Source organism: Mesorhizobium sp. P2_B5 (assembly GCF_056404775.1).
Window position 1 is genome coordinate 112,687 of sequence record NZ_JBFUDJ010000004.1, and the last position, 54,305, is coordinate 166,991.

A 54,305-nucleotide genomic window follows, 5' to 3' on the forward strand; every position below is an offset into this window, starting at 1 on the left:
TCGGCCAGGATCATCTCGCGCATGGCGACGATGCGCTCGCCGTCGAAGAACATGTGCTCGGTGCGGCACAGACCAATGCCTTCGGCGCCGAAGGAGCGCGCCATGCGCGCATCGAGCGGCGTCTCGGCGTTGGTGCGCACCTTCATGCGGCGCGTCGCATCGGCCCATTCCATGATGGCGGCGAAATCGCCGGAGAGTTCCGGCTGCAGCATCGACACCGCGCCCTTCAGCACCTGGCCGTTGCTGCCGTCGATGGTGATGATGTCGCCCTTGCGGAAGGTCTGGCCCATCGACATCAGCGTGCCGGCCTTGTAGTCGACGCGCAACGAGCCGGCGCCCGACACGCAAGGCTTGCCCATGCCGCGCGCCACCACGGCGGCGTGGCTGGTCATACCGCCGCGCGTGGTCAGGATGCCTTCCGAAGCATGCATGCCGTGAATGTCTTCGGGGCTGGTTTCGATGCGCACCAGGATCGCCTTGCGCCCTTGCGTGTTCAGTTCTTCTGCATCGGCGGACGAGAAAACGATCTCGCCGGTCGCCGCGCCCGGAGAAGCCGGCAGGCCGACGCCGATGACATCGCGCGGCGCCTTCGGATCGATGGTCGGATGCAACAGCTGGTCGAGCGAGGCCGGATCGATGCGAGCGACCGCCTCTTCGGTGGTGATCAGCCTGTCGCGCGCCATTTCGACAGCGATCTTGAGCGCCGCCTTGGCGGTGCGCTTGCCGGAGCGCGTCTGCAGCATCCACAATTTGCCACGCTCGATGGTGAATTCGAGATCCTGCATGTCGCGGTAGTGCTGCTCCAGCCGGTCGGAGATGTCGACGAAAGAGCGGAACGCGTCCGGCATCAGCTTCTGCAGCGACGGCTTGTCGGAGCCGGCGGCAATGCGCGCCGCCTCGGTGATGTTCTGCGGCGTGCGGATGCCGGCCACGACATCCTCGCCCTGCGCGTTCACCAGGAACTCGCCATAGAGCATCTTTTCGCCGGTCGAGGGATTGCGGGTGAAGGCGACGCCGGTGGCCGAGGTCTCGCCCATGTTGCCGAACACCATGGCCTGGACGTTGACCGCCGTGCCCCAGCTTTCCGGAATGTCATGCAGGCGCCGGTAGGTGATGGCGCGGTTGTTCATCCAGCTTGAAAACACCGCGCCGATCGCGCCCCAAAGCTGCTCGTGCGGGTCCTGCGGAAACGGCTTATCGAGTTCCTCCTCGACCTTGGCCTTGTAGAGCGCAATGACGCCCTGCCATTCCTCAGCGGTCAGTTCGGTGTCGAGTTCGTGGCCAAGGCTCGCCTTCTGGTCCTCGAGGATTTCCTCGAACACTTCGTGGTCGAGACCCATGACGACATCGGAATACATCTGGATGAAGCGGCGATAGCTGTCATAGGCAAAACGGGCATCGCCGGAATCGGTGGCCAGCGCCTCGACCGTCTCGTCGTTGAGGCCGAGATTGAGCACGGTATCCATCATGCCCGGCATCGAGGCGCGAGCGCCGGAGCGGACCGAGACCAGCAGCAATTTCGACGGATCGCCGAAACGGCGCCCGGTCAGCGTGCCGATATGGTCCAGCGCTTTGACGACATCGGCCTTCAACGCGGCCGGATAGCTGTTGCCATTGGCGTAATAGGCGTTGCAGACTTCTGTGGTGAGGGTGAAGCCCGGCGGCACCGGCAGGCCAAGGCTGCACATCTCAGCCAGATTGGCGCCCTTGCCGCCGAGAAGATTGCGGTCGCCCGCACGTCCCTCCGCGGCGCCATCGCCGAAGGTATAGACCCATTTGGTCATGCTCGCCCTCCAAGTCCTTGGAAGATAGACAACACCGGGGCCAAGGCCCGGTTCCCCCCGCATTCCGACCCGAGCGTTATTATGCTGCAGTGCGAAAGGCAAGGCGTGGTCAGCCAAGCCCGGCCACTACAATCGATTAAGCAAAAGCTGCGTCAAAAAGACTTGCCGGTCAGCCGCCCGCGATATAGAACATATCATGAACAAGTTGGGAGTAGCGTGATGAAACTCAACGGAAAACTCGACTATCTGGAATTGCCTGCGACCGGCGGAACGCTGGACAGCGTCAAGGCGTTCTACAGCGCGGCCTTCTCGTGGTCGTTCACCGATTACGGGCCGACCTATTCGGCCTTTGGCGAAGGGCTCGACGGCGGTTTTCAGGCCGATGGCGCGGAGGCGCCGGCCAAACCGTTGCCGGTGCTTTATTCGCAGGATCTGGAGGCAACCCTCGACGCGGTCGAGAATGCCGGTGGCACGATCGTCAAGCCGATCTTCTCGTTTCCGGGCGGCAGGCGGTTCCATTTCACTGATCCGGCCGGCAATGAGTTGGCGGTCTGGGGCGAATAGCGAGCGCCCGTGCCAAGCGGTGGATCAGTTTTGCACAGGGCCAACTCGGCATTGAGCTTTCGTGCCGCTCGTCCTATAAGGCCGCGCGCAGCGGGCAAAGCCCGCCTGCTGGGGCGTCGCCAAGTGGTAAGGCATCGGTTTTTGGTACCGACATTCCCAGGTTCGAATCCTGGCGCCCCAGCCAAACTGTATGTCCTTTGGATGTGACAATCCCTTCGGACTGCTCAATGTCGGGCCTGGCAGAGGTTCGACGTGCTGTGGCGGGCGCTTAGGCCTGGCAAGTGGCTGCTGCATTGCCACATCCCGCATCACACGACGAACAACAATGTTGAGGAGCAGGGCGGCGGCGGGCTGACAATGATCATCGATGTTAACTAGCGGCCGCCAGGCGCGGACCCCAACGCTAGATGACTACGATGTCGTCCACGGTGACGCCGTGCTGCGTGAAGTCGAGACGAGCAGAGAAGGCCGCACGCAGCCACGAGAGCCGCGTGCGTCGCGACTATATTCCGAGCATCTTCTTGGCTTCGTTGAGCGCAGCCTCTGATCCTGCATGATCGCCGGCGGCGTGCAATTTCTCGCCCTGGGCGCGCAGTTCTTTGACCTTGGTCATATCGGCTTCCGCCAGGGTCGCGCTCGGCAACGCAGCGTCGATCGCGGCCATGATGGTCGGGCATGAATTCGCGAAAGCGGTTGCTGGGATGACCGACAAGAAAAGCGCAAGAAAAATTGAACGTGACATTGTAGTTCCTCCCTGCCGGCCCAGAGTGCGTTGCATCGACGACCGGCACTCCGATAGTACATGGCAGCGCTCGGTGCGGCAATCGCCACGCGATTTGCGCCCCTCATTCGGCAGCGAGTCCAAACCTCACGAGTTCCGTGAGCGCAACCTCGTCGGTTGTCGTCGACGCAGCGCCCCTGGGCAACCGCCATCCCTTGACCAACCCGTAGATCGCCGGGATGACTACCAGCGTCAGGATCGTAGATGAGATCATACCACCGATCATCGGTACGGCGATCCGCTGCATCACTTCCGAACCGGCGCCAGTGCTCCAGAGGATTGGGATCAGACCGGCCATGATGGCAACGACGGTCATCATCTTCGGCCGGACGCGCTCCACCGCGCCGAGCATGATCGCCGCATAGAGATCTGCCCGGTTGAACGGCTGCTTGCACGCGGCACGCTCTGCCTTCACTTCGGCCATGGCCTGCTCCAGATAGATCAGCATGACGACACCAGTCTCCGCAGCGACGCCGGCGAGCGCGATGAAGCCAACCGCCACCGCCACCGACATGTTGAAGCCAAGCCACCACATCAGCCAGATCCCGCCGACAAGGGCAAACGGCAAGGACAGCATGACGATCAACGTCTCGGTGAGCGCCCGGAAGTTGAGATAGAGCAGCAGGAAGATGATCAGCAGCGTGACGGGCACGACGATCTTCATCCGCGCCGCAGCTCGCTCCAGATACTCGAACTGCCCGCTCCAGGCGACCGAATAGCCGGGTGGCAGCTTCACCGTCTCCGCGACGGCCTTCTGGGCGTCGGCGACATAGCCGCCGAGATCCCGCCCGTTGATGTCGACGAAGATGTAGGTCGCAAGTTGGCCATTCTCGGTTCGGATCGAGGTCGCGCCGCGCGTGAGGTGGACCTTCGCCACCTCGCCGAGCGGGATGGCGCCGCCGCCAGGCAACGGCACTTCTACGTCGGTAGCGATCGACTGCGGATTCGAGCGCAGATCACGGGGGTAGCGGATGTTGACGCCATACCGCTCGCGCCCCTCGACGGTTGTCGTCACGGTCTCGCCACCGAGCGCGGTCGCAATGACGTCCTGGACGTCGCCGACGGCTAGGCCGTACCGGCCGAGTGCCTCGCGATCCGGGACGATATCTAGATAGTAGCCGCCGATCACCCGCTCGGCATAGGCACTCGATGTGCCCGGAACCGTTTTGAGGGCCGCTTCGATCTTGCGGGCGATCTGTTCCATCTGCGTCAGATCGGTGCCGAACACCTTGACGCCGACCGGCGTCCGGATGCCCGTCGAAAGCATGTCGATGCGGGCGCGGATCGGCATGGTCCAGGCGTTGGAGACACCGGGGAACTGCAGAGCCTTGTCCATCTCGGCCTTCAGGCTGTCGATGGTGACACCAGTCCGCCACTGATCCTTTGGTTTCAAATTGATGATGGTTTCGAACATCTCCGTAGGAGCAGGGTCGGTCGCGGTCATCGCCCTCCCCGCTTTGCCATAGACCGAATCCACCTCCGGAAAGGACTTGATGATCCGGTCCTGCATCTGCAGGAGCTCCGCCGCCTTGGTGACTGAGATCCCGGGCAGGGTCGTCGGCATGTACATCAGCGTGCCTTCGTTCAGGGTCGGCATGAATTCCGAGCCGATCTGGGTCACCGGCCAGACGGAGACGCCAAGCACGACAAGCGCGAGCGCGATTGTGAGCGTCTTCGCCTTCAGCACGCCGCGAATGACGGGACGGTAGACCCAGATCAGGAAGCGGTTGATCGGGTTCTTGTGTTCCGGGATGATCCGGCCGCGCACGAAGACCACCATCAAAGCCGGCACCAGCGTGATCGACAGGATCGCTGCGGCCGCCATGGAGAAGGTCTTGGTGAAGGCGAGCGGACCGAACATTCGGCCTTCCTGTGACTCGAGCGTAAAGATGGGCAGGAATGATACCGTTATGACGAGAAGGCTGAAGAACAGCGCCGGGCCGACCTCACTTGCCGCGTCGATCAGGATCTGGACTCGCGGCTTGCCGGGCGGAGCACGCTCCAGATGCTTATGGGCATTCTCGATCATGACGATAGCGGCGTCGATCATCGCGCCGACGGCGATGGCGATGCCACCGAGGCTCATGATGTTGGAGCCGAGCCCGATCGCCTTCATCGCGCCGAACGCCATCAGGATGCCGACGGGCAGCATCAGGATGGCAACGAGCGCGCTGCGCAGGTGAAGCAGGAACACCACGCAGACCAGTGCGACGATGATGCTCTCCTCGGCGAGCGTGTGCTTCAAAGTCTCGATCGCCGCTTCGATGAGATGCGAACGGTCATACACGGGTACGATCTCGGCACCCTTTGGCAGGCTAGTGGCGATGTCGTCCAGGCGTTGCTTGACGTTCTCGATCACGGTCAGGGCATTGGCCCCGAACCTCTGCAGGACGATGCCGCTCGCGACCTCGCCCTCGCCATTGAGTTCGGTGATGCCGCGCCGTTCGTCGGGGCCGATCTCGACCTTGGCGACGTCCTTGAGGCGCAGAGGCACACCCTGATCCGTCTTCAGGACGATGTCTTCGATATCGGCAGTCGACTTGATGTAGCCGCGGCCGCGCACCATGAACTCGAATTCAGAAAGCTCCAGCGTGCGCCCCCCGACATCCCGATTGCTGGCGCGAACCGCGTCGCGAACCATCGACAGCGATATGCCCTGGTCACGAAGCCGCAACGGATCGACGACGATATTGTATTGTTTGACGAAGCCGCCGACGCTCGCAACCTCGGCGACCCCTTCCGCCTTGGAGGCGGCATACCGCACCACCCAGTCCTGCAGCGACCGCAGCTCGGCCAGGGTCATGTCCTTGGCGACGACGGCATATTGGTAGACCCAACCGACACCGGTCGCATCGGGACCGAGGCCCGGCGTGACGCCAGCCGGCAGGCGCTGCGCGGCGGCGTTGAGATATTCTAGTACGCGGCTGCGCGCCCAATAAGGATCCGTACCGTCCTCGAAGATTACGTAGACGAAGGACACGCCGAAGAAGGAGAACCCACGCACAACCTTGGACTTCGGTACAGTCAGCATTGCCGTCGTCAGGGGATAGGTGACCTGGTCCTCGACCACCTGCGGCGCCTGGCCGGGATACTCGGTGTACACGATGACCTGGACGTCTGAGAGGTCCGGAATCGCATCCAGCGGAAGCGTCTTAAGCGCGTAGGCTCCGGCGGCCACCGCGAAGACCGTGCCGACGAAGATGAGGACGAGGTTGCGTGCCGACCAGGCAATGAGCTTGGCAATCATGGCTGCGCCTCCGCAGGCGTCAGCGCGCTGAGCGCGGCCTTCAGGTTGCTTTCGGCATCGATCAGGAAGTTGGCCGAGACGACGACCTTTTCGCCTTCGGCAAGGCCCTCCATGATCTCGGCCATACCGTCGCCTCGCATGCCGATCTTCACGTTGCGCGGCTCGAAGCTGCCTTCGCCCTTGTCGACGATCACAACCTGGCGGTCCCCCGTGTCGATGACGGCGCTGTCGGGCACGGTCACGACCGGATCAGTGCCGCCCGTCGCGATCTCCACCTCGGCATACATATTGGCAAGCAGCAGCCCGTCGGGATTGGGGAGTTCGATGCGAATTCTCGCGGTCCGGGTCTGCCCCTGGATTTCAGGGTAGATCAGACCGACCTTGCCTTCGAACACCTTGCCCGGAAGGCTGCGGATGCGGACGGTCGCCTTGTCCCCGATACGAACCGAACTCAACTCGTATTCCGGCACATCGGCCATCACCCAGAGGGTCGAGACATCGGCGATCCGGAACAGGGTCTGGCCCGCCTCTGCCATCATGCCGTCGACCGCCATGCGCTCCAGGACGACGCCGTTGCGGGGTGCCATCAGCGTAACCGAGATCGGCACCTTCCTCGTCTTTTCGATCTCGGCGATAGCCTCGGCGGGAACGCCGAGATTTTCCAGACGCTGTAGGCTGCCTGCGGCCGCGCCTCCACGCGCGCCGCCCTTAAGGTCGGCGGCATAAAGCGCGCCTGCCGCGGCGAGCTCCTTGGCGTAGAACCGCACCAGCGGCTGGCCTTTTTCAATCGCCGTTCCAGTCGTCACATCAGCCACTTCCTCAAGGAAAGCCTCTGTGCGAGTCGAGACGACGCTGACGCGACGCTCGTCCAGCGTGACTGTGCCGGGAACCCGGACCGGACGTTTGATCGCGCCTCTGGTGGCCAGCGCTGTCTTCACACCTGTCCGTTGCAGCTTTCCTGCCGAGACCTTGACGGTCGACCCGTCATCCGCTTCGCCTTCGAAGACGGGAATGTAGTCCATCCCCATGGAATCCTTCTTCGGCACAGGAGACGTGTCCGGCAGACCCATGGGATTGCGGTAGTAGAGAATCTTCCGGCGGCTCGGCCCCGTCGCTTCACCGCCGCCTGCTTTCATCTCAGGGCGACCCTCGAAGCTCACGTCTTCGCTCGCCAGGACCGCGACGAAATCCAGGCCGTCCTCGGTGCGCTTCGGCGTCGACGAATAGGCGGGATCTCCATCGGGATGGCGGTAGTAAATGACGGGACCAGAGGGAGCTGGGCCGGCAGTCGTCGGCATCGATTCCGCGCTGAGCGGGCGCCCGATGTTCGTCTCGATCATTTGCATGACGCCCGAGACGGACAGATCATGCTGTCCGGCCCAGTATCCGCCCGCGCCCGCCCCGGCCGCCAACACGGCGAGGGTCAGGAATGAGCCGAGCTTATTCATTGGACGACCTTGAATTCCAGGCGGCGCTCGACCGTTTCGGTCTCGCCCTGGACCTTCGCCGCGATGGAAAAGCGCCAGCCTCCAGCCATCATGAGGTTGGTCTTGAAGCGATAGATGCCGGGCTCCTCGGATGGTAGCCCCTCGACGGGCGCGGTCATCGCCTCCATTCCGTCCGGAGCCATGTCCATTCTGGTGGCGAATACGACGGCGTTGTTCACCGGAGCGCCTGTCCTCTTGTCGAGGAGCCTGACGGCGACGACGGCACCGTTCCCTTCTTTGATCTCGTTCTTAACGAGCTGGAATTCGTAGTCTTCTTGCGCTGCTTTGGCTGCCTGGAAAGCTACGATGAAGGACGCGAGCACCAGCATCGCGGCGCGTGGGAAAAATTTCGATTTCATGATCAATGTTTCCGACTGACAGTGTTCCGCGCTTGCGCACGGCGGGCATGACAAACGCCATGCGAACGGCCCGCGCAGCATTCGTCCGCACGGGTTCCGGCGCTAAACGCGCCTATTTGCCAGTCAGACTCTGGGAGGTCTCGGGGGCGGTTCCCCGACGAGCGAGGGCAGGATTACGTCTCTGCCGTTCAGGAAATCGTCTCCGACCGGCCCGGGGAGAAGGAAAGAGAGCGTTTCGGGAAGCGGGGCGGGACCACCCCCAACACGCACAAAACGGCCAGCGGGCAATCCTTGCCGCAGTCCGGCACCATTGGCTTGCCGTCGGGGCAGCATGGCATGTCGTCCTGCATGGAAAAAGCCGACCCGGCGACAGCAGCACTCGAAGGCGAAGCTCCCAAAGGTGCAAAGGCCAGGCCGAATACGACCAGCAGCAACAACATCCTTCCGAAGCCGAACCAATTCGTCATTGGTCGCACTTTGGCATAGGCAGCCATCGCGCGATAGTGTTTCCGGGATTTATGACCTTCTTGTGAAACCGCGCACGGCGCGCCCCCCCTGCCGAAACAGAGATTCGATTCGAATATCGGTGCGATAGATGATAGTCTCTTCTTCGATCCTCGGGAGGAGGAGATGCGCGCCATTGCATTTCTTGCCGGCGTGATGGTGGCTACGCCCTCAATGGCGGAGCAAGTGGTTTTTTACACTGCCCATTTTCCAGATGCCACGTCGGTCCAGCTCAGCGTCCTGAACAATAGTGTCTCGCATGATAGCGACTATGACTTTGAAGTCGCCATTGGCTTGGCCGAGACGGACGCGACGGGCGCTGTAAGGTATGAAGACACCGGAAAGCATCGTGCACGCGTTCGCTGCAACTATCCCGCATATGTGAGTGTGGGCGCGCGGAAGTATCCCATGGCTCTTCCTCTGAGCCGTTCCACACACGATGATTGGAAAGAAAGCCTCTGGATGACATTCTGCGCGGTCCCCTCGTCTTAACCCGTGACGTGAGATCACCGGATCGTCTGATCTCCAACCAACGACAGCGGCTTATGCCCTTGATGCGGCCGACCAGGTTCTGGCCTGATCGCCGTCGTGACCGGCCGCACGGCCTGCGGCGCATGGGTCGGACGTAAAGCGTTCCGATCGGGATCCCGTGGATGGTAACTTTGTATCCTTTGACACCTGCATCGGTAGCAGATGGACGTCGACGGTTTCAGCTCGGCCCGGAACGGTTGCAGCCCTGAGCGTTTGCCACTCAGGCGTCCTCCAATGCCGCGGCAGTTTGCAGGCGAGTTCGTCCGAGATGACGATGCGAGCGCCCGTCAGCTTGCACATCGCCTGAAGCCTAGCGGCCAGATTCACCGAATCGCCGATCACAGTATATTCGCTATGATGTTCTCCAGATATGACGCCTCCGATCACATGGCCATAATGAACGCCGATCGCGAAATTGAGGGGTTCCTCGCCGTCGCGCATCCTGATCTCGCTCCACACATCGAGAAAGTTGGACAACTCGACCGCGCATTCAAACGCTCGGAGCGCGGCGGTCGAGAGCGGCAGAGGAAAGCCGAATACAGCCATGACACCATCGCCGATGAATTTGTCCACGACCCCGTCACATTCCGATATGGCTTGCGTCACCCGCCGCCTGTATTCGGTGAGGAGGGTCGCAATCTCCTCCAGCGGCATCGTCTCGGCGAGTCCAGTGAAGCCTCGGATATCGACGAACAGTATTGCCGCCTCCTGACGGCGAAGACCGAGACTCGCACCCTCGGTCGCCAAGCGCTCAGCCGTTTCAGGAGCAAAGAAGCGGGCCAAGTTAGCCCGCTCGCTCGAACTTGCGACCGCTTCCTGCACCAACCGCCGGATGTCCAATACCAGAACGATCTGGATCGCCGCGACGACGGTGAAAGCCGCAAGCCGAACGCCCGCTGCCTGAACTTCTTCTGAAGAGAGGCGGAAGACGGCCCCAAAACCATGCTCCCAGACCGGCATCAGGGCGACTGCCGAGGAGCCAAGAGTGACGATGAGTGCAAAAGCGGCAACCGGCCCCGCGCGCATGCGCATGCTCGCGTGTGAAAGAAGCACGAAGGCGATCACGAGGCTTGGCGTTGCCAGCGCATCGACCAAGGAAGAAGCGGGGTCAAGGAGGTGCTCGGCGGTCAGATAAATGACGAGCGAGGCGTCTACCGCGACATAGACCCAATTCAGCCATGGGCGGAACAACCTAGTTACCACCAGACCTACAGCTACAAGGGTGATCGCGGCATAGGCGCTCAGTAGCGTAAGATGAATCTCGTGATTGACGACATCCGGTTCGAGCGCGACAGAGAGCGCGAACACGAACAGGGCCACGAACCGCCAAAGAGCGGTGCGCAGCTCATTGCGCTGCTCGACGTCCGAAATGAGAACATCGATCTCCGTAAGAGCGCGATTGCTGAATCTCATCAGAACTCAACTCGATTCCCTAGGTGAAGCTATCGGCGGGACCGCGTTCTCGGTTCCGAGAACCACAAGGTCATCGATTGTCCCGACGGAACGATCGTGCCGCAGTCGACAGTGCGGCATGGCTTCTTAGCGGAACTCGCGGTGGCGGGCCGACGTTTTCCGAGGGCCCGCCACCCACGCACCTCGCCTACTTGATTTCCGTGACCGTGATGCGTCCGTTGACGCGGTCGGCTGTAAACTCGATCGCCTGACCCGATTTGACCTTCTCGAGCAGGCTCGGCTCCGCGACGACGAACACCATCGTCATCGCGGGCATATCGAGATTTGTCAGCGGTTCATGTTTGATCGTCAGCTTTTTCTGTTTGGCGTCGACCTTGATGACTTCGCCCTTCACGTATTCCTGCGCAAGCGCGCTCCCACCGATGGCGAACAAGAGCGCGAGCATCGAGAGTACTTTTACCAATAATGTCATTGTTGCTTCCTTTGCGTTTTGGTGGATCAGTTGGCGACGCTGATATCGCCCTTCATGCCGGAATCGTAGTGACCCGGGACCAGGCAGGCGAAACCGAATTCACCGGCATTGGCGAACGTCCAGATGATCTCGCCTCTGGCGCCGGGCGCCAGCCGGATCGAGTTGGGATCGGCGTGCTCCATCTCGGGGAACTTCTCCATCAGCGCCTTGTGCTCCACGATCCCCTCATGGACGTCCATGACGAATTCGTGGTCGATTTTGCCTTTGTTGACGAACTTCAGGCGAACGGTCTCGCCCTTCTTCACCTTGAGCACAGCCGGTTGGAACAACATCGTCCCGTCGTCCTTCTCCGACATGGAGATGTTGACAGTCCGCTTGGCCTTGCCGGCCTCGCCAGGGTTGCCGATCGGCATCGTGGCGGCTTTGTCTCCATGGCCTCCGGCGTGAGTTCCACTGGCAAGAGCTGCTCCGGAACTGACCGCCATCAAAACGGCCGCTGCGATTATATGTTTCATGCTGCACACTCTCTCATTGTTGAGGTTGAGGGGTTTCGGTTTCTCATCCCTGTTTGCCGTGACCGCCGTGCACTGCCGGGGCCATCGTTTTTGCGTCGCCTGATTTTGTGGGAGTTGGAACATCACCGGTCCACTCGTAGGCGACGGTTCCTTCTGGATGTTGGTACCATCCGGGATCGGCGTAATCGTTCGCGGACAGGCCCTCGCGAACCTTCACGACCGAGAACATGCTTCCCATTTCGATGGCGCCGAACTGACCCCAACCCGTCATCATTGGGATTGTATTGTCGGGAAGCGGCATTTCCATCTCGCCCATGTCAGCCATGCCGCGGTCACCCATCGCCATGTATTCGGGCTGGACACGGCGGATCTTGTCGGTGACCTTCGAGTTGTCGACACCGATTAGCGTAGGTACGTCATGGCCCATGGCGTTCATGGTATGGTGCGACTTGTGGCAGTGGATCGCCCAGTCGCCCAAATACTTGGCTTCGAACTCGTAGGCACGCATGGCGCCGACGGGAATGTCGATCGATACTTCCGGCCAGCGAGCCTCTGGGCGTGTCCAGCCCCCGTCGGTGCAGGTCACCTCGAAGTCGTACCCATGCATGTGGATCGGATGATTGGTCATGGTCAGGTTGCCGACCCGGACCCGCACTTTGTCGTTCTTGGACACGACAAGGTGACTGATGCCGGGGAATAGGCGACTGTTCCAACACCACAGGTTGAAATCGGTCATAGTCATGATTTTCGGAACGTACGATCCGGGCTCGATGTCGTAGGCATTCAGCAGAAACACGAAGTCGCGGTCCACCCGCATGAACTTCGGGTCCTTAGGATGGATAACGAAGAAGCCCATCATCCCCATGGCCATCTGTACCATTTCGTCGGCGTGCGGGTGGTACATGAAGGTGCCGCTCTTCACGAGATCGAACTCGTAGACGAACGTCTTGCCGGAGGGGATGCCGGGTTGGGTTAGGCCGGTCACGCCGTCCATGCCGCTGGGCAGGATCATGCCGTGCCAATGGACCGTCGTGTGCTCCGGCAGCTTGTTGGTCACGAAGATACGGACCCGATCGCCCTCGACTGCCTCGATGGTGGGACCTGGAGACTGGCCGTTGTAACCCCAGAGATAGGCGGTCATGCCGGGCGCCAGTTCCCGCTCAACCGCCTCGGCGACAAGGTGGAATTCCTTCACACCGTTGTTCATGCGGTGGGGCAGTGTCCAACCGTTGAGTGTCACGACCGGCTGGTAGTCCGGGCCGCTCGTCGGAAATATCGGTGGCTGCATGTCCGGCGATTCCATGACAGCGGCATCCGGCAAGCCCATCGCAGAGGTCTTGGTCCACGCCGTGGCGCCGGCGAGCAAGGCTCCCGCGCCGAGTAGTTGACGTCTTGAAAGCATTTTCTTCTCCTTGGGTTCAGTGGCCTTCGGCGCCCGCTTCGGCAGCGGCCGGTGCCTCGCCGGGCCCCGACAAGCTTCCGCCGCCATGGATGGCGGTTCCGAGATTGACGTCGGCCAGCCAGAAATTGCGCTTGGCGTTGAGGGAGAGCATGATCGAGCTGATCTTCGCGCGGGTGTCCGCCAGAAGCTCGAACGTGTTGGTGATCATACCGTTGTAGGTGAGGACCGACTCCGCCTCTATCTTTGTTCGCAGCGGCACAACACTGTTGCGATAGTGCCGAGCAATGTCATAGGTCGAGCGGTAGGCGTCATAGGCGGACCTGGCCTCGGAGCGGATGTTGACCGCCTTTTCCGCCATCCGGTTTGCGGCTTGCACGTAGGCAAGCTCGGCCTTGCGCATGCGGGCCTGGCCGGTATCGAAAATCGGAATGACGAACTCAAGCTCGAGAGTAGGTGAGACACTCGTCTCCGTTCCGCCCTCCTCCGACTCCTCGCGTTCCACTTCCACGCCGGAGAGAAGTTCGAGATCGGTGACGTAGCGCGTTGCCTCAATCAGGCCGTAGGATTTCGCCAACGCTTCCAGCTCAAGCTTCGCGATCTCGAGGTCGACGCGGTTTTTTAGCGCCTCCGCCTCGATCGCGCGTTTGGCCTTGGCGCCCTTTGGCAGGGCTGGAAGCGTGTTGGGAACTGAGTAATCGACGTCCGGTCCCCATAGACCCATCAGCCGGGTGAGCTCTTCCTTGGCGGTCCGGGCGGCGAGCCGCGCCTCCGCAGCCTGACCAGTGATCTCGGCATAAAAGACGTGTTCGCGGGCTTGGCCAGTCTTTGTGAAGGCGCCGGTCTCCCCAAGTTTTTGAGCGAGTTCCGAGGCAGCGTCGGCGGCGGCTTGCGCCTTGTTCAAATAGGAAACGCTCTCCCAGGCCGAGACAGCATTGATCCAGGCCCGCCGCGTGTCTGCGGCGAGCCGTAGCGTTTCTTCGGCGGCACGCAGCTGGGCCTGGCGGAAGCGCGTATCCGCGACCGCGACGCGTCGCTGACGGGTCATCAGCGCAAGGATGTTGCTGGCAACAGCCCCCTCGATCGTGCGTACGGGATCGATGCCGATCATACCGACCGAGATTGTCGGATTGACGAGCATCCCTTCCTGCCAGACATCGGCCGCCGACAGACCGATCTCGGCGTAGGCGGCCTGCAAGCCCTTGTTGTTGAGCAGGGCTACCTGCACCGCGACGTCCGGACCAATGGTCTTGTTCTGAACCAGGCTCTTCACTTGCGCGGAGAGAGCCTGCGCGTTCTCGCGAGACTGCACCCAAGCCGTTCTCTTGCCCGTCACAGCTCCGGTGCGTGCCGCGACTGTCGTGAAGCCAGCGACGGGGTCGGAGACGCCGTCAGGGCCAGCGGTGGCCGTACATCCGGCTGCAATCAGCGGAATGGTCATGGCCGCAGCTATGTTCAGGAACCGTCGCATCATGATCCGGCTCCGGTTGTTGCAGGGGAGCGTTCTTCATTGAGACGCCGCCAGTTCTGCGGATCGACGGGCTCCCGCTGGTGGTAATTGGTGACGACCGGGTGATAGTGCGCATCACGTATGCCCATCACGGGATCGGACGGATCGAAAGCTGGAAGGACGGTCGGTGGGGTGGTTACCGCGCATCCGGCAACCAACAGCGATGCGAGCATCGCGAGACTTGCGAATTTCATTGTAGACCTGAAGCTGAACGTGTGCGTTAGGCCGCGCCGGAACGGATCCGCACGCTGCGCGCGAACGCCCTCGATGGGCGGCGTCAGTTCAGGTGTCTGGGAGGCCTTATAAGCGCTGTATACTCGCCGCCTACCAACGCTTCAGCAAGGTCGGCGACAAAGCAGCGGGAGACAGCGCGGTCCAGGCCAGGACAGTCGACCGGCACGGCATGCGCCGGCGCGCAGTGGACCTCGCAGCTGTCGTCTGCAGATTTCTCACTATCGGGATGTTTCTTGTCCACATCCGTTTCGGCCGCCCCGGCCGCATCTTCGTGGTGGCCAACGTGGCCGCCAGCGTCGTGCGGAGATTTCTCGACCTGGAGCGTCACACCGGAGTCGCTGTGAAAACCGGTGGCGTTCGCGCTAGCGAAAAGGCCAGGCTGGAGAGAAGACATGACCAGAAACATGACCGCAAGCACCGCGCGGAGTGGCGCAATTCCTGCAATCGACATTCGGCCAAGATTCTTCATTGGACCCCTTGGGACAATTGTTCGCTTGGTTTGTCAAGACCAACAGGCGTCGACTTGTTGCACTGCAACCAAATGTGAACGCGAATAGCAATGCCTGAAACCGATCTTATCCAAACGGACGAGTCGCATCTTTGGGAACGGGCCGATCGTTAAGCTCCCGCCGACCTATAAGCACACGCAATTCGGGCTGAGGCGCGACCCAGAAAGTTCGAAAAGCTTCCAGGAACCCCAGCCAATTCACACGCCTTTTGAAATCAATGATTTTACAGACGCCATGAATGGCTGCCGTCAGTGGCTATCTGGCTCCCCACGCGACCCGACTCCATCCACAGAGCCGGGCCGTACGAAGAGGATCAGTAGTCGCTGTCGTCCTGGATGATGACGGGATGACGATGCCGATGATGGCGACGCTCGATCGAGCCGGTCACGATAACAGTATCCGGACGATGATGTCTGCGGCCGTGGTCGTAGAAGGCAACCGTGCCGTGTTTACGGTGATGAAGGCGTTGACCCTGGTCATTGATGATCTTGACGGTCTTGTGGTGATGTCGATGGTGGGTTGTGATGATTACGTCAGCTTCGGCTGCCGAAGCTACCGCCGGCATCGCGATGAACAGCGCCAAAGCGCTCACGATCATTGTTTTCATTGCAATATATCCATCTGCCAATCATCCCTTCGCGGGGATAACCGCCTCCCATCCCTTTGGTTCCGGGTGGTGTCTTTGGGTCACGCTACGCGATCAGTGACGGATGCTCCCGCGCAACACCGCATGTCGAAAGAGGCAGTTTCGACACCAGGTCTTGTTGGCAGGACGCTCTTTCAAAGCCGCCACGAGGAGTTGCGCAGCTCAACAAAGCAGCGCACGACCCTCTATGTAGTCGCGTTCGATCACCTGATCTGTGGTGTGAAGCATCTGTCTTGCGAGGAAGACCCTCGGCCTTTCAGGATTTCCGAAAGGACGAACCAATCAGGCTGTCTCAGATCCCGTAAGAAAGTGCAAAGTAGGCCACCGGTGCCAAGATCAGCAAAATCGCCATCGCGATAAGCACGGCGATTGCCAGGCGCTCTGTTCGCCTGACAAGGTCAGCGACCTTGTCGTCGTCAGCCCACGGTATGAGATCAAGGACCGAAGAAACTTCCGTAGGACTGTCGTTGTCGTTTGCGGGTCGGGTGGTTGCGCGTTCACGCACGGATCTCTGGACAAAGGTCACTATTAGCCTCGTTGTTGAAACGTCACGCCGATTGGCGGTCCCACGACAATCGGGCGCCCGCTAGTCTCTGGAGAATGGCGGGCACCCGATTGACCGCCGATGAAGGGACTCATACTCGGCAGCCTGGTTGCAATGTATTGGGAGGGCATAGGTTGCTCACCTTCGACCTATGGCTCTGACGCCAGGACTTCAGTCATACCCAGTTCGGACCTTAGTCTGACGGCAGACGAAATGGATGGCGGCCATTCGTTTCGACGCAGAGAAATGCGGGAACATTAGTAGGCTCTGACGAGTTCACTCTCAGCAACAAATTTTCGGGAGAGATATTGTGAACAACATAATTTGGCTCGTCGGAGCAGTGGTCATCGTGATTGCGATACTGAGCTTCTTTGGCCTCCGATAAACGGGCGCCTGCCGAATTGGCGAAAACACGAATTCGTTCGCGCAACGTTTTTGGCAGAATGAGTTGAGTTGAGGCGCTATGCGTCCCATCGTTTTCCGGCGACCGAAGGTGCGCGTTGATTCGACAAGACAATCAGTTCGTCTTGCGGCCAAAGATGCGTGCTGCGCGGCCGAACAGGCCGGGACCCGCTTCAGTCGGTTTGGCTGGCGATGCTTGCACCGTCGTCGTCTCGCGCGCGGGATGATTTCTGGGGTCGGAGGCCATGGCCATCATGGCCGGCTTTCGGCAGTCAGCGGTCTGCCGACCTCGTCATCCATTCCGACCGGTACCAGTCGACGAATTTCTTCAGCCCGTCCTCTATCGAGACACTCGGCCGGAAGCCGAAATCGCGTTCCAGGGCCGTCATGTCGGCATAGGTCTGCTCGACGTCGCTGGTCTGCATCGGCTCGTTGTTGCGCATCGCGGTTACGCCGAGCAGCCGCTCCAGCGTGGCGATGAAATCGTCCAGCCGCTCGGGCCGGTTGTTGCCGACATTGTAGATCCGGCATGGCGGCACTTCCGCCGGCGGCTTGTCGAGCACGGCGACGATGGCGCGCACGACATCGTCGATATAGGTGAAATCGCGCCACATCTCGCCATCGTTGAAGACGCGGATCGGCTTGCCCTCGAGCATCGCCTGGGTGAACAGCCAATAGGCCATGTCGGGCCGGCCCCACGGACCGTAGACGGTGAAGAAGCGCAGGCCGGTCTGCGGCAGGCCGAAGAGATGGGCGTAGGTGTGGCTCATCAGCTCGTCAGCCTTCTTGGTGGCCGCGTAGAGCGAGACGGGCCTGTCGACCTGGTCGGTCTCGGCAAACGGCACCTTGCGGTTGCCGCCATAGACCGAACTCGACGAGGCATAGACCAGATGCTCGAAGCCGACCGTTGCGCGGCAGAATTCGAGCACTTCGAGATGGCCGACCACGTTGGAACGGACATAGAGCCTGGGATTATCCAGCGAATGGCGCACGCCCGCCTGTGCTGCCAGATGCACGACCTTGACGATGCCTTGCCCGGCCAGCGCATCGGCGAGAGCGCCCGGCTCGGCGATGTCGAGCTGGTGAAAGGAAAAGCCGTTGTGTGGCTTGAGGCGGGCGAGCCGGCCTTCCTTCAGCGCCAGGTCGTAGTAGTCGTTCATATTGTCGACGCCGACGACGGCTTCGCCACGGTTCAGCAGATGATGGCAGACATGGCTTCCAATGAACCCCGCGGCTCCGGTGACGAGTACAGGCAACAACGTTCTCCAGACACATGACCAAGCCAGCCATCGGGGGTGATTGGCTGCATTCCATTGGTGCTATAGTCGAAAGCCGGGATTGAGGCCACTGTCCAAGCCGACGCGTCAGCTCGCCTCGCGCATCGCCTCGGCGGCCTGCAGATCGACCGACACCAGTTGGCTGACGCCCTGCTCGGCCATGGTCACGCCGAACAGGCGGTTCATGCGCGCCATGGTGATCGGATTGTGGGTGATGATGACGAAACGCGTCTCGGTGGTCGCGGCCATTTCATCCATGAGATTGCAGAAACGCTCGACATTGTGATCGTCGAGCGGCGCGTCGACTTCGTCGAGCACGCAGATCGGCGCCGGATTGGTCAGGAACACCGCAAAGATCAGCGACATCGCTGTCAGCGCCTGCTCGCCGCCGGAGAGCAGCGTCATGGTCTGCGGCTTCTTGCCAGGCGGACGCGCCAGGATTTCGAGCCCGGCTTCGAGCGGATCGTCGGATTCGATCAGCTGCAGTTCCGCCGTGCCACCGCCGAACAGATGCGAGAACAGCCGCTGGAAATGGCCGTTGACGACGTCGAAGGCGGCGAGCAGCCGCTCGCGGCCCTCGCGGTTCAGGCTCTGGATCGCTTGCCTCAGCTTGCGGATCGCCTCGATGATGTCCTCGCGCTCGGAAACGATGGTCTCCAGCCGGTCCGACAGTTCCTTCTGCTCTTCCTCGGCGCGCAGATTGACAGCGCCAAGCCGCTCGCGCTCGACCTTCAGCCGGTCGAGCTGGCGCTCGATGTCGGCCATTTCCGGCATCGGGCTATCGACTTCCAGACCGGTGTGGCGGATGACCAGATGCGGCGGCGTGTTCAGCGTTTCCTGGATACGCGCCTCGACCTCGAGCCGGCGTTCGTCGGCAGCGGTCAGCCGCTCCTCGGCGCGGACGCGAGTTTCGCGGGCGTCGGCCAGCGACTGGATCGCCGCGGTGGCGGCCTTGTCCAACTCCGCCTGCTTGTTCTCGGCCTCCTGCAGACGGTCGGCAGCGGCCTTGCGCAAAGTCTCGGCCTCGGTCAGTTGCGACAGCAGTGCGCGGCGCCTGGCGTCGATCTCGTCGGGAGCATCGGCCAGCGTCTCGCGCTCTGCCTCGGCTTCGGCCCTGCGCTCGCCGAGCGAGGCGATCTGCGTCGAGGCGTTTTCGGCCCGCTGCAGCCAGCTGCTGCGCTCGGCGCCGATGGCATCAAGCCGGCGCGTGCGCGCCTCGGCTTCGCGGCGCAAGCCCTCGTGGACAGCGCGCGCGTCGGCAAGGGTTGCGCGATCCCTGCCGACATTGGCGGCGGATTGTTCGAGCTGCAATTGCAGGTCGCCGAGATCGGGCGCGTCCTGCAGCAGCATTTCGGCCTCGGCAAAGGCAGCGGCCGTCTCTTCATGGCTGTCGACGATGCGCGCGCGCGCTTCGTCCAGGGCGGCGCGACGGCTTGCCAGTTCGCCGCCGGCCTTTTCGGCCTCGGCCAGCGCGTTGCGCGCGGCGTCCAGCCCGTGCTGGGCATCGCGTCCGGCCTGGCGGGCGTTGCGCTCGGCCTCGCTTGCCTGGCGCAGCGCCTGTTCGGCCTGGGCAAGGGCGGCTTCGGCCTCGCGCACGATCTGCGTCGCCTGCACCGCCTCGGCATCGAGTTCGGCCAGCCGGTTCTTCTGTGCCAGCCGCTGTGCTGCCGCCGTCGGAGCATCGGCACTTGCCGTCAAGCCGTCCCAGCGCCACAGCGCGCCGTCGCGGCTGACCAGCCGCTGGCCGGGCGCAAGCAGGGCCTGCAGCCGGCGGCCGTCAGTGGCGTCGACGATGCCGATCTGCGCCAGCCGGCGTGCAAGCTGCGAAGGCGCGCGCACCACGCTGGCGAGGCTCTTGATGCCTTCCGGCAAAGCCGCATCGCTTGGCTGGACCTGGCTTTCGCCCCAATGCACCGGCGCGCTGCGGTCGAGCGGCACGCCGAGGTCTTCGCCAAGGGCAGCACCTAGGGCCGTCTCATAGCCGCGCTCGACGCTGAGCTGTTCGAGCACCGATGGGAAAAGATCGCCGCTGGCGGCATTCAGGATCTTGGCCAGCGTGCGCGCTTCGGTTTCGATCCCGGCCAGTTCTGACCTGGCGTCCTGCAGTGGCGGACGGGCGGCACTCTCAGCGGCGCGCGCCTCGGCGACCGCCTGTTCGGCTAATATGGCGCCGGCCTCGGTCTCCTCCAGCCGGGCGAGCGCATCCTCGACCAGAGCACGCTTCTCGGCAGGGTCGGGCAAGCCCGCGACCTTGGACAGTATCTCGGACAATTCGCGGTCGACGTCGGCGAGCTGCCGGGCAAAACGGTCACGGCGTTCGGCGGTTTCGCGCAGCGTGCGCTCGATCTGGTTGCGCGAGGCGGCCGCCTCGGCCCGTTCGGCGGTCAGCGCGGCAAGCCTGGCTTCGCTCTGCGAGAGTGTCGCGCCGGCCTGTTCGAAAGCGGCCCGCGTGGTGGCTTCGCGTTCGGCGGCCCCGGCATTTTCGGAATTGAGCGTGGCTTCTTCCTCGCGCAGGCGCTCGAGGATATCCGCATTGTCGCGCACCATGCGCTCTTCGCGGGCGATGTCGCCGTCGAGTTGCTGCAGGCGGCGCTCGAGCTCGGCCTGGCGGGCGCGGATGCGGCCGGCTTCCTCCTCGATCTGCGCCTTGGCAATCGACAGACGCTGGAAGGCGGCGGCAGCGGCGGCTTCGGCATCGCGCAGATCGGGCAGCCGATGCGCGCCGATGCCTTGCTCCCTGGCGGCGCTCATCTGCGCCGAAGCGCGGTCGCCGACCAGTGCGGTGGCAACGGCCAGCGCCGAGCGCGCCTCGCCTTCCTGGGTCTTGGCCAGCGTCCAGCGCAAATGCAAAAGCGTGGCTTCCGCCTTGCGGATATCGGCCGACAGGTTCTTGAAGCGCGAGGCCTGGCGCGCCTGGCGCTTCAGGCTTTCGATCTGGCTTTCCAGTTCGCCGACGACGTCGTCCAGCCGTTCGAGATTCTGCTCGGCAGCCTTCAGCCGAAGCTCGGCTTCGTGGCGGCGGGTGTGCAGGCCGGAAATGCCGGCGGCTTCTTCGAGCAACGCGCGGCGCGCCTGGGGCTTGGCCTGGATCAGCTCGCCGATGCGGCCCTGGCCGACCATCGAGGGCGAGCGCGCGCCGGTCGACTGGTCGGCGAACAGAAGCTGGACGTCCTTGGCGCGGGCTTCCTTGCCGTTGATGCGGTAGAGCGAGCCGGCCTCTCGCTCGATGCGGCGCGACACCTGCAACTCATCGGCGTCGTTGAAAGCGGCGGGCGCGGTGCGGTCGCTGTTGTCGAGGAACAGCGTGACTTCGGCGGTGTTGCGCGCGGGGCGCGTTCCCGAACCTGAAAAGATCACGTCGTCCATGCCGGACGCGCGCATGTTCTTGTAGGAGCTTTCGCCCATCACCCAGCGCATCGCCTCGACAAGGTTCGACTTGCCGCAGCCATTCGGCCCGACAATACCGGTCAGGCCGCGTTCGATGACGAACTCGCCGGGTTCGACGAAGGACTTGAAGCCGAGGAGGCGAAGGCGCGAAAACTTCATTCGCGCCTGCCTACAGGTCGCAGAGGTGCGCAGACGCCAAAGCGCAGTCGCTCCGGCGCCGCCTGGACGTCAGAGCAGAGGGTCGATGATGGCCGATATTTCCTCAATCGACATCGCACCTTTGTAGGTCTTTCCGTTGATGAAGAAGGTCGGCGTCGAGTCGACCTTGAATTCATCGGCGCCGCGCTTCTGGACCGATCTCACATCGTCCAGAAGTTTCTGGTCCGTCAAGCAGGCCTCGAAGGACTCCTGTGTAAAACCGGCGAGCTTGGAGATCTGCAGCAGGGCATCCTTGGTGTTGTTGACGCCGACCCAGTTGGCCTGCTGCTTGAACAGCACGTCCACCATGGGGAAATAATTGTCCTTTGAACAGCGCGCCAGCATGAAACCGGCCTCGGCGCTCGGGTCGAACGGGAATTCGCGCAGGATGTAGCGGGCCTTGCCGGTGTCGATGTACTTGGTCTTCAACTCAGGGAAGGTGGTCGCAGCGAAATGCGCGCAATGCGGGCAAGTCATCGAGGCATATTCGACGATGGTGACCTTGGCGTCGTCCTTGCCGAGCTGCTTGTCGGGCAGAGCGCCGGGCTTCAGCAGCTCGGCCATGTTGACGTCGCCCGTCGAGTCCGGTGCCTTGGCGGCGGCCGGCGTGGCAGGCGTCGCGGCTGGCACGGCAGGCGTTGCAGGCTTGACGTCCGCTGCCTTGGCGTCCTCGCCGGAGTCGCTGCATGCGGCGAGCAGTGCCACTGCCGGAATAACGGCCAGCGAAGACAGGAGGTTTCTGCGGGACAAGCTACGGTTCATGCGAATCACCTGACTATGGTTGGATTTTGCAATGCAAAGGCTAGAAAAGGCGAGAGTTGGCGGGAATTAAGGCATCGCTGTCCCCATTCCAATCGCCTAACTCTACATGCATCATCACGAATGCGCGAGATTGGTGACGGGTTCATGACCGGCTGATTACCCTGGCCGCTTCCTCTCGCCGAGAATGGTGGCGCCCAGCCGCTCCAGCGAGGCGCGCAGTCCGTCATCCTCGATCTTGCCGACCGTATCGGACAATTTGGCCTTTTCGACCGATGTCAGAGGCCTCGGAGCCGGTTTCGGCCGGGCTTTCTCCGATAGCACCGGTTTCTGCACGATCCTGATGCGGCCGATTGCGTTGAAGCCGAGGAAGCCGTTGACCCGGTTGATTATTTCGCCGGTCTCGTGCTGCAGATGCAGTGCCGCCATGCCTTCGCAGGCGATAACCAGCGTCGCCGGCTCGAACGGATCGTCTTCGTGCATGCGGCGCGGCCACTGAATTTTTTCAGGGCGCGAATGGCCGGCAAGCCTGGGGCCCGCGATCTCTTCCCACGACTGCACCAGCCCGATCGAAATGCCGGCGCGCTTGCGCAGCACGGGATCGAGAATCTGGGTGGCGAGATCACTCACCGGAACGGGATTGCCGTAAGGCGTTCTCCCTGCCATGTACGTTCTCCAACCACGCTCCTCACCAGCCTAGAGCCAGCCCGCGATCAATGGCACTGCACGAACAGACCCGCAAGGCCGCATCCGAGGACGGAGAAGTCGCTTCGCGCCTGCTCGCTTGGTACGACGCACACCATCGCGAGTTGCCGTGGCGGGTCACGCCGCGTGCGGCGGCCGGCGGCGCCCGGGCGGATCCCTATCGCATCTGGCTGTCGGAAGTGATGCTGCAGCAGACCACGGTCGAAGCGGTAAAATCCTATTTTCGCGCTTTCGTCGAGAAATGGCCCGATGTCGAGGCGCTGGCCGCGGCGCCGACCGAGGATGTGATGAAGGCCTGGGCCGGGCTCGGCTATTATTCGCGGGCGCGCAATCTCAAGGCCTGCGCCGATCTCGTCGCGCAGCGCGGCGGCCACTTTCCGGATAATGAAACGGGATTGAGGGAATTGCCGGGGATTGGCGCCTATACGGCGGCGGCGATCGCCGCGATTGCCTTCGACCGGCCGGCGGCGGTCGTCGACGGCAATGTCGAACGCGTCATCTCGCGGCTCTATTCGATCGAAACGCCGCTCAGCGAGGCGAAGCCTGAAATTCGCGCGCTGGTCGAAAGACTGGTTCCGCAGACAAGGCCGGGCGACTTCGCGCAGGCGATGATGGACCTCGGAGCCACGATCTGCACGCCGAAGCGGCCGCGCTGCATGCTGTGCCCGCTGCGCGAGGATTGCACCGCCATCCTGTCGGGCGACCCCGAGCGTTTTCCGGTTCGCCTGCCGAAATCCGACAAGCCGCTCAGGCGCGGCGCCGCCTTTGTGGCCGAGCGCGGCGACGGCGCCATTCTGTTGCGCAAACGGCCGGATAAAGGCCTGCTCGGCGGCATGACCGAAGTGCCGACCACCGGCTGGACCGCGCGGGTAGACGGCGCGACCACGACGGACGCCGCGCCCTTCCCCGCGGACTGGCGGCGCGCCGGTGAGATCGCGCATGTCTTCACCCATTTCGCGCTCGAACTTGAAGTTTTTCACGCGCAGGTGAAAAGTGATGCTCCAGAAGGACATTTCTGGTCGCTGGCCCATGACATTTCCGGGGAAGCGCTGCCGACCGTCATGAAAAAGGTAATCGAAGCGGCGATGCCGGGCGCGACCAAGAAGCGTCCGCGTTGAATAGCGTTTGCATGAAAGGCCCCACATGACTGAAATCCGTCACATCGTGTTCGATATCGGCCGCGTGCTGATCCATTACGATCCGAGCATTCCGTTCAGCCGCCTCATCCCCGACGCGCAGGAGCGCAAGTGGTTCTTCGAAAATGTCTGCACGCATGACTGGAACATCGAGCAGGATCGTGGCCGGACGTGGGAAGAGGCGGAAGCGCTGCTGATTGCCGAACACCCAAATCATGCTGAAAACATCCGCAATTTCCGCCGCAACTGGCACGAGATGGTGCCGCATGCCTATGAGGACAGCGTCGCCATCATGCTGGGCCTGATTGAGAGCGGCCACGACGTGACCATGCTGACCAATTTCGCCGCCGACACGCTTGCCGAGGCTCGCCAGCGCTTCGACTTCCTCAGCCGCCCGCGCGGCGTCACCGTATCGGCCGACATCCGTGAGATCAAACCCGACCGCGCCATCTACGATCACCATGTCGCCGCGTTCGGCCTTGAACCGTCAGCCACATTGTTCATCGATGACAGCCCGAAAAATGTCGACGGCGCCAAGGCGGCCGGCTGGCAGGCTGTGCTGTTCACGGATGCAAAAACGCTCAAGGCGGACCTTGAGCGTTTTGGGATTGAAGTCTGATCTCAGGCGGTTGCGGAGGGGCCGATCAGGCCCCTGCCCGCTCCATGCCGAGCCTGGCGATGCGGCGCAATTCGTCGATCGGGGTCAGGCCGCCGCTGCGTTCATAGTGCCAGAAGGTCCAGCCGTTGCAGGCGTCCAGTCCCTGCACTTCGGCGCCGATCTTGTGGATCGAGCCGGCGCTGTCGCCGATCGCCACCGTGCCGTCGGCGCGCACCTTGGCGGCCCAGCGCTTCTTGGAATCATAAAGCGTGGCGCCGGGCTGCATCAGTCCGGTGTCGAGAAGGCTGACAAAGGCGACGCGCGGCTCTGCGCGCTTGCCGGTGAGCACGGTGAGATCGGCGCCCTCCAGCGGCCGCACGGCATCGATGCGCTCATTGGCGGCGTCGATATAGGCCTGCTCGCGCTCGATGCCGACGAAGTGGCGCCCAAGGCGCTTGGCGACCGCGCCGGTGGTGCCGGAGCCGAAGAACGGGTCGAGCACGATGTCGCCCGGCTTGGTCGAGGCCATCATGATGCGGGCAAGCAACGCTTCCGGCTTCTGCGTCGGATGCAGCTTGTCGCCATTGTCGTTCTTCAGCCGCTCGCCGCCGGTGCAGATCGGAAACAGCCAGTCGGAGCGCATCTGGATGTCGTCGTTGGAGGCCTTCATGGCTTCGTAGTTGAAGGTGTAGCCCTTGCCCTTCTGGTCGCGCGAAGCCCAGATCATGGTCTCATGCGCATTCTGGAAGCGGCGGCCGCGGAAATTCGGCATCGGGTTGGTCTTGCGCCAGACGACATCGTTGAGGATCCAGAAGCCGAGATCCTGCATCTTGGCGCCGACGCGGAAGATGTTGTGATAGGAGCCGATGACCCAGATGGTGCCATTGGGCTTGAGCACACGGCGGGCCGCCAGCAGCCAGGCACGGGTGAAGGCGTCATAGGCCTCGAAACTCTCGAACTGGTCCCAGTCATCGTCGACGGCGTCGACCTTGGACTGGTCGGGCCGGTGCAGGTCGCCGTCGAGCTGCAGATTGTAGGGCGGATCAGCGAAGATGACGTCGATGGATTTTTCCGGCAGCCGGTCGAGCGCGGCAACGCAATCGCCCTTGAGGATGGTGTCCAGCCACTCGGATTGCTGGGGAGCGTGAGAAAGGTCGTCGAGAAGACGCACGGCAGACATGTTTACACCCAAAGCACGCGTTACTGTTTACTCCCCGTTATGGTTACCGATCAGCGTAAATATTCGGTGAAGGACGCAACCGACCCAGCCGCCCTGACGTCGTTAATTTGCGCAGCCCGGCCTGTTGGTGTATGCCGCGCCGCCTGAGCCGCCTCCAGGCCTTTGTCCCCTCCCGCGTTCCGGATTGCCATGCCCCAGCCAGATCTTGTCATCTTCGATTGCGACGGCGTGCTCGTCGATTCCGAAATCATCGCCGCGCGTGTCGAGGCCGAGCTGCTGACACTCGCCGGCTTCGAAATATCGGCCGAGGAGATCGCCGAAACCTATGCCGGGCTGACCTTCAAGGACATCATGATGCGGGTCGAGGAGAAATCCGCGATCCCGTTCCAGGCCTCGATGATCGACCGCGCCGAAGAATTGGTCGACCGCAAATTGCGCAGCGATGTGCGCGCCATCGACGGTGCGCGCGAGGCGGTGGCCGCGGTGACCGCGCCGCGCTGCGTCTGCTCGAATTCGCGCTCGGAGCGGATCGAATTCATGCTGGAGAAGGTAGGCCTGCTGCCGTTCTTCGCCGGCCGGATTTTTTCAGCGCTGGAGATACCGAGCAAGAAGACCAAGCCCGCGCCTGACGTGTTCCTCGTCGCGGCCGAGAAACTCAACGCCGATCCGGCAAACACCTTCGTCATCGAGGATTCGGTGCATGGCGTCGCCGGCGCCAGGGCCGCCGGCATGCGCGTGATCGGCTTCACCGGCGCCGCGCATAGCTACCCCGGCCATGCCGACGCGCTGACCGAGGCCGGCGCTGAAACGGTCATCCGCCGCTGGGCCGAATTGAAAAGCGTGATTGCCGCGCTGTCGGAGTGGTCGGACGCCTGAACTCAGTCCTTGGCTTTGACCGACTTGGCTCGCGCCGGTTTCTTCTTTGCCCTGTTATAGGCAATGGCGGCGCGGACGAGCGCTTTCAGCGCATCCGCATCGATCTCGTCGCCCTCGGAAACGTCGATCGCCCGCCACACCTTGCCGCCAAAGCCGTTGTTGAACAGCTTGCCGGGGTCCGGCAGGCTGGCGCCGTGCGAAAAGGTGAGCTTCACCTTGTCCTTGTGGGCGTTGCCGACAGCGATCATGCCGTCGCGCGACCATACCGGGCTTCCCATCCACTTCCACTCCTCGGTGATCTCAGGATCGGCGTCGAGGATGGTCTGGCGCAGGCTGGCGAGCGTCTTGCCGCGCCAGTCATCCAGCTCGCGGATCCTGGCATCTATCCGCTCGGAGGCAGAGGGTCCTGCCTCTGACTTGTTCGCACCGCTGGTCTTCATGGTCTCCTCCGTTCACATCTTCTCGCCGGGCAATTTACTGGCCTGCTTCACCCAGCTGGCAAACCTGGCCTCGTCGATCTCTTCGCCTTCATGAATGTCGAGATAGCGCACGTCCTTCTGCCTGGAGCCGCCGGGAGGAATGGGATCCAGCGACATGCCACGGAAGAAGGCGACTTTGACGTATCTGGTGAAGCAATGCAGGCTGAGGAACCAGCCCTCGCCCTCGATGCCATAGAACGGTGAGTTCCACTTCACCGCCTTGTAGACGCTGGGAACGGCGCCGACGATGAGCGCGTCGAGGCGGCGCCCGACATCGCTTTTCCAGCCCGGCATGGCCGCGATATAGGCCTGCACGGGAGCATCCCCATAGGCCTTGGCGATCTGCGGGTTGCCGCCTGAAAGCAGGACCGGCTTGGCGGGCGCTGGCTTGGCCGTGACCGGCTTTGCGGCCTTCGATTTTCCGGGCGCCTTGGCCATCGTCCCTACCCTTGCGCGCGCTGCTCGCCGCGCGACCTGGCGACGTAAGGCAGCACGAACATATAAAGCCCGCTGAACAGCAGCAGGAAGAGCGGCAGGAGTGGCGAATAGACCACCCATGCCGGAGGCTGCCCGAATGCCATGGTGACGAAATTGGCTGCCACGGTCAGCGTGAAGATGATCGACAGCCAACGGTGGGTTTGCCTTATCCATTTGCTCCAGTTCATTGCCACCTCCTCTTGAAAACGAGCGCTTACCAGCGTGCCAGCTGGGTGATCTGGATGAGATTGCCGCAGCTGTCGTTGAGCTGGGCGATGGTCGAGCCGGTCACTTCGGTCGGCGCCATGGCGAACGCACCGCCGCGCCCCTTGATGCGCTCATAGTCGCCCTTGATGTCGTCGGTGAACAGCATGAGCGCGGGCTGACCCTGCTTGAAGATGGCCTGCTGGTAGGTTTTGGCGGCCGGATTGTCGTTGAGCGCGAGTTGCAATTCGGTTCCCTCGGGCTCATCGGGTGAGGTTACGGTCAGCCAGCGAAAAGGCCCATTGCTGAAGTCGGCCTTCACGGCAAAGCCCAGCACGTCGGTGTAAAAACGCAGGGCGTTGTCCTGGTTGTCCACATAGACGCTGGTCAGCTTGATCTTCATCGATTTTCTCCTTTATGCGTTCGGTGGCCCCGCGATCAGGGCATGGCGCTGACTTGTACCGGCAGGCCTCAATCTGGCTTCGCCAGAAGCTGCTCCAGCTTGGTGAGGAATTGCTGCCACCCTGCCCTGGCGCCGCCATAGGCCTGTTTCTGATCGGGACGGAAGCCGGACTGCTCGACGCGCAGATGGGTCCCGGTGCTCGTGGGCGTGAGTGTGAACGTCACCACGCTCTTCAGATTGTAGGCCGCATCCTCATGCGCAAAATCCCAGCTGTAGGACAGCGTCCTGTTTGGTTCGATGGCCAGCACCTCGCAATCGAGCACGCCGCCCCAGTCGCCGCGAAGATTGAAGCTGTGGCCGATGACAGGCTTGAAATCGTTCTTCATGAGCCACTCCTCCATCAGATGCGGCTGCGTCAACGCGCGCCAGATCTTTTCCGCCGGCCAGGGTATTTCGCGTTCGACGACGACGGTGCGCAGTTCCGGCTTGCTCACTGGTCCATCCTTTTCAGCAGATCCTCGAGATGGTCGAAGCGGCTCTCCCAAAACCCGGTCATCTGAACTGTCCAGTCGGTCAACGGAGCGAGTGCGCCGGGCTGCGCGCTGTAATGGGTCTGCCGTCCGGCGTGGCGGTCGAGCACCAGTCCGGCCTGCTTCAGGACGCCCAGATGCTTCGATACGGCCGGCTGCGAGACTCCGGACTGCGCCGTCAGCGCTCCCACTGTCTGCTCACCCTGGCGGCACAGGCGCTCGAAGATAGCCCGCCGGGTCGGGTCGGCAAGCGTTCTGAACAGAGTGTCGTGGGCGTCTGGCATCGGGATCAATAACCTGCGAGCTATTGATTGACGTATAACCGCCGAGATATGAATGAGTCAAGTGCGCCGGCGCAATGGACCAGGATCCAAGGCGCACACGCCAGCCCCCTGCAGACGCATTCCTGCAGGGTCATGGTCAGATCGTTTGATCTTTCAAAGAGTTGACAGCCACCGCCGCAACAGCGACGACGGCCAAGTGCGGCTTAGTTCGTGGCGGGAGCTCGCTTCTTCTTGCCGGACTTCTTGTCCGCCGCCGCCGGCGCGGTTTCGTCATAGCCGGCATATACCTGGTAGTCCTTGGCAGAGGGCTCGGGCACGACGACGTTGGAATCGGTGAAGACGAACTGGGTGGCGGTCGAGGGATCGCTGACCTGGATCTGATACGGGTGGATCTGCGAATAAAGCACGTCGGTGCCATGCATGACGGCGATGCGGATAGGCATGGTGATGGTGCCGGGAGTGAACAACGGTCCCGGCACGACCTTGCCGGCAACGCCAACCTTCATCGTCAGCTGACCGTTGGCACGGCTGCAATCGCGGCTCACATCGCTGATCGAGGCCTGGTAGATGATCTTGGTCGGATCCTTGTTCGGGTCGACGATGGTGCCATCCGGCGCCGTCTGCGCGGCGGCGGCCTCGGCATCCTGCGCGGCGTCGACCTTTTTCTTTTTCGGTTGCGACGCGCCCTTGGCGTAGGTGTTGAAATAGGCGGTGCCGTCACGCAACGTCACTTTCGGGCAGTAGGCCTGCAACTGGCTGGCGAGCACCTTGGGGTCCTGCGGCGGTATCGGCGCATTCGGGTCGGTCTTCTTGCCTAATCCGAGGTTGAGGATGCCATTGTCGCTCGATTGGCAGCCGGCGGCGGCAAGCATAAAGCCGGTGAGCGCCAGACCCGCGACAAAGCGACGGTCGAACTTGTAAAACGCCATGAAACTGCACTTCCCTCTCGCAAAGCTGGTGACGTATAGCAACGGCGCGGCAAAAATGCGACTGAACCAGCGCAGAAATTAACCACTCTGTGGTGAACGGAAACGCCAAGCGGCAACAGGTCTGTGACATGCAATATGTGAGTACTCGCGGGGAAGCGCCCGCGCTTGGATTTTCCGACGCGGTGCTGGCCGGGCTGGCGCGCGACGGCGGGCTTTACGTGCCGCGCGTGTGGCCGCAGTTTTCGGCAGCCGATATCCGCGCCATGCGCGGTCTGCCCTATGCCGACCTCGCCATCCGCGTGCTGACGCCGTTCCTCGGCGGCGAGATCGCAGCCCCCGTCTTTGAGCGCCTGGTGCGCGAAGCCTATGCCACCTTTCGCCACCAGGCGGTCTGCCCTCTGGTGCAGACCGGTCCGAACACTTTCATCCTCGAGCTCTTCCACGGCCCGACGCTGGCTTTCAAGGACGTCGCCATGCAGCTGCTTGCCCGGCTGATGGACCATGTGCTGGCTGAGCGCGGCCAGCGCGCCACGATCGTCGGCGCCACCTCGGGCGACACCGGCGGTGCAGCCATCGACGCCTTCGCCGGCCGCGACCGCACCGATATCTTCGTGCTGTTCCCGCATGGCCGCGTCTCGCCGGTGCAGCAGCGGCAGATGACGACATCGACGGCGGCCAACGTCCAGGCGCTGGCCATCGAAGGCAATTTCGACGATTGCCAAGGGTTGCTGAAGGACATGTTCAACGACCACGCCTTTCGCGATAGTGTCTCGCTGTCGGGCGTTAATTCGATCAACTGGGCCCGCATCATGGCCCAGATCGTCTATTATTTTTCCTCGGCGCTTTCGCTCGGCGCGCCAGACAGGCCTGTTTCCTTCACCGTGCCGACAGGCAACTTCGGCGACATTTTCGCCGGTTATGCCGCAAAGAAGATGGGCCTGCCGATAGAGCGACTTATCGTCGCCACCAACGACAACGACATATTGGCGCGCACTTTCGCGACCGGCGAATACCGCACCAAAGGTGTGTTTGCGACGACGTCGCCGTCGATGGACATCCAGGTGTCGTCGAATTTCGAGCGGTTGTTGTTCGAGGCCTCCGACCGCAATGCCGAAACGGTGCGGCGCTATATGGCCGGGCTGAAACAGTCCGGCGCCTTCACCATAGAAACGGCCGAAATGGCCAGGATGCGCTTGGAATTCGACGCCGGCCGCGCTGATATGGATGAGGTTGCCGCCACCATCCGTTCGACGCTGGAAACCAGCAGCTATCTGCTCGACCCGCACACCGCCGCAGCCGTGCATGTCGCCGCCGGCAAGGCTGACGGCGCCGTGCCAATGGTGGTGCTGGGCACGGCCCATCCGGCCAAATTCCCGGCCGCCGTCGAAGCCGCCTGCGGCGTGTCGCCGGCCCTGCCCGCATGGCTGGGGTCCTTGATGTCAGCCGACGAAAAATACACGGTACTTCCATCCGACCTGAAAATGGTGGAAGATTACGTGAGCCGCCACTCAAGGGCAGCGCGTTAGGGAGTACTTGCCATATGGGTGTTGAGGTAAGCCGTCTGTCGAACGGCCTGACAGTCGCCACCGAAACCCTTCCAAGCCTCGAATCCGTTGCCCTTGGTGCCTGGGTCAAGTCGGGCGCTCGCAATGAGCGTGACGAAGAACACGGAATGGCCCATTTGCTCGAGCATATGGCCTTCAAGGGCACGAAAAGGCGTAGCGCCTTCGAAATCGCCTCGGAAATCGAGGATGTCGGCGGCGAAATCAACGCCGCCACCAGCGTCGAAACGACGTCCTACTATGCCAGGGTGCTGTCCGACGACGTGCCGCTGGCCGTCGATATCCTCGCCGATATCTTGCAGGAATCGGAGTTCGACCCGCAGGAGCTGGAGCGCGAGCAGCATGTGATCCTGCAAGAGATCGGCGCCGCGCACGACACGCCCGACGACATCGTCTTCGACCGTTTCACCGAGACGGCGTTCCGCCATCAGACGATCGGCCGCTCGATCCTCGGCACGCCGGAAACCGTCAAATCCTTCACCTCCAAACAGCTGCACGATTTCATCGAGCGCCAATATGGCGCCGAGCGGATGGTGGTCGTTGCTGCCGGCGACATCAAGCACGACAATTTCGTGCGCGAGGTGGAAAAGCAGCTCGGCGGCTTCCGCAGCAAGGCCGACAGCACCATGCCGCAATATGCGCAGTATGTGGGCGGCGATTTCCGTGAGGATCGCGACCTGATGGACGCGCAGATCGTGCTCGGCTTCGAAGGCCGCGCCTATCATGTGCGCGACTTCTACGCCTCGCAGGTGCTGTCGATGATCCTCGGCGGCGGCATGTCGTCCCGGCTGTTCCAGGAGGTCCGCGAAAAGCGCGGCCTGTGCTATTCGGTCTATGCCTTCCACTGGGGCTTTTCCGACACCGGCATTTTCGGCGTGCATGCCGCGACCGGACAGAGCGACATTGCCGAACTGGTGCCCGTCATCATCGACGAACTGCAGAAGGCCGGCGAAAACATCCTGCAGGAAGAACTCGACCGGGCGCGCGCGCAATACCGCGCCGGACTGATCATGTCTGCGGAAAGCCCGGCCAGCCGCGCCTCGCAGATCGCCAGGCAGTTGCTTTTGTTCGGCCGGCCGATCGCCAAGGAGGAGTTGATGGAACGACTGTCGGCGCTGACCGTCGAGCGGCTGACCGACCTGTCGTCACGGCTGTTTTCGACCAAGCCGACGCTGACTGCCGTCGGCCCCGTGGGTACGCTCGCGCCCTATGAGGCGATCCTCGATTCGCTTGCGGGCACGCACACCACGGCCCGCAAGCTCGCCGTCTAAGTCCCCTCAAGGCGCGCCCCGTGTTCGCGCTCCCTTTCTTTCGCCGTGACCTGCCGGCACTGAAGGGCGACCGGGTCACGCTGCGCGTGCCCTACACCAACGACTATCGCGAATGGTCGGCGTTGCGCGGCGAAAGCCGCGGCTTCCTCGAACCGTGGGAGCCGCGCTGGGCGCCCGATGAGCTCGACCGCACGGCCTGGCGGCTGCGCATCGGCCGCTACCGCGAAGATTATGCGCAGGGCACCGCCATCGCCTTCTTCATCTTCGAGAAGTCGAGCGGCAAGCTCGCCGGCGGCATTACGCTGGGCAACATCCGCCACGGCGTCTCGCAGAGCGGCCATGTCGGCTACTGGATCGGCGAGCGTTTCGGCGGTCGCGGCCTGATGACCGACGCAGTCAAGGTGGTCTGCCGCTTTGCCTTCGATACGCTGAGGTTGCACCGGATCGAAGCTGCCTGTATTCCCGACAATGCCCGGTCGATCCGCGTGCTTGAAAAAGCCGGATTCCGGCGCGAAGGACTTTTGCGATCCTACCTCAGGATCAACGGCATCTGGCAGGACCACTACCTCTACGCCCGGATCGCGGACGATCCGCCGGGCGCTGGAACGAAGGACTGATTTTGACGAATTTCCTGCGAAACGGGTCGCTGTTGGCCTTTGTTCTGGCGGCTGTCGTCACGCTCTGCGCGGCGCTCCCGGCCTTCGCCGTCGAACCGATCAAGATTGCCCGCGACGATATCGCGCTCGACCTGTCGCGCGCCGTCGAGATCTACGTCAATCAGGGCGAAAACTTCCAGGTGTCGACCGCGCCCGGCCCCGACGGCATCGTGCGGCGCATCGAGGTCGAGGCCAATGACGCGCGCTCGAGCGGTGACTGGGCGGTGTTTGCGCTCGCCAACACCACCGACCAGCAGCTCGACCGCCTGATCGTGGCGCCGCATTTCCGGCTGGTGAATTCGGGCATCTTCTGGCCCGATCTCGGCGCCACCCGCATCGCCGCGATCACACCCAGCGAGGGCTTCGCGCTCGACCGCCAGTCAAGCCCCGACGCCGACGTGTTTCGGGTGACGCTGAACCCGGGAACGGTGATCACCTTCATCGCCGAACTCGCCTCGCCCAAGCTGCCGCAGGTCTATCTCTGGGAGCCGGAAGCCTACAAGGACTCGGTCAATTCCTACACCCTGTTTCGCGGCATCGTCATCGGCATTGCCGGCCTTTTGGCGTTGTTCCTGACCATCCTGTTCGTCGTCAAGGGAACCTCGATGTTCCCGGCGACAGCTGCCTTAGCCTGGGCGGTACTTGCCTATATCTGTGTCGATTTCGGCTTTTTAAACAAGATCATAGAGATATCGCCCGGCAATGAGCAGATGTGGCGGGCGGGAACGGAGGTGGCGCTTGCAGCGACCTTTGTGGTGTTCCTGTTCGCCTATCTCAACCTTAACCGATGGCACGGCCATTTCAGCTATGGCGCGGTGGTCTGGATCCTCGGCCTGGTGCTGATCGCCGGTGTCGCCATCATCGATCCGGCCGTCGCCGCCGGCATTGCCAGGCTGTCCTTCGCCGCCACGGCACTGACCGGGCTCGGCCTGATCATCCTGCTCGGTATTCGTGGTTACGATCGTGCGATCATGCTGGTGCCGAGTTGGGTGATGGTGCTGCTCTGGCTATGCGGATCGTGGATGGCGATCACCGGCATGCTCGACAACGACATCGCCCAGCCGGCACTGGGCGGCGGGCTGATCCTGATCATCCTTTTGATCGGCTTCACCGTCATGCAGCATGCCTTTGCCGGCGGCGCGCTGCATCAGGGCCTGTTCTCCGACCTCGAGCGCCAGGCGCTGGCGGTGGCCGGCTCCGGGGACACGGTGTGGGACTGGGACGTGCTGCGCGACCGCGTCGTCACCAAGCCCGACGTCAGCATCCAGCTTGGCCTTGCGCCCAATAGCCTGGGGGGTGCGGCCCGCAACTGGCTGCCGGTGCTGCATGCCGACGACCGCGACACGTTTCGCACCACGCTCGACGTGGTGCTGGAACACCGGCGTGGCCGGGTGTCGCAGAATTTCCGCCTGCGCGGGGCCGACGGCCACTATCACTGGTTCTCGCTCAGGGCGCGGCCGGTGATCGGCTCGGACGGCGAAGTGATTCGCTGCGTCGGCACCATGGTCGACGTCACCGAGCAGAAAAAGTCCGAGGAAAGGCTGCTGCACGACGCCGTTCACGACAATCTGACCGGCCTGCCCAACCGCGAACTTCTGATGAACCGGCTTGAAGCCATCATCTCGATCGCGCGCACCGAAGAGAAGGTGCGACCGACTGTCTTCGTCATCGACATCGACCGGTTCAAACAGGTCAATGACGGGCTTGGCATCTCGGCCGGCGACACCATCCTGCTCACCATAGCGCGCCGGCTGCACCGGCTGCTGAAGCCGAAGGATTCGCTGTCGCGCTTCGCCGGCGACCAGTTCGCGCTGATGCTGCTGTCCGAACAGGACCCGTCCCGCATCGCGGCGGTGGCGGACGCCATCAAGCACGCGATCAACAATCCGATCACCTTCGCCAAGCGCGAGATCGTGCTGACCGCCTCGATCGGCCTGATCACCTGGACTTCGGCGCAGACTTCGGCCGAGGACATGGTCAAGGACGCCGAGCTTGCCATGCACCAGGCCAAGCGCTTCGGCGGCGACAGGATCGAGCCGTTCCGGCCGGCCTTCCGCACCGTCGGCACAGACCGTCTGCAGTTCGAATCCGATCTGCGCCGCGCCATCGAGCGGCGCGAATTCACCCTTGCCTACCAGCCGATCGTGCGGCTCGAGGACGGCAGCATTGCCGGCTTCGAAGCGCTGCTCAGGTGGGACCACCCGCGCCGCGGCATGATCCCGCCCGGTGATTTCATTCCGGTCGCCGAAAGCTGCGGCCTGATCGTGCAGCTTGGCCTGTTTGCCATGCAGCAGGCGGCCGAGGACCTCGCCGGCTGGCAAAAGCAGATCGGCGACACGCCGCTGTCGGTGTCGGTCAATCTGTCCAGCCGCCAGTTGATCCGCCGCGACTTGGTCAGCGATGTCCGCTCGGTCATCGCGCGCGCCAATCTCAAGCCGCGCTGCTTCCGGCTCGAACTGACCGAATCGCTGGTGATGGACAATCCCGAGCAGACCTCGCATGTGCTGAACAAGCTGAAGCAGCTCGGCATCGGCCTGTCGCTCGACGATTTCGGCACCGGCTATTCGTCGCTCGCCTATCTGACGCGCTTCCCCTTCGACACCATCAAGATCGACAAGAGTTTTGTCGACGACGCGACGCCGAAGCGCGCTGTGCTGCTCAAATCGATGGTCAATATGGCGCACGAGCTCGGCCTGTCAGTGGTGGCCGAGGGCATTTCTGACGAAAGCGATGCGCTGGAACTGCGCCAGATGGGCTGCGAATACGTCCAGAGCTTCATGTTCGGCGCACCGATGCCCGGCGACCAGGTGCTGAAGGCGCTGAAAGAGCAGTATCCGATGACGCAGGCTTAGAGGCCGTTTGGTCTCTGGGTGGCTGCTAGGTCAGGCGTGCCCGGCCGCCAGGCTCAAATGCGCCAGATCAATGCCGATCGAGGCGAGGATGCGGTCGTATTTGCGTTCGATGTCGGCGTCGAACAGAAGCTCCGGCGTGGCCGGGCAGGTCAGCCAGCCATTCTCGGCGATCTCGGTTTCCAGCTGGCCCGCGCCCCAGCCGGAATAGCCGAGCGCCATCAGCGCGCGGCGCGGGCCGCGGCCGGACGAGATGGCGCGCAAGATGTCGACGGTGGCGGTGAGGCAGATGTCGTCGGAGACTGTGAGCGAGGATTCCACCCGGTAGTCGCCCGAATGCAGCACGAAGCCGCGGCTGCGGTCGACCGGGCCGCCATTGCGCACGACGAAGTCGCGCGCCTGCGCCGGCAGCCGGATCGCCTCCTGCTCGTTCATGATGCCGAGCTGCACCAGGAGGTCGGGAAACAGCATCTGCTGCGTCTGGTTGATGATCAGGCCCATCGCGCCTTCGTCGCTGTGCGCGCAGATATAGATGACCGAGCGCGTGAAGCGGTCGTCCTTCATGCCGGGCATGGCAATCAGGAACTGGTCGTCGAGAAAGCCGCGTCCGCCGGCCGTCTTTTTGTGGCGCAACAAGTCCATGGAGCGGAGCGTAACGCGTTTCCGGAGCGCCGAAAAGGTGCGTCGCGCGCGATTCGCCCAAAGCCCAATAGCTGGAACAACGGATTCCTGACTACCAATTTCCCCCGACGGAATGCTTGAACTCGACTGTTCCTCGCCCAAAAGTCACGCAAATATGATACGCAGAGCGCCATGAAAACATTGCGCGGCCATGAACTGACGATCAAATCACCACCATGCAAAGCTTGAAAATCCTGCTGCTCGGTGCCGCCATCGGATGCGGAGCAGCCCTTCCCGCCGCGGCTTCCTCTTCGGACTGGTACAACAGCGAAGGCGGCAAGGTGCGGCTGGTGACATCAGGCAAGGCCGACGACGCAGGCCGCATCCATGGCGTGCTCGACATTGCGCTCAAGCCCGGCTGGAAGACCTATTGGCGCGACCCGGGCGATGCTGGCGTGCCACCGCAGATCGATGTTTCGGCCAGCACCAACATCACCGATGCGGCGTTTTCCTTCCCGCCGCCGCAGCGCCATGACGACGGCTACGGCAAATGGGCCGGCTACAACCATCCGGTTTCGCTGCCGGTGACTTTCACCCTGTCATCGCCTGGGGATGCGGCCGTCATCGATGCCGACATCTTTCTCGGCATTTGCGAGACGATCTGCATTCCGGTGCAGACGCGGCTGAGCGTTGACCCCGCCGCCGATCCCGACAATGCCGAGGATGCGGCTCTGGTGAAGGCGGCCCTTGCCACCTTGCCCGCCCCTGCCAAAGCCGATTTCGGCATCAGGATCCTGCCCGGCGACCACGAGACGCTGGTCGTCGAGGCGACCTTTCCCGGCGATCCGGAGGCGGCGGATTTCTTCGTCGCCGGCGAGCGCGACTACATGTTCGGGGCGCCTGCGCGCAGCGAAAAGGACGGCCGGCTGGTGTTTACCATACCGATCCTCGACCGACCGTCGGCGACACCGACCGATGGCGGGTTGTATTACACCCTGACAAGTGCGGAAGGCGCGGTCGAGGGCGTTCTGCCGTTCCCCTGATACAAGTCCCGATCCAGGCTTTCCCTTGATCCAGGCCTTGTCGGCGGTTGCGGGAGATGCCTGATTTCGCTATCGCAAGAAACCTTCCCTGCTTTCACACGAGGACCATCATGACCATTGCCGTTGGCGACAAACTGCCCGATGCGACCTTCAAGGAAATGACCGCCGACGGCGCCAAGGTGATCACCTCGGCCGAGATTTTTGCGGGCAAGAAGGTGGTGCTGTTCGGCGTTCCCGGCGCCTTCACGCCGACCTGCAGCAACAACCATCTGCCGGGCTATCTCGAGAACCACGACGCCATCCTGGCGCGCGGCGTCGACACCATCGCCGTCGTCTCGGTCAACGACGTCCATGTGATGGGCGCCTGGGCCAATTTCACCGGTGGTGAAGGCAAGATCCTTTATCTGGCCGATGGGACTGGCGACTTCGCCAAGTCGGTCGGCCTCGATTTCGTAAGCAACGATATGGGGCTGCGAGCGAGACGCTTTTCGATGATCGTCGACAATGGCAAGGTCACCGCGCTCAATGTCGAGACCAAGCCCGGTGTCGACACGTCGGGTGCGGCTCACATTCTGAGCCAGCTGTAATCCCGGATTGCCATAACCTGGCGATCGCGCCTGCCTGGCGCGATGGTCTGCTTTGGGGGACCTCGACGATGTTTGACATCATCTGGCGCAGTGTTGCGATCGGCATCGGCGCCACGGTGCTGATGGATCTCTGGGCGCTGTTCCTGCATCTGGCGCTCAGTCAGCCGCGGCCGAACTGGGGGCCGGTCGGCCGCTGGGTCTGGCACCTCAAAGACGGCAAGGTCTTCCACGACGACATCGCCGATGCCGCGCCCTATGCGCCTGAGAAGGCGCTGGGCTGGGCCTTCCACTATTTCACCGGCATCGTCTACGGCGTCATCCTGGTGGCACTGGCGGGCAAGGCGTGGCTGGACGCACCGACCTTCCTGCCGGCCTTCATCCTCGGCATGGTCACCATCGGCGCCGGCTGGTTCCTGCTGGCGCCGGGCATGGGCGCCGGTTGGGCCGCCTCAAAGCGCCCCAATCCGATGCAAATCCGCGCCTTCAACGTGATCTCGCACACGGTGTTCGCGCTCGGCCTTTACGGCACGGCCCTGCTGATCCGCTAACCCTATTCGCTGATCGCGCGCGGCTTCATCGCGGCGACGGTGTCGCTCCTCTCCAACAATCCGACTGCTGCACTGCGGACTGCCGCTTCTGGCCGTATCAGCGGCCGTCGATCGGTCGCCATCCGTGGAGGATGCTGCGCGCGCCGATATCATAAGCGAAATAGTTGCCGCCGCCGGCCGGCTGATCCGCCTCGCGGCTGATCTCGCGATTGCTGAGAGAAAGCAGCAGCAGCGTTCCGACGCCACCATGGCCGACGAAAGCAATGTCGCCGCCAACGGCGGCGTGTAGTACAGCCTCGACCTCGCTCACAATGCGCTGCTGGGCATCGATGGCGCGCTCCCAGCCGCGAATGCTTTTGTGCGGATTGGCGAAGAACTGGTCGGCGACTGCCTCAAACTCTGGCGGCGGCAGGAAGCCGGTTGCCGAGCGGTCGTTCTCGTGCATGCGTTCGCGCACCTCGACCGTGAGGCCAAGTTGCCTGGCCAGTATCTTAGCGGTTTCTATCGCCTTGCGCTCCGCCGACGAGACGACACGCCGGATCGAGCCGACCCATGGCTGCTCGAGCATGGCCAACGCCCTCGCCCGTCCGATCTCGGACAGTCCCCATTCCGGCACGGGAACGTTGGCATCGATCTGAACCTGGGGATGGGTGATGTAGTATGCAATCGGCACGGGTGAGGTTTCCTGCCGGGAAGCCTAAACTCAATAGCTCTGGGTCGAGCGCCGCGCTCTTGGGGTCGCCGGCTGCTTGGCCGGCGCGGCCGGCTTCAGCGCGGCTGCAGGCTTCGGGGTTGCAGATGCGGCCGAGCCCTTCTTGAACGGCGCCATGCCTTCCCTCGCGAGTTCGTCGGCGCGTTCGTTCTCGGTGTGGCCGGCATGGCCCTTGACCCAGTTCCAGGTCACCTTGTGACGCCGGTTGGCCTCGTCCAGCGCCTGCCAGAGCTCACCGTTCTTGACCGGCTTCTTGTCGGCGGTCTTCCAGCCGTTCTTCTTCCAGCCATGGATCCACTTCGAGATGCCGTCCATGACATATTTGCTGTCGGTGTGAAGCTCGACGGCGCACGGCTCCTTCAGCGCATTCAGCGCCGAAATGGCGGCCAGCAGTTCCATGCGGTTGTTGGTGGTCTCAGCCTCGCCGCCCGACAATTCCTTGGTCTTGCCGTTGAAGCGCAGGATGGCGCCCCAGCCGCCGGGACCGGGATTGCCCGAGCAGGCGCCGTCGGTGAAGATTTCAACCTGCTTGGTCATGTCAGTCCATATTCCGAAGGTGACCTGATGGCGCGGTGGAAGCGCATGCGGCGGATATATTCGGTCGGATCGCGCTTCATGACCAGCCCGCCATCGGGAACGGTCAGCCAGTCATAGAGCCGGGTCAGCATGAAGCGCAGCGCCGAGCCGCGCGCCAGCATCGGCAGCGCCGCCTTCTCACCGTCGCTCAAGGGCCGCACGCTCTGATAGCCGGCCAGCAGCGCCGTGCCCTTGGTCAGATTGAAGGAGAAATCCTTCTCGAAACACCAGGCGTTGAGGCAGGTGGCGACGTCATAGGCGTAGAGGTCGTTGCAGGCGAAATAGAAGTCGATCAGGCCCGACAGTTTTTCGCCGAGGAAGAAGACATTGTCCGGGAACAGGTCGGCATGGATGATGCCCGCCGGCAGGCCCTGCGGCCAATGGCGTTCGAGATCGGTGAAATCGGCGTCGACCTCGGCGGCCAGTCCCGGCTCGACCTCATCGGCGCGCTCGCGTGAGGCGTTCCAGAGCTTGCGCCAGCCGTCGATGGCCAGCGCGTTGTCGCGGGTCATCGCAAAATCCTGGCCGGCGAGATGGAGCGCGGCCAGTGCCTTGCCGACTTCGCCGCAATGCGCCGCTGTCGGCCGCCGCAGCGACAGGCCTTCGAGGAAGGTGATGATGACCGCCGGGCGGCCGGCCAGCGTGCCGATGACAGTGCCGTCATGCGCGGTTACCGGCAGCGGGCAGGAAATGCCTTTGCGGGCGAGATGCCCCATCAGACCGAGGAAGAACGGCAGGTCGGCCTTGTCGACGCGCTTTTCGTAGAGCGTGAGGATGTAGGAGCCGCTCGAGGTGTGCAGCAGAAAATTCGAATTCTCGGTGCCTTCGGCAATGCCCTTGTAGGACAAGAGTTCGCCGACCGGATAAGCCCTGAGGAACGCGCCAAGATCGCCCTCGTTGACATCGGTGTAGACCGCCATGGGCTGTTCACGCGGCTCCGTTGACGAAGGCCATATCGGCCCGCGTCAGTTCGACATCGCGCAGAACCCGCATGACTGGAAAATCCTCCGTTTCGGTCGCGGTGATCGCAAGATCAATGGTCACCTCGAAGCGCTGGCGGAAAGCGTCGATGATCTCGTCGACGATGATCTCCGGCGCCGACGCGCCGGCCGACAGGCCGAGCGTCGAAATGTCAGTGATGTCATTCCACGGAATTTCGGAAGCGCGCTGTACGAGAAGCGACATGGTGGCGCCGGCGCGCTCCGCCACTTCGACAAGTCGGCGCGAATTGGAAGAATTCGGCGCGCCGACAATCAGATAGAGATCGGCGCCGGCGGCGGTGTCCTTGACCGCTTCCTGGCGGTTGGTGGTGGCGTAGCAAATCGATTCGGCGGCCGGCGCATGCAATTGCGGGAAGCGCTCCTGCAGCGCCCGGATGATGCCGGCGGTGTCTTCGACCGACAGCGTCGTCTGGGTGACGAAGCCGAGCGCCTCAGGGTTGGCCGGCGCAAAGGTAGCGGCGTCGGCTTCTGTCTCGATCAGCGTCACGGCGCCTTCCGCCAGCTGGCCCATCGTGCCGATCACCTCCGGGTGCCCGGCATGGCCGATCAGAAGCACATGGCGGCCGAGCCGCTGGTGGCGCATCGCCTGCTTGTGCACCTTCGACACCAGCGGACAGGTGGCGTCGAGATAGAAGAGTTCGCGCGCCTGGGCGTCGGCCGGCACCGATTTCGGCACGCCATGGGCCGAAAACACCACAGGCGACTTGCGATGCTCGGGCGGGATCTCCGACAGTTCCTCGATGAATACCGCGCCGAGGCTTTGCAGGCCTTCGACGACATAGCGGTTATGCACGATCTCGTGGCGGACATAGACCGGCGCGCCGTATTTCTTCAGCGCCAGCACGACGATCTGGATGGCGCGGTCGACGCCGGCGCAAAAGCCGCGCGGCTGGCAGAGCCGGATCGTCAGAGGAGGCTTGGTCTTGGTGTGAAGCATCTAATCCGGGCCGGTTGTTCAGAGGCGAAATGAGGTGTGCACCCCTGCCCTGTCAAGGGTGATAGGGATCATTCCGGCTTTGCCGGGCGGCGCAACCTGATGATCAGAACCGCGGCAAGGGCGGCGGCAAGGCCATACCAGGTGAACGCATATTGCAAATGCGAGTTCGGCAGATCGATGATGGTGATGCCGCCGACCGGCAGCCCACCGGGGTTCGGCGTCTTGTCGGCGTCGATGAAGATCGGCACCAGCACGGCACTCGCGGGCAGGCCGGCGCTTGCCGCCATGACGTCGCGGTCCTTCCAGTAGAAGGTGTTCTTGGCCACATCATTGTCGGGCAGCATCATCGACGGCTTTGCCGGCAGCGGATTGCGCGCCAAGCCGGTGACCGTCACCTTGCCCGTCACCTGCCCTTGCGGGCGTCTGGCGGCGTCCTTGAGATCGTAGGGCACAAAGCCGCGGTTGATCAGCACGAAGCGGCCATCGTCGAGCGCCAGCGGCGTGTAGACATTGAAGCCGGCGTCACCGTCCCAGGTGGCGTAGAAATGCCGCTCGCCGGAATGCAGGAAGGTCCCGCTGACGGTGACCGGCGTGTAGTCGACATCGCCGGTGGCGGCGAATTCCTTCTCGACGTCCGCCAGTGACCGCGCCGCCGAGTGGGTGCGCTGGTCGATGGTCGCCAGCAGCCCTTCCTTCCAGTGCAGGCGCTGCACCTGCCAGGTGCCTAGCCCCAGCAGGATGACGAACAGCACCAGGCCGAGGCCGAGCAGCAACGCCGTCTTCGGCCGCGAACGGCCGGTGGTTTTGGCCAGCGCCTCGCTCATTGCTCGTGGTCCAGCCGGCCTTCAGCAGCCTTGTTGGTGTATTGTAGCGTCAGTAGCACGCCCTTGATCAGCCTCAGCGCCGTCAGACACAGCGCCACCGCCAGCGGTATCCAGATGATGAAATGCAGCCAGAGCGGCGGGCTCAGCGTCACTTCCACCCACAGCGCCAGCCCAACGATGATGAAGCCCATGATCAGGATGACGAACACGGCCGGGCCATCGCCGGCATCGGCATAGGAATAATCGAGGCCGCAATTCATGCAGCGCTTGCCGACGGTCAGGAAGCCGGAGAACAGCCGCCCTTCGCCGCAACGCGGACACCGGCCGTGCAGGCCGGCCGAAATCGGCTCGATGGGTGGCCAGATCGCCCTATCTTCACTCATGGATAGTGTCTTCGCTCATGTTCTACGGCTCAATTTCGATCGGCGTTCCATCCGGCACCATAGCCCAGATTTCATCCATGTCGGAGTCGGTAACCCCAATGCCGCCATCGGTCCAGTCGACCAATTGAAGCAGCCAGCCCAGCCAGCCGAAGCCGTAGGCCATGATGGGCGCCAAAAAGAAGAAAGGCGGCCGCATTGCCGCGGCCGCCTTTCTGATTCCTTGGGGTTGATTCCCCGATGAAAGCCGTCAGTGGCCTTCGATCAGCGCGCCGGCCGATCCCCAGACATAGATCGCGCTGAACAGGAACAGCCAGACCACGTCGACGAAGTGCCAGTACCAGGCAGCCGCCTCGAAGCCGAAATGCTGCTTCGGCGTGAAGTCACCCTTCATGGCACGGATCAGGCAGACCAGCAGGAAGATGGTGCCGATGATCACATGGAAGCCGTGGAAGCCGGTCGCCATGAAGAAGGTGGCGCCATAGATGGAATCCTTGAAGCCGAACGGCGCGTGAATGTACTCGTAAGCCTGCACCATGGTGAACAGCATGCCGAGGCCGACGGTCAGCACCAGGCCGTTGATCAGGCCTTTGCGGTCGCCATGGATCAGCGAGTGGTGCGCCCAGGTCACCGTCGTGCCTGACAAAAGCAGGATGATGGTGTTGTAAAGCGGCAGATGGAAGGGATCGAGGACCTCGAGACCCTTCGGCGGCCAGACGCCGCCGGTAAAGGCGGTGCGGGCATATTGCTGCACCTCGCCCGGAAACAGGCTGGCATCGAAATAAGCCCAGAACCAGGCGACGAAGAACATCACTTCCGAAGCGATGAACATGATCATGCCGTAGCGCAGATGCAGCGACACGACACGCGTGTGATGCCCTTCATGCGCTTCCTTGATCGTGTCCGACCACCAGGCGAACATGGTGTAGAGGACGATGACCAAGCCGATGAAGAACAGCCACGGATTGGCGATGTTGTGGCCGAAGACCGGGAAATCGCCATTCTTGAGATACTGCATCAGGGCAACGCCGCCAACGGCGGTGACCAGCGCGCCGATGGAGCCCAGGAAGGGCCACGGGCTCGGGTTGACGAGATGGTAGTCGTGTTGTGGTTTTGCGTGCGCGTCTGCCATATCAACCCCCGAGATTTGCTTCGGTATCTGAAACTTTGGTGGTGCTGTCCGGCGCCGATGAAGCGACCGGTTTGTTCTTTTCGACCGGGAACATGGTGTAGGACAGGGTGATCGTCTTCAAGTCCTTCAGTTCCGGCACGTTGACGATGTCTGGATCCACATAGAACACGACCGGCATGTCCAGCGCCTCGCCGGGCTTCAGTGTCGTGTCGGTGAAGCAGAAACACTCGACCTTGTTGAAGTAAGGGCCTGCCAGCTCCGGCTGCACGTTGAAGGTGGCGCGGCCGGTGACGGCGCGGTCGAACTTGTTGGTGGCGCTGTAATGTGCCTGCGTGGTCTCGCCGATCTTGATGGTGACCGAGCGGGCGACCGGCTGGAACTGCCAGGGAATGCCATTGGTGTTGGCGTCGAAGCGCACGGTGATGTCGCGGTCGAGGATACGGCCGGCATATTGCTTCTCGGCGCGCTGCGTGGTGCCGCCATAGCCGGTGGCCTGGCAGAACATCTTGTAGAGCGGCACCGCGGCGTAGGCCATGCCGATCATACCGCCGAAGAAGGCGACGCAGACGGCGGCGACAACGCGGTTGGTGTTTTTCTTTTTGGGATCGGTCATGGTCTGGCGGGTCATCGTCGGCCTCACATCGATCCGGTATGGCCGAATTTGACGATGGTGATGACGTAGAAAACGACGACCAGCGCCGCCAGCGCCAGGCCGATCGCGGCCGAACGGTTGCGGCGCGCTTTCTGCTGGCGGTCGGTCAGCGTGACCAGTTCAAGCTTCTTGTCGATCATGGTCATGCTCCACCGATGGCCAGAGCGCGACCGACGACACAGTCGGCCAGATAGATGGCGAAGATCGCAAACAAATAGAGCAGCGAATAGGCAAACAGCGCCTTGGCCGGCTTCATGACGCGGTCGTCATCGGTCATACGCAGCACTTTCCAGGCATACCAGACAAAGCCGGCGCCGAGCGCCAGCGAAGCGATGCCGTAGCCCGCGGTGGTGAAACCGAGCACCCAGGGCAGCACGCCGATCGGTGCGAGGATCAGGGCATAGGCAAAAATCTGGCGGCGGGTCGAGGCCTGGCCAGCGACATTGGGCATCATCGGGATGCCGGCCTTGGCGTAGTCATCGGACTTGAACAGCGCCAGCGCCCAGAAATGCGGCGGCGTCCACAGGAAGATGATCAGGAACAGGACGAGGCTTTCGAAGCTGACCGTTCCGGTTACCGCCGCCCAGCCGATCACCGGCGGAATGGCGCCGGCGGCACCGCCAATGACGATGTTCTGCGGCGTCGAGCGCTTCAGCCACATCGTATAGACGACGGCGTAGAAGAAGATGGTGAAAGCGAGCAGCGCCGCCGACAGCCAGTTGACCAGCACGCCAAGCGTCATCACCGACAGCGCCGACAGCACAAGGCCGAAACTCAGGGCTTCACCAGGGAGGATGCGGCCGGACGGGACCGGGCGGCCGGCGGTCCGGCTCATCACGGCATCGATGTCGGCGTCGTACCACATGTTGAGCGCGCCCGAGGCGCCGGCGCCAATGGCGATCGCCAGGATTGCGACCATCGCTATCAGCGGGTTGACGGTCACGGGCGCCGCCACCATGCCGACAAAGGCCGTGAACACCACCAGCGACATGACGCGCGGCTTCAAGAGGGCGAAAAAGTCACCCGCCGTGGCTTCCGAAATTCGAAAGCCCGCTTCGTCAATCAATGGGTCGTCGACCAGGGCCATGCGTAGTTGAGTCCAATCATTCCGTTGGCCGAAACCGCCGGCGGGCCGGCGGTTTCGTATTCGGGCTGCCTTACTTGATCTTCGGCAGCTGTTCCCACTGGTGGAAGGGCGGCGGCGAAGGCAGCTGCCATTCGAGCGTCGTTGCACCCTCGCCCCATGGATTGGCGCCGGCCACCCGCTTCTTCTGGAACGCTTCGAAGACGCCATAGAGGAAGATCACCACGCCGACGGCCGAGATATAGGAACCGTAGGACGACACCATGTTCCAGCCGGCAAACGCGTCGGGATAGTCGATGGTGCGGCGCGGCATGCCGGCGAGGCCGAGGAAATGCTGCGGGAAGAAGATCAGGTTGACGCCGACGAAGGTGACCCAGAAGTGGGTGTTGGCGATCACCGGCGAGTACATGTAACCGGTCATCTTCGGGAACCAGTAGTACCAGCCGGCGAAGATGGCGAACACCGCGCCCAGCGAAAGCACGTAGTGGAAGTGAGCGATGACGAAATAGGTGTCATGCAGCGAGCGGTCGAGGCCGGCATTGGCGAGCTGGACGCCGGTGACGCCGCCGACCGTGAACAGGAAGATGAAGCCGAGCGCCCACAGCATCGGCGTCTTGAACGAGATCGACCCACCCCACATCGTCGCGATCCAGGAGAAGATCTTCACGCCTGTCGGCACCGCGATGACCATGGTGGCGAAGACGAAGTAGCGCTGCGTGTCGAGCGACAGGCCGGTCGTGTACATGTGGTGCGCCCAGACGATGAAGCCGACGGCGCCGATCGCGACCATGGCGTAGGCCATGCCGAGATAACCGAACACCGGCTTCTTCGAGAAGGTCGAGACGATGTGGCTGATGATGCCGAAGCCCGGCAGGATCAGGATGTAGACTTCAGGATGGCCGAAGAACCAGAACAGGTGCTGGAACAGCAGCGGGTCGCCGCCGCCATCCGGGGTGAAGAAGGTGGTGCCGAAATTGCGGTCGGTGAGCAACATGGTGATGCCGCCGGCCAGAACCGGAAGCGACAACAGCAGCAGGAAGGCGGTGACCAGCACCGACCAGGCAAACAGCGGCATCTTGTGCAGCGTCATGCCCGGCGCGCGCATGTTGAAGATGGTGGTGATGAAGTTGATGGCGCCGAGGATCGACGAGGCGCCGGCAATATGGATCGACAGGATCGCCAGATCCATGGCCGGTCCGGGCTGGCCGGAGGTCGACAGCGGCGGATAGAGCGTCCAGCCGCCGCCAACGCCGTAGGCGCCGGGCGCGCTCGGCATGAAGGCCGAGGCGATGAGCAGGATGAAGGCCGGCGGCAGCAGCCAGAACGAGATGTTGTTCATGCGCGGGAAGGCCATGTCCGGCGCGCCGATCATAATCGGCACCATCCAGTTGGCGAAGCCGCCGATCAGCGCCGGCATGACCATGAAGAAGATCATGATCAGCGCGTGCGCGGTGCCGAAGGCGTTGTACATGGTCTTGCCGCCGTCGATGGCGGCATCGCCGTTCATGCCGTAGACCATCTGCGCCAGGCCGGTGAAGATCTGGATGCCCGGCTCTTGCAGCTCCATGCGGATGACGACCGAAAGCGCCCCGCCGACGATGCCCGCGAAGATCGCGAAGATCAGATAGAGCGTGCCGATATCCTTGTGGTTGGTGGAGTACACCCACCGGACCCAGCCATGATAGGGCTTGTGGTCGTGGTCGTCGTGAGCTGCAGCTTCTGCCATGGTCGGCTCCGTTCCCTAATTCTTGCTAACCCGCGGCATCAATTGCCGGCGGCCGCTACCTTGTTGGTACCGTCGACCTCGGCCATCAGCGCCTTGTTGGCGCCGGGAAGGTCGGTCTTGGCTGCTGCCAGCCAGGTCTTGTACTGCGCGTCGGAGACGACGCGGATGGCAATCGGCATGAAGGCGTGGTCCTTGCCGCAGAGCTGCGAGCACTGGCCGTAATAGAGGCCTTCCTTCTCCGCCTTGAACCAGGTCTCGTTGGTGCGGCCGGGAACCGCGTCCATCTTGATGCCGAAGGCCGGCATGGCGAAGGAGTGGATGACGTCGGTCGCGGTGACCAGGACACGGGTCATGGTGTTGACCGGCACCACCAGCTCATTATCGACCGCCAGGAGACGCGGATAGACCTTGCGGTCTTCCTTGCCGATCGCGGCGCGATCGGCATCCTGAAGGATGGCCGAGTTGAAGGAGAGCGTGTTCTCGGTCTGATACTCATAGTCCCAGTTCCACTGATTGCCCGTCGCCTTGACGGTCAGCTTGGCCTCTTCCGGCGGCGTGTACTGCGCGGTCAGGAGTTGGAACGAGGGAATGGCGATGAACAGCAGGACGACGACCGGCCCGACAGTCCAGATAATCTCGATCAGCGTGTTGTGGCTGGTCCTGGACGGAACCGGGTTCGCGCTGGCGCGGAACCTGAAGATGCACCAGGCAAGCAGAGCCAGAACCAGCACGGTGATCGGGACGACGAACCACATCGTGTAGTTCCCGAACCACTCGATCTGCCGCATCATGTCGGTCGCCGGCGGCTGAAAACTCATCTCCCATGGCTGCGGCTGAGCCGCATGAGCGGAGGCACCGGCGAAAAATGCGGTGGCAGCAGCTGCTGTTGCCATCAATTTGGCGCTTGTTGGGAATTTTCTCATCGCCGTCTTCATCTCCCGGTTCCCTGCCGTCGTGGCGCAGGAATATCGTACATCGCCGGGATGGGAATCCCGGACAGTCCCAAGGCTGGTTCAAACCATACTCTATTTCCCTCCGCAAGAAAGGAGCGGGCAAAACCGTGCGGCATTTTTGCGCGCAAGCGCGAGCGCACCGTTTCAACGGCCTCGCGGCTTGCGCGGATCGTCGACAGATGGGCTATGCGGGCTTGTGGCCGGAATGCGCCCGACGGTCGCAATTCGGGCGAATTTGCTAGGGAAAAGCGCATTATTGCGCTTGCCGGGGCTGACCGGCAGTCGCCCTATCCTTTACTTGGCCTTGGCGCGGCTTAAAGTGCCGTGATTCGCTAATGGAGCCGTCATGACCTCTTGGCTTTCGAGAAACTCCTGGCTTTCGAGAAGCGGGGCGAAGGTCATCGTTCTCGCCGCCCTGATCGGTATCGGCTCGTCCGCAACCGGCACTGCCAATGCAGCGCAGCCGAGCGGCACGGTCAAGTCGACGCATGGTGCATGGTCGATCATCTGCGACACGCCGGCCGGCGCCACCTCGGAACAGTGCGTGATGATGCAAAACGTCGTCGCCGAGGATCGCCCGGAAATGGGACTTTCGGTCGTGGTGCTGCGCACCGCCGACAACAAGGCCGAGATCCTGCGCGTGCTGGCGCCGCTCGGCGTGCTGCTGCCCAACGGGCTCGGCCTCAATGTCGACGGCAAGGATATCGGCCGCGCCTATTTCGTGCGCTGCTTCCAGGATGGCTGCTATGCCGAGGTCATTCTTGAAAAGCCGCTGCTCGACACGCTGAAGACCGGGACGTCGGCCACCTTCATCGTCTTCCAGACGCCGGAAGAGGGGATCGGCATCCCCGTCGACCTCAAAGGCTTCGCCGACGGTTTTGCCGCCCTGCCCTGATCATGCGCTCTTTTTCTCTGCTTCTGTCGACCGGTCTGATCCTGACCGGCGCCGTTTCCGTCGCCTTTGCCGAGGATGCCGAAATCATCACGGCGCCCGATCCGGCGGTCATTCTCGAGATTGCGAAGGGCTATGGCTCGGCCAAGATGGACAAGGACGACGGCGGCGATCCGATGGTCTCCGGCCGGCTTCAGGGCATGAAATATGTGATCTATTTCTACGGTTGCGAAAACCATGAGAGGTGCAAGTCGATCCAGTTCTCGTCGGGCTATACGGATGCCTTCACGATCGACCAGGCCAATGAATGGAACAAGAAATATCGCTGGGTGAAGGCCTTTTCCGGTGACGGGTCGAACTTCAAGATGGATGTCATGTTCAGGGGCGGGGTTACCCGCTCCTACCTTGAGGAGCAGTTCTCGAACTGGGATTCCATGACCAGCGACATCAAAGAGTTCGTGAACGAGAAGTAGGGCCTGAGCGCTCCACGGTCCGGCTGCGGATCGTCATTGCGGATTGTGCAGGCGCGTCTTCGCGCCTACATCGTGGCAACAACCATTCCTCCTGTGAACGGACCTGCCATGAACAGCCTGATCGGCCAATTCGACATTTCAGACGATCGCATCAAGCGGATCGTTGCCGACACCCTTAACGGCGCCGATGACGGCGAGCTATTCCTCGAATACAGCGAGAGCGAAGCGCTGATGTTCGACAACGGCAGACTGAAGACCGCCAATTTCAACACCGACCAGGGTTTTGGCCTGCGCGCGGTGGCCGGCGAGGCCAGCGGCTACGCCCATTCCAGCGATCTTTCCGAAGCCTCGCTGCTGCGCGCGGCGGACGCCGTCTCAACCGTCAAGGGCGGCTATTCCGGCACGCTTGCCGCCGCACCCGCGCGCACCAACCGCCATCTCTACGGCGACGAGAACCCGATCCCCTCGCCTTCCTTCGAGGTCAAGGCCAAGCTGTTGCAGGAGATCGACGCCTGGCTGCGGGCCGAGGATCCGCGCGTGCGCCAGGTGACGGCCTCGCTCGCCGCGTCCTGGCAGCATGTCGAGATCGTCCGCGCCGACGGCCAGATGGTGCGCGATATCCGCCCGCTGGTCCGTATCAACGTCTCCGTCGTGGTCGGCGATGGCGACCGCCAGGAAAGCGGCTCTTACGGCATGGGCGGGCGCAAGGCGTTCGGCGAGTTCCTGGTCGAGGACAGTTGGAAGCATGCGGCACGAGAGGCGCTCAGGCAGGCGCTGGTCAATCTCGAAGCCATCCCGGCGCCGGCCGGCACGTTCGACATCGTATTGTCCAGCGGCTGGCCGGGCGTCATGCTGCACGAGGCAGTCGGCCACGGGCTGGAAGGCGATTTCAACCGCAAGAAGACGTCGGCCTTCGCCGGCCTGCTCGGCCAGCAGGTGGCGGCCAAGGGCGTCACCGTCGTCGATGACGGCACCATGCCCGAGCGGCGCGGCTCGCTCACCGTCGATGATGAAGGCACGCCGTCGGCCCGCAACGTGCTGATCGAGGACGGCAGACTGGTCGGGTACATGCAGGACCGCCAGAACGCCCGGCTGATGGGCATGAAGGCGACCGGCAACGGCCGGCGCGAAGGCTATGCGCACCAGCCGATGCCGCGCATGACCAACACCTACATGACGTCGGGCGACATGGAGCCGGACGAGATCATCGCCTCGGTCAAGAACGGCATCTACGCCGTCTCCTTCGGCGGCGGCCAGGTCGACATCACCTCGGGCAAGTTCGTGTTCGGCTGCACCGAGGCCTACATGATCGAGAACGGCAAGGTGACGCAGCCGATCAAGGGCGCCATGCTGATCGGCAACGGGCCGGACGCCATGCACCGCGTGTCGATGATCGGCAACGACATGAAGCTCGACAACGGCATCGGCATGTGCGGCAAGGCCGGCCAGGGCGTGCCGGTCGGCGTCGGCCAGCCGCATCTCAGGATGAACCAGATGACGGTGGGCGGCACCAGGGTTTGAGGTGCCAATCCGCCAGGCTTGAATAGCTGACGCAATAAGAATATCTTACCTTTGTCTTACACAAAGGCGTGCGCGATGGCTGCTACAGAAAAACTTACAACGACCGTCTCCACCAAGGGACAGGTAATCCTGCCCAGCGCGATCCGGAAGCGCAAAGATTGGGGTGCGGGCACACGCCTGCAGGTCGAAGATACGCCGGACGGAGTGCTTTTGAAATTGGCGCCGGCCTTTGCCCCGACGCGACCAGAAGATGTCTTCGGTGTCCTACCGCACAGTGGCAGGCCGAAGACTCTGGAGGAGATGGACGCGGCCGTCCTTGCGGAAGCGCGGCGGCGCAATGCTCGCGATTGATACCAACGTTATCATCAGGTATTTGACGAACGACGATCCGGAGCAGTCCCCGCGAGCCCGGCGGCTGATCGATGGTCAACCCGTCTTTGTCGCCGTCACGGTAGTCCTGGAGGCCGAATGGGTGCTGCGCAGTGCCTATGGCTATGGCCAAGCCGCGATCGTGGGCGCGCTGCGACGGTTCGGCGGGTTGCCCACGGTTGAACTGGAAGACGCTGCGATTGTCTCCTCTGCGCTCGATCTGTCCGAAGCGGGAATGGATTTTGCAGATGCGCTGCATCTGGGGAAAGCAGCTCATTGTGCTGGCTTTGCAACCTTTGACCGCAGTTTCCTGAAGGCTGCAAAGGCGGCCGGACATGATGGCGTGCAGGAAGCATAGCAAAGAGGCGCGCCGGTAGCGGCCTGCCGCTCGACGTCACCCTGAATGCGCCGGCTGTTTCCCAACTTCAAATCTCAGTCGGCACCTTGAAGCGAACACAATTCACATTAGGAAATTAGTAACTGTTGAACTGCCTGGGCGGCCGTTTGCGCACAAACGCCGTACCCAGCTTCTCATTGCGGTGTTGGTGATGGCAATGCGGCCCGGCGTCCTAGCTCTCCTCCTTGGCTTCGTTTCGTTGATTGGCGCGACAGCGCTGCAAGCCGGTCCGGCGGCGGCACAATCGACATGGTTCAAGGCGCGGTCGACGCAACCTGCCGCCGCCGTGGGCGGAAGCACCAGCGTCCCCTACGGTTGGGTCGATTTCTGCCATCGCCGGCCAAAGGAGTGCAAGGTCCCCGCTTTGCCGGCCGCCGACGTCAAGCTGACCGCGCAGAAGCTGAGCATCCTCAAGCGGGTCAATCAGAAGGCGAACAGGTCCATCAAGCCCATCAGCAATTTCGATCACTGGGGCACGATGGAGGACCACTGGGACTATCCTGTGGACGGCAAGGGCGACTGCAAGATCTACGCGCTCTACAAGCGCAAGCTTCTTCTGCAGGCAGGTTTCCCCCGGCAGGCGCTGCTGATGACGGTGGTGCGCGACCTCAACAATGAAGGCCACACCATCCTGACGGTGAAGACCGACAAGGGCGATCTTGTCCTGGACAATCTGGTCGATGAGATCAGGCCCTGGAACGCGACCGGCTATTACTTCCTGAAACGCCAGTCGCAGCAGAACCCAAATACATGGGTGTCGATCAACCAACGCGGCGGCACGCCGAAACGGATGTCGCCAAGCTAGGCTGCGGCTACCGCCGTCTCTTTGGCTTCTCCAGCAGCGCCACCGCCTCGACATGCGGCGACCAGAGGAACTGGTCGATCGGCGTGACGCTTTTCAGCATGTAGCCGCCATCCATGAGGATGCGTAAATCCCGGGCCAGCGTCACCGGGTTGCAGGAGACGGCGGCGACGAACGGCACGTCGGAGCGAGCGATCTGCTTCGACTGGTCTTCGGCGCCGGCGCGCGGCGGGTCGAAGACGACACCGTCGAAGGCGTTCAGTTCCTTGAACGTCAGCGGGCGCCGGAACAGGTCGCGGCGCTCGCCGGTTACCCGCTTCAGGCCCGTGGCGAAGCGTGAGCCGCGGTCGAGCGCCGAAAGGGCGGCTGCGTCGCCTTCGACCGCATGGACCTCGGATTTCGCCGCCAGCCGAA

General features: G+C 62.7%; 59 protein-coding genes, 1 tRNA gene and 2 pseudogenes (2 of these 62 only partly in view). 20 read left to right on the forward strand and 42 right to left on the reverse strand.

The window, feature by feature from the left end; all coding sequences use genetic code 11:
- Positions 1-1,784, reverse strand: the 5' portion of a protein-coding gene (ppdK, locus tag AC1D1N_RS16145) for a pyruvate, phosphate dikinase (RefSeq protein WP_436258913.1). The gene continues 922 nt to the left of window position 1, outside the view; only the first 1,784 of its 2,706 coding nucleotides appear in the window; its start codon is at positions 1,782-1,784; the stop codon falls past the left edge of the window.
- Positions 1,785-2,003: 219 nt separating this feature from the next.
- Here ppdK and AC1D1N_RS16150 point away from each other — a divergent pair, with 219 nt between their 5' ends.
- The 3 genes and pseudogenes from AC1D1N_RS16150 to AC1D1N_RS16160 form a co-directional block, all read left to right on the forward strand.
- Positions 2,004-2,348, forward strand: a complete 345-nt coding sequence (locus AC1D1N_RS16150; protein WP_025583591.1) for a VOC family protein — start codon at positions 2,004-2,006, stop codon at positions 2,346-2,348.
- A 109-nt stretch (positions 2,349-2,457) separates the two neighbouring features.
- Positions 2,458-2,532, forward strand: a tRNA-Gln gene (locus AC1D1N_RS16155).
- 39 nt (positions 2,533-2,571) lie between these two features.
- Positions 2,572-2,726, forward strand: a pseudogene (locus tag AC1D1N_RS16160) (multicopper oxidase domain-containing protein); the annotation flags it as partial.
- 124 nt (positions 2,727-2,850) lie between these two features.
- Here the strand turns inward: AC1D1N_RS16160 and AC1D1N_RS16165 are convergent.
- The 5 genes from AC1D1N_RS16165 to AC1D1N_RS16185 form a co-directional block, all read right to left on the reverse strand.
- Complete coding sequence (locus AC1D1N_RS16165; protein ID WP_477349680.1) at positions 2,851-3,126, reverse strand: hypothetical protein; 276 nt, start codon at positions 3,124-3,126, stop codon at positions 2,851-2,853.
- A 67-nt stretch (positions 3,127-3,193) separates the two neighbouring features.
- Positions 3,194-6,376, reverse strand: a complete 3,183-nt coding sequence (locus AC1D1N_RS16170) for an efflux RND transporter permease subunit (RefSeq protein WP_477349682.1) — start codon at positions 6,374-6,376, stop codon at positions 3,194-3,196.
- Positions 6,373-7,824, reverse strand: coding sequence for an efflux RND transporter periplasmic adaptor subunit (locus tag AC1D1N_RS16175; protein WP_477349684.1), 1,452 nt, complete (start codon positions 7,822-7,824; stop codon positions 6,373-6,375). The genes AC1D1N_RS16170 and AC1D1N_RS16175 overlap by 4 nt, the downstream gene beginning before the upstream one ends.
- Complete coding sequence (locus tag AC1D1N_RS16180; RefSeq protein WP_477349686.1) at positions 7,821-8,222, reverse strand: FixH family protein; 402 nt, start codon at positions 8,220-8,222, stop codon at positions 7,821-7,823. The genes AC1D1N_RS16175 and AC1D1N_RS16180 overlap by 4 nt, the downstream gene beginning before the upstream one ends.
- Before the next feature lie 188 nt (positions 8,223-8,410).
- Entirely contained in the window at positions 8,411-8,716 is a 306-nt protein-coding gene (locus AC1D1N_RS16185) for a hypothetical protein (RefSeq protein WP_477349688.1), read from the reverse strand.
- Between the two features lie 136 nt (positions 8,717-8,852).
- Here AC1D1N_RS16185 and AC1D1N_RS16190 point away from each other — a divergent pair, with 136 nt between their 5' ends.
- A complete protein-coding gene (locus tag AC1D1N_RS16190) occupies positions 8,853-9,218 on the forward strand; it encodes a hypothetical protein (RefSeq protein WP_112564255.1) in 366 nt (121 codons plus the stop codon).
- Positions 9,219-9,269: 51 nt separating this feature from the next.
- Here the strand turns inward: AC1D1N_RS16190 and AC1D1N_RS16195 are convergent, their stop codons facing one another.
- From AC1D1N_RS16195 to AC1D1N_RS16255, 13 genes are all read right to left on the reverse strand, one after another.
- Positions 9,270-10,670 carry an adenylate/guanylate cyclase domain-containing protein gene (locus AC1D1N_RS16195; protein ID WP_477349690.1) on the reverse strand — a complete coding sequence of 467 codons (1,401 nt, stop codon included), beginning with the start codon at positions 10,668-10,670 and terminating at the stop codon, positions 9,270-9,272.
- A 187-nt stretch (positions 10,671-10,857) separates the two neighbouring features.
- Entirely contained in the window at positions 10,858-11,142 is a 285-nt protein-coding gene (locus AC1D1N_RS16200; RefSeq protein WP_112563970.1) for a copper-binding protein, read from the reverse strand.
- Positions 11,143-11,168: 26 nt separating this feature from the next.
- Positions 11,169-11,657 (reverse strand): cupredoxin family protein, encoded by a 489-nt coding sequence (locus AC1D1N_RS16205; protein ID WP_112563968.1) that lies wholly within the window; start codon positions 11,655-11,657, stop codon positions 11,169-11,171.
- Between the two features lie 43 nt (positions 11,658-11,700).
- Complete coding sequence (locus tag AC1D1N_RS16210; protein ID WP_477349693.1) at positions 11,701-13,059, reverse strand: multicopper oxidase family protein; 1,359 nt, start codon at positions 13,057-13,059, stop codon at positions 11,701-11,703.
- Positions 13,060-13,075: 16 nt separating this feature from the next.
- Positions 13,076-14,530 (reverse strand): TolC family protein, encoded by a 1,455-nt coding sequence (locus AC1D1N_RS16215; RefSeq protein ID WP_477349695.1) that lies wholly within the window; start codon positions 14,528-14,530, stop codon positions 13,076-13,078.
- Positions 14,527-14,760: a hypothetical protein gene (locus AC1D1N_RS16220; protein WP_436258902.1), complete on the reverse strand. Its 234-nt coding sequence runs from the start codon at positions 14,758-14,760 to the stop codon at positions 14,527-14,529. Before AC1D1N_RS16220 ends, AC1D1N_RS16215 begins: the two co-directional genes overlap by 4 nt.
- A gap of 83 nt (positions 14,761-14,843) precedes the next feature.
- Positions 14,844-15,269 carry a hypothetical protein gene (locus tag AC1D1N_RS16225; RefSeq protein WP_477349697.1) on the reverse strand — a complete coding sequence of 142 codons (426 nt, stop codon included), beginning with the start codon at positions 15,267-15,269 and terminating at the stop codon, positions 14,844-14,846.
- A 353-nt stretch (positions 15,270-15,622) separates the two neighbouring features.
- Complete coding sequence (locus AC1D1N_RS16230) at positions 15,623-15,916, reverse strand: hypothetical protein (protein WP_436258900.1); 294 nt, start codon at positions 15,914-15,916, stop codon at positions 15,623-15,625.
- Between the two features lie 331 nt (positions 15,917-16,247).
- On the reverse strand, positions 16,248-16,481 hold the full coding sequence (locus AC1D1N_RS16235) for a hypothetical protein (RefSeq protein ID WP_112563947.1): 234 nt from the start codon (positions 16,479-16,481) through the stop codon (positions 16,248-16,250).
- Positions 16,482-17,173: 692 nt separating this feature from the next.
- Entirely contained in the window at positions 17,174-18,157 is a 984-nt protein-coding gene (locus tag AC1D1N_RS16240; protein WP_477349700.1) for an NAD-dependent epimerase/dehydratase family protein, read from the reverse strand.
- A 108-nt stretch (positions 18,158-18,265) separates the two neighbouring features.
- The gene (gene smc, locus AC1D1N_RS16245; RefSeq protein WP_477349702.1) at positions 18,266-21,724 is read right to left on the reverse strand and encodes a chromosome segregation protein SMC; all 3,459 of its coding nucleotides are present in this window, start codon (positions 21,722-21,724) and stop codon (positions 18,266-18,268) included.
- Positions 21,725-21,793: 69 nt separating this feature from the next.
- Positions 21,794-22,525, reverse strand: a complete 732-nt coding sequence (locus AC1D1N_RS16250) for a DsbA family protein (protein WP_436258896.1) — start codon at positions 22,523-22,525, stop codon at positions 21,794-21,796.
- A gap of 156 nt (positions 22,526-22,681) precedes the next feature.
- A complete protein-coding gene (locus AC1D1N_RS16255) occupies positions 22,682-23,188 on the reverse strand; it encodes a DUF721 domain-containing protein (RefSeq protein ID WP_436258895.1) in 507 nt (168 codons plus the stop codon).
- A gap of 50 nt (positions 23,189-23,238) precedes the next feature.
- On the opposite strand from AC1D1N_RS16255, the gene mutY reads away from it, so the two are divergent.
- Entirely contained in the window at positions 23,239-24,345 is a 1,107-nt protein-coding gene (gene mutY, locus AC1D1N_RS16260) for an A/G-specific adenine glycosylase (protein WP_477349705.1), read from the forward strand.
- A gap of 25 nt (positions 24,346-24,370) precedes the next feature.
- Positions 24,371-24,982 (forward strand): HAD family hydrolase, encoded by a 612-nt coding sequence (locus tag AC1D1N_RS16265; RefSeq protein ID WP_477349707.1) that lies wholly within the window; start codon positions 24,371-24,373, stop codon positions 24,980-24,982.
- Positions 24,983-25,007: 25 nt separating this feature from the next.
- Here AC1D1N_RS16265 and AC1D1N_RS16270 read toward each other — a convergent pair whose 3' ends face one another.
- The gene (locus tag AC1D1N_RS16270; protein ID WP_477233859.1) at positions 25,008-26,141 is read right to left on the reverse strand and encodes a DNA methyltransferase; all 1,134 of its coding nucleotides are present in this window, start codon (positions 26,139-26,141) and stop codon (positions 25,008-25,010) included.
- Positions 26,142-26,330: 189 nt separating this feature from the next.
- Here AC1D1N_RS16270 and AC1D1N_RS16275 point away from each other — a divergent pair, with 189 nt between their 5' ends.
- Positions 26,331-27,017: an HAD family hydrolase gene (locus tag AC1D1N_RS16275; protein ID WP_455860105.1), complete on the forward strand. Its 687-nt coding sequence runs from the start codon at positions 26,331-26,333 to the stop codon at positions 27,015-27,017.
- Positions 27,018-27,019: 2 nt separating this feature from the next.
- Here the strand turns inward: AC1D1N_RS16275 and AC1D1N_RS16280 are convergent, their stop codons facing one another.
- From AC1D1N_RS16280 to AC1D1N_RS16310, 7 genes are all read right to left on the reverse strand, one after another.
- Complete coding sequence (locus AC1D1N_RS16280) at positions 27,020-27,457, reverse strand: DUF1801 domain-containing protein (RefSeq protein WP_477349709.1); 438 nt, start codon at positions 27,455-27,457, stop codon at positions 27,020-27,022.
- A gap of 12 nt (positions 27,458-27,469) precedes the next feature.
- Positions 27,470-27,934 (reverse strand): DUF1801 domain-containing protein, encoded by a 465-nt coding sequence (locus AC1D1N_RS16285; RefSeq protein WP_477349711.1) that lies wholly within the window; start codon positions 27,932-27,934, stop codon positions 27,470-27,472.
- Positions 27,935-27,939: 5 nt separating this feature from the next.
- On the reverse strand, positions 27,940-28,161 hold the full coding sequence (locus tag AC1D1N_RS16290; RefSeq protein WP_477349713.1) for a hypothetical protein: 222 nt from the start codon (positions 28,159-28,161) through the stop codon (positions 27,940-27,942).
- A gap of 26 nt (positions 28,162-28,187) precedes the next feature.
- Positions 28,188-28,580, reverse strand: a complete 393-nt coding sequence (locus tag AC1D1N_RS16295; protein WP_112564249.1) for a VOC family protein — start codon at positions 28,578-28,580, stop codon at positions 28,188-28,190.
- A 68-nt stretch (positions 28,581-28,648) separates the two neighbouring features.
- Positions 28,649-29,074, reverse strand: coding sequence for an SRPBCC family protein (locus AC1D1N_RS16300; RefSeq protein ID WP_477349715.1), 426 nt, complete (start codon positions 29,072-29,074; stop codon positions 28,649-28,651).
- Entirely contained in the window at positions 29,071-29,394 is a 324-nt protein-coding gene (locus tag AC1D1N_RS16305; protein ID WP_112563924.1) for an ArsR/SmtB family transcription factor, read from the reverse strand. The genes AC1D1N_RS16300 and AC1D1N_RS16305 overlap by 4 nt, the downstream gene beginning before the upstream one ends.
- Positions 29,395-29,597: 203 nt before the next feature.
- A complete protein-coding gene (locus AC1D1N_RS16310) occupies positions 29,598-30,323 on the reverse strand; it encodes a hypothetical protein (protein ID WP_477349717.1) in 726 nt (241 codons plus the stop codon).
- 128 nt (positions 30,324-30,451) lie between these two features.
- Between AC1D1N_RS16310 and thrC the strand changes: the two genes are divergently transcribed.
- The 4 genes from thrC to AC1D1N_RS16330 are packed head-to-tail and all read left to right on the forward strand — an operon-like array spanning position 30,452 to position 36,664.
- Complete coding sequence (gene thrC, locus AC1D1N_RS16315; RefSeq protein WP_477349719.1) at positions 30,452-31,849, forward strand: threonine synthase; 1,398 nt, start codon at positions 30,452-30,454, stop codon at positions 31,847-31,849.
- A gap of 14 nt (positions 31,850-31,863) precedes the next feature.
- Positions 31,864-33,156, forward strand: a complete 1,293-nt coding sequence (locus AC1D1N_RS16320; protein ID WP_142866738.1) for a M16 family metallopeptidase — start codon at positions 31,864-31,866, stop codon at positions 33,154-33,156.
- 20 nt (positions 33,157-33,176) lie between these two features.
- Entirely contained in the window at positions 33,177-33,773 is a 597-nt protein-coding gene (locus tag AC1D1N_RS16325) for a GNAT family N-acetyltransferase (RefSeq protein WP_477349721.1), read from the forward strand.
- Between the two features lie 2 nt (positions 33,774-33,775).
- Positions 33,776-36,664: an EAL domain-containing protein gene (locus AC1D1N_RS16330; RefSeq protein ID WP_477349723.1), complete on the forward strand. Its 2,889-nt coding sequence runs from the start codon at positions 33,776-33,778 to the stop codon at positions 36,662-36,664.
- Positions 36,665-36,694: 30 nt separating this feature from the next.
- Here the strand turns inward: AC1D1N_RS16330 and AC1D1N_RS16335 are convergent, their stop codons facing one another.
- Positions 36,695-37,303 carry a YqgE/AlgH family protein gene (locus AC1D1N_RS16335; protein ID WP_023668405.1) on the reverse strand — a complete coding sequence of 203 codons (609 nt, stop codon included), beginning with the start codon at positions 37,301-37,303 and terminating at the stop codon, positions 36,695-36,697.
- 215 nt (positions 37,304-37,518) lie between these two features.
- Here AC1D1N_RS16335 and AC1D1N_RS16340 point away from each other — a divergent pair, with 215 nt between their 5' ends.
- The 3 genes from AC1D1N_RS16340 to AC1D1N_RS16350 all read left to right on the forward strand — a co-directional run bounded on the left by AC1D1N_RS16340 (position 37,519) and on the right by AC1D1N_RS16350 (position 39,460).
- On the forward strand, positions 37,519-38,325 hold the full coding sequence (locus AC1D1N_RS16340) for a protein-disulfide reductase DsbD domain-containing protein (RefSeq protein ID WP_477349725.1): 807 nt from the start codon (positions 37,519-37,521) through the stop codon (positions 38,323-38,325).
- A gap of 110 nt (positions 38,326-38,435) precedes the next feature.
- Positions 38,436-38,912 carry a peroxiredoxin gene (locus AC1D1N_RS16345; RefSeq protein WP_112563912.1) on the forward strand — a complete coding sequence of 159 codons (477 nt, stop codon included), beginning with the start codon at positions 38,436-38,438 and terminating at the stop codon, positions 38,910-38,912.
- 68 nt (positions 38,913-38,980) lie between these two features.
- Positions 38,981-39,460: a DUF2938 domain-containing protein gene (locus tag AC1D1N_RS16350; protein ID WP_477349727.1), complete on the forward strand. Its 480-nt coding sequence runs from the start codon at positions 38,981-38,983 to the stop codon at positions 39,458-39,460.
- 97 nt (positions 39,461-39,557) lie between these two features.
- On the opposite strand, the gene AC1D1N_RS16355 is transcribed toward AC1D1N_RS16350, so the two are convergent.
- The 13 genes and pseudogenes from AC1D1N_RS16355 to coxB form a co-directional block, all read right to left on the reverse strand.
- Positions 39,558-40,133 (reverse strand): histidine phosphatase family protein, encoded by a 576-nt coding sequence (locus AC1D1N_RS16355; protein ID WP_477349729.1) that lies wholly within the window; start codon positions 40,131-40,133, stop codon positions 39,558-39,560.
- A 30-nt stretch (positions 40,134-40,163) separates the two neighbouring features.
- Positions 40,164-40,709, reverse strand: coding sequence for a ribonuclease HI (gene rnhA, locus AC1D1N_RS16360; protein WP_112563900.1), 546 nt, complete (start codon positions 40,707-40,709; stop codon positions 40,164-40,166).
- Positions 40,706-41,668 (reverse strand): homoserine kinase, encoded by a 963-nt coding sequence (locus tag AC1D1N_RS16365; protein ID WP_112563898.1) that lies wholly within the window; start codon positions 41,666-41,668, stop codon positions 40,706-40,708. The genes rnhA and AC1D1N_RS16365 overlap by 4 nt, the downstream gene beginning before the upstream one ends.
- A gap of 7 nt (positions 41,669-41,675) precedes the next feature.
- On the reverse strand, positions 41,676-42,686 hold the full coding sequence (gene ispH, locus AC1D1N_RS16370) for a 4-hydroxy-3-methylbut-2-enyl diphosphate reductase (protein WP_436258878.1): 1,011 nt from the start codon (positions 42,684-42,686) through the stop codon (positions 41,676-41,678).
- A gap of 68 nt (positions 42,687-42,754) precedes the next feature.
- Positions 42,755-43,510 carry an SURF1 family protein gene (locus AC1D1N_RS16375; protein WP_477349732.1) on the reverse strand — a complete coding sequence of 252 codons (756 nt, stop codon included), beginning with the start codon at positions 43,508-43,510 and terminating at the stop codon, positions 42,755-42,757.
- Positions 43,507-43,893 carry a DUF983 domain-containing protein gene (locus AC1D1N_RS16380; RefSeq protein WP_352560062.1) on the reverse strand — a complete coding sequence of 129 codons (387 nt, stop codon included), beginning with the start codon at positions 43,891-43,893 and terminating at the stop codon, positions 43,507-43,509. Before AC1D1N_RS16380 ends, AC1D1N_RS16375 begins: the two co-directional genes overlap by 4 nt.
- A 22-nt stretch (positions 43,894-43,915) precedes the next feature.
- Positions 43,916-44,047, reverse strand: a pseudogene (locus tag AC1D1N_RS16385) (L,D-transpeptidase family protein); the annotation flags it as partial.
- A 93-nt stretch (positions 44,048-44,140) separates the two neighbouring features.
- Positions 44,141-45,022: a cytochrome c oxidase subunit 3 gene (locus AC1D1N_RS16390; RefSeq protein WP_142866750.1), complete on the reverse strand. Its 882-nt coding sequence runs from the start codon at positions 45,020-45,022 to the stop codon at positions 44,141-44,143.
- A gap of 1 nt (position 45,023) precedes the next feature.
- On the reverse strand, positions 45,024-45,650 hold the full coding sequence (locus AC1D1N_RS16395; RefSeq protein ID WP_436258875.1) for a cytochrome c oxidase assembly protein: 627 nt from the start codon (positions 45,648-45,650) through the stop codon (positions 45,024-45,026).
- 8 nt (positions 45,651-45,658) lie between these two features.
- A complete protein-coding gene (locus tag AC1D1N_RS16400) occupies positions 45,659-45,814 on the reverse strand; it encodes a hypothetical protein (RefSeq protein WP_436262094.1) in 156 nt (51 codons plus the stop codon).
- Positions 45,815-45,816: 2 nt separating this feature from the next.
- Positions 45,817-46,761 carry a heme o synthase gene (locus tag AC1D1N_RS16405; protein ID WP_477349734.1) on the reverse strand — a complete coding sequence of 315 codons (945 nt, stop codon included), beginning with the start codon at positions 46,759-46,761 and terminating at the stop codon, positions 45,817-45,819.
- Positions 46,762-46,831: 70 nt separating this feature from the next.
- Complete coding sequence (ctaD, locus tag AC1D1N_RS16410; protein WP_112563886.1) at positions 46,832-48,484, reverse strand: cytochrome c oxidase subunit I; 1,653 nt, start codon at positions 48,482-48,484, stop codon at positions 46,832-46,834.
- Between the two features lie 38 nt (positions 48,485-48,522).
- Positions 48,523-49,377, reverse strand: a complete 855-nt coding sequence (gene coxB / locus AC1D1N_RS16415; protein ID WP_477349736.1) for a cytochrome c oxidase subunit II — start codon at positions 49,375-49,377, stop codon at positions 48,523-48,525.
- 406 nt (positions 49,378-49,783) lie between these two features.
- On the opposite strand from coxB, the gene AC1D1N_RS16420 reads away from it, so the two are divergent.
- From AC1D1N_RS16420 to AC1D1N_RS16445, 6 genes are all read left to right on the forward strand, one after another.
- Positions 49,784-50,332 carry an invasion associated locus B family protein gene (locus tag AC1D1N_RS16420; RefSeq protein ID WP_112563882.1) on the forward strand — a complete coding sequence of 183 codons (549 nt, stop codon included), beginning with the start codon at positions 49,784-49,786 and terminating at the stop codon, positions 50,330-50,332.
- Between the two features lie 2 nt (positions 50,333-50,334).
- Positions 50,335-50,802: a YbjN domain-containing protein gene (locus AC1D1N_RS16425; protein ID WP_112563880.1), complete on the forward strand. Its 468-nt coding sequence runs from the start codon at positions 50,335-50,337 to the stop codon at positions 50,800-50,802.
- 108 nt (positions 50,803-50,910) lie between these two features.
- A complete protein-coding gene (gene tldD / locus AC1D1N_RS16430; protein ID WP_436258871.1) occupies positions 50,911-52,323 on the forward strand; it encodes a metalloprotease TldD in 1,413 nt (470 codons plus the stop codon).
- A 75-nt stretch (positions 52,324-52,398) separates the two neighbouring features.
- Complete coding sequence (locus AC1D1N_RS16435; protein ID WP_142866757.1) at positions 52,399-52,674, forward strand: AbrB/MazE/SpoVT family DNA-binding domain-containing protein; 276 nt, start codon at positions 52,399-52,401, stop codon at positions 52,672-52,674.
- The gene (locus tag AC1D1N_RS16440) at positions 52,661-53,050 is read left to right on the forward strand and encodes a type II toxin-antitoxin system VapC family toxin (RefSeq protein WP_436258870.1); all 390 of its coding nucleotides are present in this window, start codon (positions 52,661-52,663) and stop codon (positions 53,048-53,050) included. The genes AC1D1N_RS16435 and AC1D1N_RS16440 overlap by 14 nt, the downstream gene beginning before the upstream one ends.
- Positions 53,051-53,240: 190 nt before the next feature.
- The gene (locus AC1D1N_RS16445; protein ID WP_436258869.1) at positions 53,241-53,894 is read left to right on the forward strand and encodes a transglutaminase-like cysteine peptidase; all 654 of its coding nucleotides are present in this window, start codon (positions 53,241-53,243) and stop codon (positions 53,892-53,894) included.
- Between the two features lie 7 nt (positions 53,895-53,901).
- Here the strand turns inward: AC1D1N_RS16445 and AC1D1N_RS16450 are convergent, their stop codons facing one another.
- A protein-coding gene (locus tag AC1D1N_RS16450) for a class I SAM-dependent RNA methyltransferase (protein WP_477349739.1) crosses the window boundary here: on the reverse strand, positions 53,902-54,305 show its end. It continues 832 nt past the right edge of the window; 404 of the gene's 1,236 nt are visible here — the last part of the coding sequence; the start codon falls outside the window, past its right edge; the stop codon is at positions 53,902-53,904.

Excerpts from the sequence above, each read along its gene's own strand:
- AC1D1N_RS16150 (WP_025583591.1), top strand. The coding sequence starts at position 2,004 with ATGAAACTCAACGGAAAACTCGACTATCTGGAATTGCCTGCGACCGGC.
- AC1D1N_RS16165 (WP_477349680.1), bottom strand. The coding sequence starts at position 3,126 with ATGCAACGCACTCTGGGCCGGCAGGGAGGAACTACAATGTCACGTTCA.
- AC1D1N_RS16170 (WP_477349682.1), bottom strand. The coding sequence starts at position 6,376 with ATGATTGCCAAGCTCATTGCCTGGTCGGCACGCAACCTCGTCCTCATC.
- AC1D1N_RS16175 (WP_477349684.1), bottom strand. The coding sequence starts at position 7,824 with ATGAATAAGCTCGGCTCATTCCTGACCCTCGCCGTGTTGGCGGCCGGG.
- AC1D1N_RS16180 (WP_477349686.1), bottom strand. The coding sequence starts at position 8,222 with ATGAAATCGAAATTTTTCCCACGCGCCGCGATGCTGGTGCTCGCGTCC.
- AC1D1N_RS16185 (WP_477349688.1), bottom strand. The coding sequence starts at position 8,716 with ATGGCTGCCTATGCCAAAGTGCGACCAATGACGAATTGGTTCGGCTTC.
- AC1D1N_RS16190 (WP_112564255.1), top strand. The coding sequence starts at position 8,853 with ATGCGCGCCATTGCATTTCTTGCCGGCGTGATGGTGGCTACGCCCTCA.
- AC1D1N_RS16195 (WP_477349690.1), bottom strand. The coding sequence starts at position 10,670 with ATGAGATTCAGCAATCGCGCTCTTACGGAGATCGATGTTCTCATTTCG.
- AC1D1N_RS16200 (WP_112563970.1), bottom strand. The coding sequence starts at position 11,142 with ATGACATTATTGGTAAAAGTACTCTCGATGCTCGCGCTCTTGTTCGCC.
- AC1D1N_RS16205 (WP_112563968.1), bottom strand. The coding sequence starts at position 11,657 with ATGAAACATATAATCGCAGCGGCCGTTTTGATGGCGGTCAGTTCCGGA.
- AC1D1N_RS16210 (WP_477349693.1), bottom strand. The coding sequence starts at position 13,059 with ATGCTTTCAAGACGTCAACTACTCGGCGCGGGAGCCTTGCTCGCCGGC.
- AC1D1N_RS16215 (WP_477349695.1), bottom strand. The coding sequence starts at position 14,530 with ATGATGCGACGGTTCCTGAACATAGCTGCGGCCATGACCATTCCGCTG.
- AC1D1N_RS16220 (WP_436258902.1), bottom strand. The coding sequence starts at position 14,760 with ATGAAATTCGCAAGTCTCGCGATGCTCGCATCGCTGTTGGTTGCCGGA.
- AC1D1N_RS16225 (WP_477349697.1), bottom strand. The coding sequence starts at position 15,269 with ATGAAGAATCTTGGCCGAATGTCGATTGCAGGAATTGCGCCACTCCGC.
- AC1D1N_RS16230 (WP_436258900.1), bottom strand. The coding sequence starts at position 15,916 with ATGAAAACAATGATCGTGAGCGCTTTGGCGCTGTTCATCGCGATGCCG.
- smc (WP_477349702.1), bottom strand. The coding sequence starts at position 21,724 with ATGAAGTTTTCGCGCCTTCGCCTCCTCGGCTTCAAGTCCTTCGTCGAA.
- AC1D1N_RS16250 (WP_436258896.1), bottom strand. The coding sequence starts at position 22,525 with ATGAACCGTAGCTTGTCCCGCAGAAACCTCCTGTCTTCGCTGGCCGTT.
- AC1D1N_RS16255 (WP_436258895.1), bottom strand. The coding sequence starts at position 23,188 with ATGGCAGGGAGAACGCCTTACGGCAATCCCGTTCCGGTGAGTGATCTC.
- mutY (WP_477349705.1), top strand. The coding sequence starts at position 23,239 with ATGGCACTGCACGAACAGACCCGCAAGGCCGCATCCGAGGACGGAGAA.
- AC1D1N_RS16265 (WP_477349707.1), top strand. The coding sequence starts at position 24,371 with ATGACTGAAATCCGTCACATCGTGTTCGATATCGGCCGCGTGCTGATC.
- AC1D1N_RS16270 (WP_477233859.1), bottom strand. The coding sequence starts at position 26,141 with ATGTCTGCCGTGCGTCTTCTCGACGACCTTTCTCACGCTCCCCAGCAA.
- AC1D1N_RS16275 (WP_455860105.1), top strand. The coding sequence starts at position 26,331 with ATGCCCCAGCCAGATCTTGTCATCTTCGATTGCGACGGCGTGCTCGTC.
- AC1D1N_RS16280 (WP_477349709.1), bottom strand. The coding sequence starts at position 27,457 with ATGAAGACCAGCGGTGCGAACAAGTCAGAGGCAGGACCCTCTGCCTCC.
- AC1D1N_RS16285 (WP_477349711.1), bottom strand. The coding sequence starts at position 27,934 with ATGGCCAAGGCGCCCGGAAAATCGAAGGCCGCAAAGCCGGTCACGGCC.
- AC1D1N_RS16290 (WP_477349713.1), bottom strand. The coding sequence starts at position 28,161 with ATGAACTGGAGCAAATGGATAAGGCAAACCCACCGTTGGCTGTCGATC.
- AC1D1N_RS16295 (WP_112564249.1), bottom strand. The coding sequence starts at position 28,580 with ATGAAGATCAAGCTGACCAGCGTCTATGTGGACAACCAGGACAACGCC.
- AC1D1N_RS16305 (WP_112563924.1), bottom strand. The coding sequence starts at position 29,394 with ATGCCAGACGCCCACGACACTCTGTTCAGAACGCTTGCCGACCCGACC.
- AC1D1N_RS16310 (WP_477349717.1), bottom strand. The coding sequence starts at position 30,323 with ATGGCGTTTTACAAGTTCGACCGTCGCTTTGTCGCGGGTCTGGCGCTC.
- thrC (WP_477349719.1), top strand. The coding sequence starts at position 30,452 with ATGCAATATGTGAGTACTCGCGGGGAAGCGCCCGCGCTTGGATTTTCC.
- AC1D1N_RS16320 (WP_142866738.1), top strand. The coding sequence starts at position 31,864 with ATGGGTGTTGAGGTAAGCCGTCTGTCGAACGGCCTGACAGTCGCCACC.
- AC1D1N_RS16335 (WP_023668405.1), bottom strand. The coding sequence starts at position 37,303 with ATGGACTTGTTGCGCCACAAAAAGACGGCCGGCGGACGCGGCTTTCTC.
- AC1D1N_RS16340 (WP_477349725.1), top strand. The coding sequence starts at position 37,519 with ATGCAAAGCTTGAAAATCCTGCTGCTCGGTGCCGCCATCGGATGCGGA.
- AC1D1N_RS16345 (WP_112563912.1), top strand. The coding sequence starts at position 38,436 with ATGACCATTGCCGTTGGCGACAAACTGCCCGATGCGACCTTCAAGGAA.
- AC1D1N_RS16350 (WP_477349727.1), top strand. The coding sequence starts at position 38,981 with ATGTTTGACATCATCTGGCGCAGTGTTGCGATCGGCATCGGCGCCACG.
- rnhA (WP_112563900.1), bottom strand. The coding sequence starts at position 40,709 with ATGACCAAGCAGGTTGAAATCTTCACCGACGGCGCCTGCTCGGGCAAT.
- AC1D1N_RS16365 (WP_112563898.1), bottom strand. The coding sequence starts at position 41,668 with ATGGCGGTCTACACCGATGTCAACGAGGGCGATCTTGGCGCGTTCCTC.
- ispH (WP_436258878.1), bottom strand. The coding sequence starts at position 42,686 with ATGCTTCACACCAAGACCAAGCCTCCTCTGACGATCCGGCTCTGCCAG.
- AC1D1N_RS16375 (WP_477349732.1), bottom strand. The coding sequence starts at position 43,510 with ATGAGCGAGGCGCTGGCCAAAACCACCGGCCGTTCGCGGCCGAAGACG.
- AC1D1N_RS16380 (WP_352560062.1), bottom strand. The coding sequence starts at position 43,893 with ATGAGTGAAGATAGGGCGATCTGGCCACCCATCGAGCCGATTTCGGCC.
- AC1D1N_RS16390 (WP_142866750.1), bottom strand. The coding sequence starts at position 45,022 with ATGGCAGACGCGCACGCAAAACCACAACACGACTACCATCTCGTCAAC.
- AC1D1N_RS16395 (WP_436258875.1), bottom strand. The coding sequence starts at position 45,650 with ATGACCCGCCAGACCATGACCGATCCCAAAAAGAAAAACACCAACCGC.
- AC1D1N_RS16400 (WP_436262094.1), bottom strand. The coding sequence starts at position 45,814 with ATGATCGACAAGAAGCTTGAACTGGTCACGCTGACCGACCGCCAGCAG.
- AC1D1N_RS16405 (WP_477349734.1), bottom strand. The coding sequence starts at position 46,761 with ATGGCCCTGGTCGACGACCCATTGATTGACGAAGCGGGCTTTCGAATT.
- ctaD (WP_112563886.1), bottom strand. The coding sequence starts at position 48,484 with ATGGCAGAAGCTGCAGCTCACGACGACCACGACCACAAGCCCTATCAT.
- coxB (WP_477349736.1), bottom strand. The coding sequence starts at position 49,377 with ATGGCAACAGCAGCTGCTGCCACCGCATTTTTCGCCGGTGCCTCCGCT.
- AC1D1N_RS16420 (WP_112563882.1), top strand. The coding sequence starts at position 49,784 with ATGACCTCTTGGCTTTCGAGAAACTCCTGGCTTTCGAGAAGCGGGGCG.
- AC1D1N_RS16425 (WP_112563880.1), top strand. The coding sequence starts at position 50,335 with ATGCGCTCTTTTTCTCTGCTTCTGTCGACCGGTCTGATCCTGACCGGC.
- tldD (WP_436258871.1), top strand. The coding sequence starts at position 50,911 with ATGAACAGCCTGATCGGCCAATTCGACATTTCAGACGATCGCATCAAG.
- AC1D1N_RS16435 (WP_142866757.1), top strand. The coding sequence starts at position 52,399 with ATGGCTGCTACAGAAAAACTTACAACGACCGTCTCCACCAAGGGACAG.
- AC1D1N_RS16440 (WP_436258870.1), top strand. The coding sequence starts at position 52,661 with ATGCTCGCGATTGATACCAACGTTATCATCAGGTATTTGACGAACGAC.
- AC1D1N_RS16445 (WP_436258869.1), top strand. The coding sequence starts at position 53,241 with ATGGCAATGCGGCCCGGCGTCCTAGCTCTCCTCCTTGGCTTCGTTTCG.